The organism is Paenibacillus sanfengchensis, from assembly GCF_036864765.1.
In the GTDB taxonomy this organism is placed as follows: domain Bacteria; phylum Bacillota; class Bacilli; order Paenibacillales; family Paenibacillaceae; genus Fontibacillus; species Fontibacillus sanfengchensis.
In genome coordinates, this window is the sequence record NZ_JBAGJC010000022.1 from 1 (window position 1) to 57,671 (window position 57,671).

The window sequence follows — 57,671 nt, forward strand, 5'->3', positions numbered from 1 at the left end:
ATAAATTATCCGGTATTAGCTACCGTTTCCGGTAGTTATCCCAGTCTTACGGGCAGGTTGCCTACGTGTTACTCACCCGTCCGCCGCTAACCATCAGAAGTGCAAGCACTCCATCAAGTCCGCTCGACTTGCATGTATTAGGCACGCCGCCAGCGTTCGTCCTGAGCCAGGATCAAACTCTCCAATAAAGTTGAAACTTATTGAATAAGCTGATAGCTCATTTTGAATCTGACGAGAAAACTAATTCTCATTTTAATACTCACTCGTTGTTCAGTTTTCAAAGATCAACTTCATTTTTCGTCATCGCTGTGTTTCAGCGGCGACTTTTATAATATATCATGACCGCTTCTATAAAGTCAAGAACTTTTTTTGGATTCTAGTTGTTTCTGTAAATCTGTAAGCGCTTGTCCACTTCAGAAGCGATTTATAATGTACCATAGATCATCAATCTCCGTCAACTGTCATATCATGGTTAGTTTTAAGCCAAGCAACAGACCTACGCCGGGAAGCCCAAGTACCAGCACTGTAGTAACAGTTACCGGATTTAAAGGTATATAGGCTTCTGTTATGATTCCTGAAAAATTAACAAAATAAAGCCCCAGGGCTGCAAGGACAACATGTAAGCCTAATCTCGTCAACCAGGCAAGTCCCAACCGTTTTGAGATTGTAATATAAAGCAACGAAATTAGGGATAATACTAAAATTCCGGTCAGTATAATTTTCATCCTGTTCCCTCCTTAAAAAAAGGCCCCTCTTCTAAACGCATCCCAGTCCAGTTTGGCCTGTTTGGCCAACTTCAATTGGATTTGATATCTTCGTTCCGCAGCTTCGAGCAAATAAATCGCTACGTCCACTTCCTCTTCCCCCTGTGCCTCTTCAAAAGCCCAACACGCTCTGCGCCATTCATCCCTCGCCCTGCATACCTCTCGGTACAGATGTTCTTTATAATCCATCTCTTGATTCAATTTCGGCGCCCCACCCAACCGACCCAGTCCGGATTTCCACAACTCCAAACTCCTCGCTCCTTCCCTTCCATTCGATCTATTCCATATGTATCGAAAGAAGGACAAACTTAGAACCTGCAGAACAGAAAAAACAAAAGAACCCCGATTTTGCCGAAGCAAATCAGGGTTCCTTCCAGTAAGTGAATTAATGCAGTTCACGCCGACCCTCCAAAGCCTTAGAGAGCGTAACTTCATCCGCATATTCCAAGTCTCCGCCAACCGGGAGCCCGTGAGCGATACGGGTCACGCGCAGATCGAACGGCTTAACCAGCCGCGAAATATACATGGCCGTTGCCTCTCCCTCAATATTTGGGTTCGTGGCCAAGATTAGTTCTTTTACCCGTTCATCACTCAAACGGTTCAGCAATTCTTTCAGCCGGATATCGTCCGGACCAAGACCTTCCATGGGAGAAATCGCTCCCTGCAGCACATGATAATAACCATCGAATTCCTTGGTCCGCTCCATGGCGACCAGGTCTTTGGACTCCTGCACCACACAAATTACGGAATGATCGCGCGTCTTATCCTGACAGATCCGGCAGGGATCGGTATCCGTAATATTGCAGCAAATGGAACAGTAATGAAGATTCCGCTTCACGCTGACCAAAGCCTTGGCAAAATCGATGACATCATCCTCTTTCATGCGCAGCACATGAAACGCCAGCCTTGCGGCTGTCTTCGGACCGATACCGGGCAGGCGGGTAAACGCATCAATCAGCTTCGCGATCGGTTCGGGATAGTACAATGGGAGTAATCTCCTTCAGTCTGAATTCGGTAATTAACAGATTAGAACAAGCCTGGAATTTTCATTCCGCCCGTAAATTTGCCCATGTCCTGGTTAGCCAGCTCTTCCGCTTTGTTCAACGCATCGTTGACGGCCGTCAACACAAGGTCCTGCAGCATTTCAACATCGTCCGGGTCTACCGCTTCCGGTTTGATGTTCAGGGACAATATTTTTTTATGGCCGTTAACTTGGACAGTTACGACACCGCCGCCCGCACTGCCCTCAACCGTTTTGCCGGCAAGCTCTTCTTGGGCTTTCAGCATTTGTTCCTGCATTTTTTTCACTTGCTTCATCATTTGGTTCATATTGTTCACTGGGCTCACATCTCCTTCATAGGTATCAGCATCTATTATAATGGGTAGCTCCTAAAATCAAAAACCAGGCTATTCCTTAATAACGACAAGTTCCTCGCCAAAGAGCTGCAGCGCTTCATCCACCCAAGGCTGCTTGCTGCCTCCGCCGCCTTCTTCGGGAGGCGGCTCCAATTCAAAAGGTTCGCTTGGCGCCGCATTCGTCCCCTGAATCGCTTCATTCCAATCCTTCAGCATCATGGTCACCAGGCGGCAAGGATGCCCGAGCTGGCGCTCCATGACTTGTTCGATAAGCTGCTTGTTAGCGGGTTTCTCCGTGGTTTCGCGGTGAATATCATTCTTAAAGGCGACCAACACGGCGTGATCCACCATCGAGACGGGCTCACCATTAACAAACCAGGCGTGGATAGTGACCTTCTCGTCCTTCACGGCCTGCAGAATCTGGTTCCATTTGCCTTGGACGGCCATAAACTCCGGACTGTTGCGCTGAGCGACATACCTGTCGAGGCCGGAAGGCAGCTTGGCCGGGGAAGACAACCGCGGCGCGCTGCTTCTGGCCGGTGGCCGCGTGGCCGAACGTTCGCCACCGCCGCCTGCGCCGCCGGCCAATCCGCCCTGCAGCGCTTGCTCCAGCTTGCGTTCCAGTTCCGCAAGCTGCCTCTTCAGCTGCTGCACCTCCGATGCGGCGGCGCTCGGAGCGGCGGCTTGTTGGTCGGCCGCTTCCCTCACCGAGTCGTCGCCCTTAGGCAGGCTGCACAGCTTTAAAAGCGCTACTTCAAACAGCGTCTGCGGCTGCGCGGCATACTTCATTTCCGATTGATAGTGATTCAGCGTGTCGATAATCCGGAATAAATGCGAGCGCGAAAAAGCGGAGGCCATCTCCCGAAAATCCCGGGCATCCAGGACGCGCTCCGTCAGCTTGTCCGCTTCCGGAACCATTTTGATCATCAGCAGATCGCGGAAATAGTACAGCAGGTTCTCCATGCATTTATCGGCGCTCTTGCCCTCCTGCATAAAGCCTTCAATCATTTGCAGCATAACGCCGACATCATCCTCCAGGATGGTTTTGGCGAGTTCCGCAAACTGCCGGGAAGGAATCCCGCCCGTCATGTCCAAGACCTGCTGATAGGAAACCTTGCCGTCCGAAAAAGAAGAAATCTGGTCCAAGATGCTGAGCGCGTCGCGCATCCCGCCATCGGACAGCCTCGCGATATACTCAATCGCTTCGTCCTCCGCCGATATCCCTTCCTGCTCGCAGATCGTCCGCAAGCGCTGGCTCTGCTCTTCTAAAGACACCCGCCGAAAATCAAAGCGTTGGCACCGGGATATCACCGTCGCCGGGAGGCGGTGCGGTTCCGTCGTCGCCAGGATGAACATCACATGCGGCGGCGGTTCCTCCAGTGTTTTTAGCAGTGCGTTAAACGCCTCGGTGGTCAGCATATGAACTTCGTCGATAATATACACTTTTTGCCGCACTTCCGTAGGGGCATACTTCACTTTCTCGCGGAGATCGCGGATTTCCTCGACCCCCCGGTTGGAAGCGGCGTCAATTTCAAGCACGTCCATGACAGCGCCCGCGGTAATCCGCCGGCAGGCATCGCACTCATTGCATGGCTCCGGTGCGGGCCCCTTCTCGCAGTTGACCGCCTTGGCCAGAACCTTGGCCGCGGTCGTCTTCCCCGTCCCCCGGGGACCGCTAAAAAGGTACGCATGCGACAGCCGCTGTTCGCGAATCGCATTTTGCAGCGTACGAATGATATGCTGCTGCCCTACCATGTCCTGAAACGACTGCGGCCGCCAAGCACGGTACAGTGCAATATGCTCCATTTTGCGGCACCTTCTTTCTTTCCATCCGCGGCCATACGCCGCTTTCTTATTATACTACACTCGCCAGGCCATAAAAACTCATATCTCGGGAAATAAAAAAGCACCCTTGCCAAATGACAAAGATGCGTTCCTATGCATTAGAATACCGTGCACCTGTTATTGATCATTGCGATCCAAGCGGCACCTCTACGGCGCAACTCGGGACAGGCTCCCCTCCGGCACAAGAGTGGGACTGCTTATGGCTGCTTCCTTCCGGACCTGACCAGGTTCACAATTACTCATTGCGGAGGACCCGTCCGTCAACGTCTGCCGTAAAGACCGGACCTCACATCGGCAAGACCGCTAACAGGACTTCAACCTCGCTACAGCGGATTGCGAGTTACAGGGCACCGCTACCTCCCCATCTAGCACGGTGAAGTTAAGTATAGCCTATGCCCGTCCAAAATGCAACCCGCGGCAGAACTTGGCTCCTCTACCTCTCGCAACCGGCATGCAAAATCTATTTTTTTCTGCTATATTGATAGAAATATTGGTAAATTAGCAGAACCCTTGAGAGGAGAAATAGAGATATGAATCGAAAGAGTCTCACCAAAATCCTGCTGTCCGCCGTGATCGCGGCGAGCGGGCTTTGGGGAATACAGCCCAGCCGGACCGAAGCCGCTCCGGCGGTCCAAATTCTTTTGGACGGGTATCCGTTGAACGCATCCGCAGAGCCGACCGTCATCAACGGAACCACCCTGGTTCCTTTCCGTTCCATTTCAGAAGCTTTGGGCATCCCGGTCACCTGGAACGCCAAGGCGCGGACAATTACCGCCGTAAAAAATGATACAAACGGAGAAGTCCGTGTTCAGCTCACCCTGAACCGCAAGCAAGCCACCGTCAACGGCACCACGGTTCAACTTGCCGAGGCTCCCCGATCGGCGGGCGGAAACACGCTGATTCCCCTGAGCTTTTTCAGCCAGCAGTTTGGCGCTAAAGTAGAGTGGAATCAAGCCTCCCGGACGGTCTCCGTCACATCGCCGAAAGAGAAGATGTATACGCTGGGCTTTTACGCCATCCGCGCTTTCTCCGATGCGCCTAAAATCGCGAGCCTGGACGCCGTTTCCTTCGGCTGGAGCCGGATCGATGAGAACGGGAAATTCACCCGCACGGGGAGAGACTTCAACTGGCCGCAAGCCGCCGGGGATGTAACGTCCGAGAGTCTGGTAACGGATGCCTCCGCCGCGGGCACGACACCTTACTTGATGGTCTACTCCAGCGATGCCAAAGGGGAATTAACCAAGGTGATCGAAAATGCGGAATTTCGCAAACAGGCGATCTCCGATATGATCGCGGCCGCTACCGAGCATCCATTCCAAGGAATCATGCTTGATTTTGAAGGACTTGGTCTCACCACCGAGAAAAAATCGACCCAGGCCGCCTTCACGGCTTTCGTGAAAGAAGTGAGAACGCAAACGAAAGCGGCGGGCTTAAAACTCGGGCTTGCCCTGCATCCGCTGAACTCTTCTTACCAAGGCTATGACTATAAGGCCCTGGGCGAGCTATCCGACGAAATCGTCATTATGGCTTATAATTACGGAGCCAAGAAGCAACCGGACCCCGCCGCCAAAGTGGATGAAGCGATTAGGCTGGCTTTGCAGGAAACCGATAAGAGCAAACTGGTTCTGGGCCTTAATCTGGATAACGAAAACGAAAAATCGATACCTACGCTAATCGGTCTGGCAAAGCGCTACGACTTGAAAGGGATCGCCCTCTGGCGCCTTGGAATCATAAGCGCGGCAGAATGGAGCGGCTTGGATCAGACCATCGAGCTCAAACCCTGAAACAGCCTGGACGAAAAAAATCCCCCGTGGGTCGCGGGGGATTTAAATTTCGCATTTATTAGAGTAGCTGTCAAACAGCTCGTCTCATTAGATGCCGTATTTCTTTTTGAATCGATCCACACGACCACCAGCATCCAGGAACTTCTGTTTCCCAGTGAAGAAAGGATGGCAGTTGGAGCAAATTTCAACGCGCAGTTCTTGTTTAACGGAACCCGTTTCGAACGTATTTCCGCAAGCGCAAGTTACTGTAGTCACGTGATATTTGGGTTGAATGGCTTCTTTCATGACTTTCACCTCTTTCCGCCCTGAGCCTCATGCGTGCACAGAGTTATAATGACACATAAAAGCATTATAGCACGTGTACCCTCACGGCGCAATTACCAGCTGAAGGAATAATTTCGCCTTGTACTCTCGGTTATTTACAGCTTTGTTTGCGAAGATGGGAGCCAAGGCGTATAATCAAAAGCAAATCACAAAAATCCGTAGTGAAGCACACTCGCGAAGCAATCTTTGCCCGCCTGTGTGCTTTTTTGCGTTGATTAAAATGATGAGAGGAGCAATAAAATGAAAACTTCCACCGCGCATGACGAAGCCTTTAAAAAGCTGTTATATACGTTTTTTGCGGAATTTATCGCCTTGTTCTTTCCGGAGCTGGATAAGCAGCTCGATCATCGGCATACCCGTTTCCTTATGCAAGAACAGTTGGTTGATATTGTCGGGGAAGAAAGACGAACTCTGGATCTGCTGCTGGAAACCAAATACAAGTCACTAAATGCGTACATTATAATTCATCTGGAACCTCAGTCCTATCGGGAAAGCGACTTTCATCAACGAATGTTTATTTACTTCAGCCGCCTGTATGAAAGGCACCGCAAAGAGCATAAACTGATCATACCGATAGCGATCTTCACCGAACCCTCCCTCACCGATCAAAAGGATACGTTCTCTATGTCCATTCCAGGACACGTCATTCTAAAGTTTCAATTTCTCAAGGTGGAACTTTACAGCAATCATTGGAGGAACTTTATCCATTCGAATAACCCCGTAGCTGCTGCCCTTTTGGCCAAGATGGGATATAATAAAGGAGAAGAACGGGAGATCCGCTTTTCTTTTTTACGTATGATGCTTGGCCTTAGAAAAAAACTTGATGATGCGAGAATCGCACTTATAATGTCTATCGCGGACATGTATTTCCAACCTGATCGACAACAGGATGAATCCATATTACTGGAATTAACTCAACATTTTCCGGAAGAAGGTGAACACATTATGGAGCTGATGCCTGCTTGGAAGCGCTGGGGCTACGAGGAAGGTTTAGTAGAGGGTATGGAGAAGGGCGTGCAGAAAGGGATAGAAGAGGCTCGACTCAAAGTTGCCCAAAAGCTGTTTGAAAAAGGCTTCTCCCTTGAAGAAATCGGCGAAACTCTTGAACTTCCCACCGAAAAGGTAAGAAAGTTGATTAAATAAATTACAAGAATAAATAAAGCCCTCAACCATGGCGAAGGCCATACATTGAGGGCTTTTCCTTTTTCTACGACAGTAATCCGCCACGCACCTTCACTCTCGCCAATTCGGCCGGAGGCACATGCGTATAAGACCCGATCACCACATTGGGCAATTCCTCTTGAAAGATTTCAATGGCTTGCTTCATGCCGAGAATCTCTCCTTGGGCTTTCGGAATGAGTTCCAGATAGCTTTCGGGATCGATATTCAAATTGCGCAGCTGTATCAACCGCAAGTTCGTACGGCGGGCGAATTCGATCATCGCTTCGACCTCCTCTTCCCGATCCGTTACCCCCGGGAAGATCAGATAGTTAATCGAAGTATATACGCCTTGATCGGCCGCATATTTCAGCGATTTCTCCACGTTTGCCAGCGTATACCCGCGCGGCTTGTAGTATGCGTTATAGTGGTCATCCAAGGCGCTGATGGTGCTGACCCGCATCAAATCAAGCCCGGCATCGACAATACCGCGGATATGATCGCTCAGACCGGCGTTGGTATTGATATTGATATATCCCATATCCGTCTGCCGGCGCACCTCTCGAATCGCCTCAATAATCAGCTTGGCCTGGGTCGAAGGCTCACCCTCGCAACCTTGGCCGAAGCTAATGATCGATTCGGGCGTCTTCAGATGCTCCAGCATCACTTCGACGAGCTCCTCCACCCGCGGGCGGAAATTCATCCGCGTCTGGGGCGAAACAAAGCCGCTGTCATCCGGCTGTTCCGAAATGCAGCCGAAGCACCCGGCGTTGCAGGAGTATGACACCGGAACAGCCCCCTCCCAGCGGTTCAGGAAGGTATTCGAAGCAGTCAGGCATTCGTAGCCGAGCGCACAATTGGACAAATGCTCGTAAAGCCGATTGTCCGGGTACCGCGACTTCAACGTCTTGACCTGGCTCTTGAGCTCCAGCGGATCGCAGTTCAGCGGATTCCACTTCTCAGGGTCGTCGGACATACGGGCGGTCACGTAGAACTGACCGTCCTTCCAGACCACCGCGGAATAACCGAACAACGGCAGCTTATAGTCCTTGTCGGTTTTGACATAGCCTGGCAGGCAGAGCCTGGTGTAGCCCTGCGGCAGCAAAGCGCCAACCGCTTGGACATCCCCCGGCAGCGGCTGCATCTCGCCTGTATCCGGATTCATGCCGACCGGACGCGTCGAGGGCAGACCCACGAGCGTTGCCCCTTCCGGCAGGGGGATCAGTTCGTCTTCCAGTATTTCGACAATCATATCGGCGCTGCGGGCCAGCCCGTACAGTTCCGGATGATCATACACTTGTCCTTGCTGGTCAGCATATACTAAGTACATCTTGTTCCCCTCTTCTGTTGTTGGCCTTAGGATGAACTCGAGCCTGCTCCTGAGCTATGGCCGGCTCCGGACGAGGCCGTCGTCCGCGTCGTTCTCCGCGTTCCGGAGCCGCTGCCCGATGGCGCATTGCCGGCCGCATCGAACGAAGCCAGAAACTCGGCATTCGTCTTGCTGTCACGCAGCTTCTTCAAGAAGCTTTCCACGAAGTCGTAGGAATCGTTCATATTTTTGCGGATCGCCCAAATCGTATCGAGCTCTTCCTTCGTCAACAGCACCTCTTCCCGGCGCGTACCGGAACGGCGGATATCGATGGCCGGGAAAATACGGCGCTCCGCCAGCTTCCGATCCAGGTGCAGCTCCATGTTCCCCGTTCCCTTAAACTCTTCGTAAATAATATCATCCATCCGGGAGCCCGTATCCACCAGCGCCGTGGCCAGAATCGTCAAGCTACCGCCCTCTTCCACATTTCGGGCCGAGCCAAAAAACCGCTTCGGACGGTGGAATGCCGCCGGATCAATCCCCCCGCTAAGCGTACGCCCGGACGGAGGCACCACCAGGTTGTATGCCCGGGCAAGCCGCGTGATGCTGTCCAGCAAAATGACGACATCTTTCTTGTGCTCAACCAGCCGCAACGCGCGCTGCAGGACGAGCTCCGCCACTTTGATGTGATTTTCCGGCAGCTCATCAAACGTCGAAGCGATGACTTCGCCTTTGACGGAGCGCTGCATATCGGTCACTTCTTCAGGGCGTTCATCGATCAGCAGCACGAATAACTCGATGTCGGGATGGTTGGTGGAGATACTGTGGGCGATTTCTTTAAGCAGCAGGGTCTTCCCGGCTTTCGGAGGCGCCACGATCAAACCGCGCTGTCCTAAGCCTACGGGGGCAAGCACATCCATAATGCGGGTGGATAAGTGGGTTGGAGATGTTTCAAGCACTAGCTTTTCCTGCGGGTAGAGCGGAGTCAAAGCCGGAAAATGGAGCCGTTCGGCAGCGATGGCCGGGTTCTCTCCATTAACCGCGTTGACCTGCAGCAGCCCGAAATACCGTTCGTTTTCCTTCGGCGTCCGGCATTTCCCGGAGACCAGGTCTCCGGTGCGGAGATCGAATTTACGAATTTGCGAAGCGGAGATATAAATGTCCTCCGTGCTCGGCAAATAGTTGATCGGTCGTAGGAAACCGTAGCCTTCCGGCAGGATTTCCAGAACCCCTTCCATGAACATCAGGCCGCTTTGTTCGGCCTGAGCTCGCAGAATGGCAAAAATCAGTTCTTTCTTTTTTAACTGACCGTAATAAGGAATTTGATGCTGCTTCGCGAGCTTGTACAGCTCGGTCAGCTTCATCCCTTCCAAATCGGCAATTTGCAGATCCATGTAAAAACCACCTATTCAATTTTATCGTTCAAATAATACAATAACCTTTCACTCGGGCAAATGAATCTATGAAATCCCGGATGATTGCTAGACTTATTTACTAGTATACCCGTTCCCGGACAACTTATGCCGGAATGCGTTCAGTTATTCTTCCTGGCGCCATACATCGGCCCCCAGAGCGCGAAGATTGGTGACCAGGTTGTCATAGCCCCGGTCGATCAATTCCACGCCGGACACCTCGGTAATGCCGCCATCCACCGTCAAGCCGGCGATGACCAGCGCGGCCCCGGCGCGCAAATCGGCGGCCTTCACCTTCGCCGCATTCAAAGGCGCCCCCTCGATAATGGCGGAGCGTCCCTCGACGCGAATTTTGGCCCCCATTCGGACCAATTCGGGAACATGCTTAAACCGGTTGCTATAAACAAAATCACTCAGTACACTGACCCCTCCGGCCTGCGTGAGCAAGCTGGTCATCGGCGATTGCATGTCGGTCGGAAAACCGGGATAAACCAAAGCTTTTACATCAACATGGTTATACTTCGCCGCCCCGATAACCCGAATCGATTCATCCAGTTCCTCGACACCGACACCCATTTCCAGCAATTTCGCCGTCAGGGCCTCCAGGTGTTTCGGGATTACGCCATCGATCACGACATCGCCGCGAGTAGCCGCTGCTGCGATCATATAGGTTCCCGCCTGAATCCGGTCGGGAATAATTGAGTGACGGCAGCCCTTCAGCTCGGATACGCCTTCGATCCGGATCGTCTCGGTACCGGCACCCTTGATGCTTGCGCCCATGGCATTTAAAAGTGTTGCTACATCTATAATCTCAGGCTCTTTGGCCGCATTTTCGATAATTGTGGAGCCTTTGGCACGGGTGGCCGCCAGCATAATGTTGATGGTTGCACCCACACTGCTGACATCCAGATAGATCTTGGCGCCGCGCAGTTCCTTGGCATGCAGGTGAATAGAGCCATGCTCATTCGTTACCGTCGCACCCAAAGCTTCAAAACCTTTAATATGCTGGTCAATTGGCCGAGGCTCGAAATTGCATCCGCCCGGCAGTCCGATCGTCGCTTCTTTAAAACGTCCCAACAGCGCCCCCATCATATAATAAGAAGCCCGGAGCTTCTTAACGGGCCCGTTCGGCATCGGGATGGATATCACCTCGGAAGGGTCGATTCGCATCTGACTGCCTTCCCAAAATACGCGGGCACCCAGCTCTTCCAAAATCTCCGAGTACACAGCAACGTCGCTCAAGTGCGGCAAATTATCCAGCACAACTTCGGATTCGGCCAGAATCGCGGCAGGTATAAGCGCTATCGCACTATTTTTCGCACCGCTGATGGATACGGTACCGCGCAGCGGACGTCCGCCGCTAATCATTAGTTTTTCCATAAGCTCAAGGGTCCCCCTACGTATAATGCAGCCGGAAGACCGGCTTCTAACTCTTCCATTATCCACAAGTCGGATCATATATTCAAATTTTTTGCTATGAAAAAGGGAAAGACACCGTCTAAGCGGTGTGCTTTCCATGAATTTCCTATTTAACTGGTTAACCCAGTAATTTAAATTATGCTTTGTTGTTGGAACCAAATTCGCGGATTTTGCCGACTACCGTCGCTTTGATCGCATCGCGGCCAGGCACGATGTATTTACGAGGATCATATGCTTCCGGTTTTGCAGCCAATACTTCACGAACCGCTTTGGTGAAAGCGATTTGGTTTTCGGTATTTACGTTGATTTTCGAAGTACCGAGGGAAATGGATTTTTGAATGTCGTGCGTTGGAATGCCTGTACCCCCATGAAGAACCAGCGGAAGCTTCACGGCATCACGAATTTGTTCCATCTCTTTGAAACCAAGGTTCGGTTCGCCTTTGTAAGGGCCATGAACGGAACCCAGGGCTGGAGCCAGCGTGTCGATTCCGGTTTCGTTTACGATCCGGATGCATTCTTGCAGGTCGGCATATTGAATGCCACCGATGACGTCGTCTTCTTGTCCGCCAACGGTACCTACTTCAGCTTCAACGGAAACGCCTTTGGCATGAGCGTACTCTACGACTTTCTTCGTCATGGCGATGTTCTCGTCGATCGGATGGTGGGAACCATCGATCATAACGGAAGTAAAGCCTGCGTCGATCGCTTCTTTACATTTGTCGAAGCTGGAACCGTGGTCGAGATGAATTGCGACAGGAACGGTAATCTTCATGTCATGCAAAAGACCTTCAACCATTTTAACTACAGTATAGAAGCCGCCCATATGGCGTGCAGCACCTTCGGATACCCCGAGAATGACCGGAGATTTCTCCTCTTCCGCTGCAGCCAGAATCGCTTGCGTCCACTCAAGGTTGTTGATGTTGTATTGACCTACTGCGTATTTCCCCTCAAGCGCTTTGTTCAACATGTCTGTCATAGATACTAATGGCATGGGTTTCAATCCTCCTAAGGATGTTGGATTATCTTTTATTAGCCGACATTCACACATGTTTTATTATACCACAACCTGTGAAAATTACTATTCATGCTTTCCTGGGGGTTGTGAACGGATTTGTACTAAATTGTACCCAAAGTTGAATTACTAAAAACAAAAGAGCCTTAATTCCCAAGTTACGGTTGAATTAAGGTCCTTCTTTCGCTTAATTAGGGTTATCCTGCAGTTTTCCAGTTGTATGATCTCCCAATAGAACTTACTCTCTTCCACCCTCAGACACAACCGTATAGGTTGAACTATTGATTTGCCTTTTAGACAGCGGGTGAGGGGTTCTTTTCACAATCTTGGCCTACAGCTCATAGTTTGGTTCAAATTAAAGGGAATTCTTCCCGTTAATTCGGTGCCTATACGGCTGCAGAGGCGATTTAGCTGGAAAACCTCCCGCTAATCCGCCTGAAATTGTGTATATCGGCCATTGGGCCACGAAATAAGTGGAGCTTTTCCAGCTAAATCCGGCTCAAGGGCCAGGAGCGGTGCATTAACGGGAGGTTTTCCCGTTAGTGTTTTAGACGCCGACGGTGACGCTTTATATCTACAACTGTGGATGTTGGCAACGTTTTTGCCGAAACCATTTCACATTTACCAACAACCTATAATATTTCATCTTGAAGCTCCCCATCCTGATAAGTTTCACTTACTTCCCATCAGGTTCACTTTATCGCGAAGATGCACAGTATAATTTGTTTTAGGAGTTGAAACTTTAATATATTCGACTGATAGCTCAGAATCATACGCAGGTTTGCAGTCTGTCCCATTGATTCAAGCCGGCCATAAAAAAAGAGACCTTCTTTAGAGGTCCGGGTGATCTTCACACCGTCCTTCTAATGAAGGCCTTATTCGCTTTGACTTCAATGCCGCCTAAAGAGGGGCGGCGCCCTTCAACTGCATGTTTACCGCCGAACGCATCTCATCGATATCAAACGGTTTGGTAAAATGCATCAACGCTCCCAGCTCCGTAGCTTCCTTGATCATGTCCAACTCTCCGTAAGCCGTCATCATAATGACTTTGATCTCGGGATTGACTTCCTTGATGTGTTTGAGAATTTCCAGCCCGTCCATACCCGGGATCTTCATGTCGAGAAGCACCAGGTCAGGCGCATCGCTGCGCACAATTTCCAGGGCCAGCTTACCGTTGGCAGCCTGGTAAGTCTTATACCCTTCGCTGCTGAACACTTCCATTAGCAAAATGCGGATTCCGTTCTGATCGTCGACAATCAACACCTTTTTCTCTTCCACGTCGTAACCCTCCTACAAGTCCACCCTTTTAATCTTGTAATGTAATAATTCGCCTTTGTCTTGGAATTCCCTTCTAATCTGGAAAAAAGAGACTTAAAAAACATAAAGACTAAGTATTACTCAAAAGGTGGAACCGGGGGGAGCGCCGGGAAAGCACCCGCCGGCTTAGGACTGGTGGGCGATGGAAGCCTTGACGAACTCGCGGAATAGCGGCTGCGGACGCGTTGGCCGGGAGGTGAATTCCGGATGGAATTGCACCGCCAGGAACCACGGATGGCCCGGCAATTCGACAATTTCGACAAGGCGGCCGTCCGGAGAAGTCCCCGAAATGCGCAGCCCGGCCGATTCGATCGCTTCGCGGAACGAGTTGTTAAACTCATACCGGTGCCGATGTCTTTCGTATACGAGCTCATCATCATAGCACTGCATGGCCAGGGAATTCGGCTGCAATTTGCACGGATAGAGTCCGAGACGCATCGTTCCCCCCAGATCTTCGATATCCTTCTGCTCCGGAAGCAGGTCGATGACCGGATATTCGGTGGACGGATTGATCTCCGAGCTGTTGGCTCCCTGCAAACCGACCATGGAGCGGGCGTACTCGATTACGGCGACCTGCATGCCTAAGCAAATGCCGAAGAACGGGATGTTGTTCTCACGCGCATAGCGGATCGTCGTAATTTTCCCCTCGATCCCGCGGTCCCCGAAGCCGCCCGGCACCAAAATGCCGCCGACGCCCTTCAGTTGCTCGTGTACGTTCTCCTCCGTCACTTCCTCCGCGTTCACCCAGCGGATTCTCACATCGGCGTTCGCATCGAACCCGGCGTGGGAGAGCGACTCCACGACGCTCAGGTAAGCGTCATGAAGAGCGACATATTTCCCGACGATCGCGATTTCCACGGTCTTCTCCAGCTTGTTGATCCGCTCCACAAGTCCTTCCCACTCGGTCATATCCGGCGCAGGCGTCGTCAATTTGAGATGGTTCACCACGATTTCGTCGAGACCTTCGTCGCGCAGGTTCAGCGGTACCTCGTACAGCGTGTCGGCGTCGCGGCATTCCACGACGGCGTTCGGATCAATGTCGCAGAACAAGGCGATTTTCGCCTTCATGTCGTCCGAAAGCTCATGCTCCGTCCGGCATACAATGACGTTAGGCTGAATGCCGATGCTGCGGAGCTCTTTGACGCTGTGTTGCGTCGGCTTGGTTTTGACTTCGCCGGCAGCTTTAATATATGGAATCAAGGTAACGTGAATGTACATCACATTCTCTCGTCCGATATCACTCTTGATTTGGCGGATCGCTTCCAAAAACGGAAGGCTCTCGATATCGCCGACCGTCCCGCCGATCTCCGTAATAACCACATCGGAGCCCGCTTCGCGGCCGGCGCGGAATACCCGTTCCTTAATTTCATTGGTGATATGCGGAATAACTTGAACCGTTCCGCCCAAATACTCCCCGCGGCGTTCTTTGCCGATGACGGAGGAATAGACTTTGCCCGTTGTTACGTTGCTGTTCTTGGACAGGTTGATGTCGATAAAACGCTCGTAATGGCCGAGGTCCAGGTCGGTTTCCGCCCCATCGTCCGTAACGAAGACTTCCCCATGCTGATACGGGCTCATTGTTCCCGGGTCGACGTTGATGTAAGGGTCAAACTTCTGAATCGTTACTTTCAGACCCCTGTTCTTAAGCAGCCTGCCGAGCGACGCGGCCGTAATCCCTTTACCCAGGGAGGATACGACCCCGCCTGTCACGAAAATATATTTTGCCACAGTTCAAAAACCTCCTAAATTAGTTACGGGTTGCCTTCAGGCGACTTGTAGATCAATATGCGTAGCGTAACCCATTCCGCTGTAAAACATAGCAAAAATAGGCATAAAAAAACAAAAAAGTGACACCCGAACAGGTCGGGGCACTTTTTATTTACATACTTTTATAGGTTTGAATCATAAGCCCATGCAATAGTTTACCCGTTACCTTACCCTGTGTCAAGAGAAGGTAAAAAGGCAAAACGGTGAAGGAGCGGGCCCGGTTTCACACCTTACCGATCCAGTTCATCGTTGTCATCAAAGTCGCCCTCTTCGTCGGCTTCTTCCTCCAGATCATCGTCCTCATCCAGATCTTCATCGTCCAGAATAGCGTCGTCCTCGACTTCCTCGACTTCCTCATCGTCGTCATCGGAGAACAAATCGTCGTCCGAGTCCTCATCGACCGCGTCGAAATCGTCATCTTCGTCGTCCGAAGCGAAGGTATCCTCTTCTTCCTCGGCAAATACATCATCATCCAAATCATCGTCGTCATCGTTAATGATGCGCGGACGCTTGGAGTTCCCTACCGGATCCTCCGAACGCTCGATCGGGTACCAGCGTTTCAGCCCCCACAGATTAGTGCCGACACAGGCGAAACGGCCGTCGATGTTAATCTCGGTGTATAGCTGAGCGATCGCTTCGTTGATTTCTTCCTCCGACATGCCGCGGAGTTTGGCCACCTCGTTCATCAGGTCGCGGTAATAATACGGCGTATTCGCCGCCTTCAAAATCATAAAGGCCAAGTCGACCATCGGGATTTCGTGCACTTTCTCCGGGTCGATTTTCAAATTGAGCGGGGTACTCACGAAACGGACACTTCCTCTCACGCAATTTCACAAAAAGGTTGATTTCCTAACTAACATATCCATATCACAAAATAGTAAACCTTATTTGTCATTAAAAAGCAAGTTTTTAGTTGTGCCCAAACCGTGTCCGTTCATGGCGAAGAGGCGAAGAGCCGAAGCTCTTCACCCCATGACTGTATCCACTTCGGAGGATGCCTGCGCCCCCGCGGAAGATGGTGAAAGCCTTAGGCGGCCTTCACCTTATCCTATGTCCATTTTCCCGCTTTGACACGGTATGGGATGGCCCAACTTTACAAATCCGGGGGAAGCCCTTCCCTCCGCCATGCCGAAACTGCCCATTTTGCCGGGAGAAGGGCCACTTCCCCATTCCGAGTGTGGGGTGCTGTCATACAATACTGCAACACGCTTCGTCAGGAGGGCTACCTTGAATGGATTACTCCAGCTTCCTGCGGTATTTGAATGACCACATTGACACCTCCGGAAAAAGCGGTCGACATATCATCCGCTTTACGCATCCGGCGATTTTTGCCGAAATGACGCGCCAACTGCGGAGGCGGAAGAGCCACTATCCGGCTCTGCGGCGGGTGCGAAGCTCCTCCTTGCTTCAAGCCCTGTTTTGCCCTATGGCTCCGGCTGGAGGAATCCGGGACCGGTTCGGCCTTCTCGTCGAGGAGGATATCCGGGTCTCGGTTCACGCCGCCACGCCTAGCAAGGATCCCGCCGCAGGGGTTCCTTGGGGAGTCCGGCGGATCGGCGCCCCCGAAGCCTGGTCGGTCTCCACCGGCAATCAAATCCGTATCGGAGTCATCGACACGGGGGCCGATTTCAGCCATCCCGATCTTCGGCATTCCCTGGCCAGGGGCGTCAATCTATTGAACCAGATGAGTCTCCCCTATGACGATAACGGCCATGGCACGCATATCGCGGGAACCATCGCCGCTTCCGGCGGCTCCCGGGGGATGATGGGCGTAGCGCCCCGCTCCTTGATCTATCCGGTCAAAGCGTTCGACCACAACGGGTCCGCCTACGTATCCGACATTATCCTCGGCATCGATTGGTGCGTCCAAAACCGCATGCATATCATTAATATGAGCTTTGGGATGAAAAACAAAAGCATGTCGCTTCAGAACACAATCCGCCGGGCTTACCACGCGGGGATCGTCGTCGTGGCCTCCTCGGGCAACGATAAAAAAAGCCGCAGTGCCGACTACCCCGCCCGGTACCCCCACACGATCTCCGTCGGAGCGACCGGCCGGGACGGGCGCGTCGCTCCGTTCAGCAACCACGGGCCGTGCATCGACATTTACGCGCCCGGCGAAAAGATCAAGTCGTGCTGGCTCGGCGGCGGGTACCGCGAAATGAACGGGACCTCGATGGCCACCTCGCACGTCAGCGGGTCGATCGCGCTGCTGCTGGCGCTCCGCCCGGGGCTCACGCCGGGCGAGATCAAGCGGCGGCTGCGCCGCACCGCGCGCAAGCTGTCCTCCCCGGGGGCCAAATCCGGCCCCGGGGAAGTGCACGCTGCCCGGCTGCTGCGCGGCAGACCCGCCGCAGCCGGCAAAAAGCCGTCAGGGAAGTCTTGACCCTGACGGCTTTCGGGCAGCCCCGGCGGCTTAGGCCGGGGGCTGCCTGCTACATACGCTCCGGCGCGGACACGCCGATGAGCTTCAAAACGTTCGCAATGACGGTGCGAACGGCTCCGAGCAGCACGAGGCGCGCGGCGGTTTGCTCCGCGTCCTCGGTGATGACCCGCTCCGCTCTGTAGTAGCTGTGCAGCATGGCAGACAGCTCGTACACATAGCGCACAAGGCGGTGCGGAGCGTAGTTCTCGGCCGCTACGGCGATTTCCTCCGGCAGCTCGCCCATTTTCCGCAGCAAGTCGAACTCGTGTTCCGCCGTCAGCTTGCCCAGGTTCGCCTGCTCCGACGAAGGAATCGCAACGCCCTGCTCCTCGGCCTGGCGGAAAATGCTGCAGATCCGCGCATGCGCGTACTGCACGTAGTAAACCGGGTTCTCGTTCGATGTCGAAATCGCGAGATCCATATCGAAATCCAGATGCGAGTCCATGCTCCGCATCGTGAAGAAATAGCGGATGGCGTCGACGCCCACTTCATCCATCAAATCGACCATCGTTACGGCCTTGCCGGTCCGTTTCGACATTTTTACCTTTTCGCCGTCCTGGAACAGGCTGACCATCTGGGCGATCAGCACCGTCAGCTTGTCCGGGTCGTTGCCGATGGCCTGCATGGCGGCCTTGACGCGCGGAATATAGCCGTGGTGATCGGCACCCCAAATGTTGATCATCCGATCGAAGCCGCGGTCGTATTTGTTGCGGTGGTAGGCGATATCCGGCGTCAGGTACGTATACGTTCCGTCGTTTTTGACAAGCACGCGGTCCTTGTCGTCGCCATAATCGGTCGTCCGCAGCCAAACGGCATCGTCCTGCTCATAGGTTTGGCCTTTGTCGCTAAGCTCCTTCAGGGACGCTTCGACCTGTCCGTTCTCGTACAGCGAGGTTTCGCTGAACCATACATCAAAGCCGACACGGAACCGGCCGAGATCGCGTTTGATCTTGGCGAGTTCTTTTTCCAGACCATAGGTCCGTAAAAAGGCAGCCCGCTCCTCCGGAGGCATGGACAGCAGGGCGTCCCCCTTCTCCGCGACGAGTTCTTTGGCAAAGCCCTTGATGTCTTCCCCGTGGTAGCCGTCTTCCGGCATTTCGGCGTCTTGTCCCAACTCCTGCAAATAACGGGCCTCGATCGACCTGCTCAGATTCACGACCTGATTTCCGGCATCATTAATATAGTACTCCCGGGTAACCTTGTAGCCCGCAAAATCAAGCACATTGCAGAGCACGTCGCCCACGGCCGCCCCGCGGGCATGTCCCAAGTGCAGGCTTCCCGTCGGGTTGGCGCTCACGAATTCCACCTGAACCTTCTGTCCGCTCCCCTTGGTGACCCGGCCATAATTTTCGCCTTGACGGTGCACTTCGCCGATCACGGGATATAGGTAGCTTTTGCCGAGCGTGAAGTTAATGAAGCCCGGGCCCGCAATCTCCGCCTTCTCGATGCCCGCCTTGGCGTAGTCCAAATGGCCGACGATCTCTTCGGCAATCTGGCGCGGGTTCTTCTTGGCGATTCGGGACAACTGCATGGCCGCGTTGGTAGCCAGGTCGCCGTGCGCCTTATCTTTCGGCACCTCCAGTACGATGGCCGGAATTTCTTCGCGTTGTGCGAGTCCCGCGCCGACGATGGCGTCAAGGATGGCTTCTTTTAAAGCCTGATTGATCTGTTCCAATGGATTTACTGTCATCTTGAAATGTCCTCCTGTATATGTAAACTAATGGCGAAATGTCCCGATAATTCTTCAAACACGTACAAATCATATTCCCAGGCGATATGCCCAAATGCTCCATTCAAACGGGTTTCCAGCGATTTCGTATGCGTGGACAAGTTAAATGTCGTAAAAGGCGAGCGGTAAAAGCCCGGAAGCTTGCGCCCGACCTGGAAATTCTGCTCCGATTCGACCTCGCCGTGGCGCATGATTTTCAAAGTTCCGCCAGAGATTTTGACCATGGTCCGCGTCGCCCCGCCTGTCGGCCCCCGTTCCGGCTCCTCGTAGCGAATGTAGGCCGTATCTCCCCGGGCAAACACCTCGCCCGCCAGCTCCTGAACGGTCTCATCCCCGCCCTGGCGGCTCGTCATCACGATTTTGGCCCTGATTTGATCCGGCATGTCTGGATTCTCCATTCTCTAATACATTAATACATTGTACCCTATTGTACTACTATATCCAGTTCATTTCCGCAATTCAATACGGAACAAGCCTATACTCAGATGATACGAACGGTACACGATGGGCTTCACAGTCTAGATTACTGCTTCATTGATTTATGAAAACGTGCAAATCCGCAGGTATTTTTAAATATGGAGCTGCTTCTTTTCAAATTCCTGCACAATCGCATCTATTTGCCCAAAGCTCTTCGGGAAGACAGAAATGCCTGCAGATTTGCAGACTTTTCTCTTAAAGTGAGGTGATTGTTTGACGGCTGCCTCATGAAGATTTCTTCCGAGTTCGATTGAGACCCTTATGAGACCAATATACCACTATATGGTATGATTATTCAGAAAAAGCCGGAAATTGTCGGCCGATTAAACCCAAAGGACGTGAACCCCATCGAATTGCGAGAATGCCTGCGCCCCCTGCAACGGGATGCCGCGTTTAAATCCAAATTGAAACAAGAGATCGAACAGATTGAAGCCATCCTTGATGAGGGAAAAGATGCCGGGAAAGAAATGGCCGCATTTAATGAGGCGACGGGCAGGAATTATGATGTTTACGTTTTTGCAAACTACTGGAGATCCATGTCTCTGGAGGACTTGGTTGAGGAGGCCTGCAGCCCGGAACCCCGGCGCGTGCCCGACATTACCCGGGAAGAGTTGGTGGAGATCGTGCGCCGGCTGCAAGACAGCGAGATATCTCATGGAGAATCGATGTTCTGTCTGCAGCTGCTTGAGGCCAACGTACCGATGCCGGGGGTGTCCGACCTGGTTTATTGGGAGGACTTGGAGCCGGAGGAAATCATAGAACGGGCTATGAGTTACGAGCCGATTCGGCTTGGGGAAGACTTGGGCTTCCAAGCATGGATGGAAGAAATTCGCGAGTCTGTCCAAAACCATATCTACCGGGGATTTCCCCTTGGCGCAGAAGCTGCGTCGTTTATTCAAGGAAACATCGGTCCGAAGTCTCCTCTTGCCATAGAGGGCGATCACTGCGATTTCGGGAGCTTTCAGATGGAATTATGCGATGGCTATATTTATGCCATCACCGTGCCTGCGCCTTTCGACATCTCTATGGAACAAATTCGGGGCGTGATGGGAGAAGGGGAGCTTCATAACCAGGAGGCTTATACCTTCCTTGTCTATTTTACGAATGAAGCGGTGGCTACTTTCAAATTTCAGGCGGGCGCTCCCCTTCTAATCGAAGCGCGTCTCGTTACGACCATGTTTATGGACTGATTACAGTTGATGTCCGTAAAAGTACTTGGCGCCTTTTTCCCACGATTTCTTTGCCAGGCTTTGTACATAGGCTACAAAGTGTTGATAGTTGCCCGAGTGAATCACCGTATGTGATTCCCCGGGCACCTTCTCACCCGACCAAATCGACAGAAGGGCGGGGATTTGTTCCATGCCGAGCGGGTGTCCCTGATTTGCCGCCATGAAGACCCGTTCCATGAGGACCTTTGTCAAATCCCCGGGAAACGCCGGTTTTGTGCGATAGTAATATTTTTGCATATCCAGCGCTTCGGTGTAGTCGATATAGGCCTGCCCTAATTCATCGACAGTGGCCCGGTTACCTATGACTTTTCGGCAATCCGTAAACGTATCGATCGTGTCTCGGAGCTCCCTCGAAGTATCGGCACGTTCATCCCAATGCTCAAGTAAGGCCAAAAGATAGGGAATGACCTCGAGGGAAAGCGTGGACACGGCTGCCGACGCAAAGACCTGAACCGCCTCGGCATCGGCATCTCCCAAGAAGTACAGGTTGTCCGGATCCCGTAAATCCTCATGCGTGCAGATGGAGCAAAAGACCTTGATGCCCAAATGCAACACCACTTCATCGTCCGTATGGTTCAACAGTTCAATGAAAAGCGGCTTCTGCGAAAAATCACCCCACTTGAATAGTTCCAAAAGGAGCCGTAAAAGCTCTTTTTCCGTTTTTGCGCGTACCATACCCTCTTTAATTTGTAGAATATCGCAGTCCGAAACGGGTCCATACCACGTGCCGCTGCTTCTATAGTTGGTCCACATCGGTGTTTTCACTTCCTTATCGGCCGGTAGATCGATCCTCCTTGATCCAGTAACACATCAGCTCTTCATCATAGTAAGAATCATTCCGGCTTGGGTTGGATTGAAATGCTCCGGCCATATCGTTTTTTCATTAAAATAAGCCCCGTTAAAAGTAACCCGGCTTAACTGTGCGTTGGAGAAATCCGCATCCGACAGGTCGGCACCGGTAAAATCCACATCTTGCAGTCTGGAATTCTTGAAAGAGGCTCTGGTTAACCGACAATTGATAAATTTTGTGCTGCTTAGGGTGGAGAATACGAAACAGGCCTTCACAGAGATCCATAAGGCGTGATCCTCAGCCATTTGATTCAGGGCTTGCTGCGTCAGCATTCGCTCGTTCCCCCTTCATCCTGCGCGATAAACCGGTAACCAATCCCGGGCTCGGTCAAAATATATTTGGGCCGGGTCGAATCCTCCTCCAGCTTCTTGCGCAAATGCCCGATGTAGACCCGCAAATAGTGACTGTCCGATTCGTTGTAATGACTGCCCCAAACCTGCTGCAGTAGCTGCCTTTGCGTGACCACCTTCCCCGCGTTGGAGGCCAGAATCTTCAGCAGATCGTATTCCGTCGGGGTTAATTTCACCCGTTCCCCGCCCAGTTCCACGTTTCGTTGTGCCAGGTCGATCACCAGCTCGCCGAACTTCAAAATCGGTTCATGGGCGGTTTTGGCCACATGGCGGAGTGCGACGCGGATTCTTGCGACCAGTTCGCCCATGCCGAAAGGCTTCGTCACATAATCATCGGCCCCGCTATCCAGTGCCACAATCTTATCCTCTTCCCGATCTTTGGCGGTGAGGACGATGATCGGAACCGGAGACCATTCGCGTATCCGTTTCAGTACCTCCAGACCGCTCAGATCCGGCAGCCCCAAGTCCAGGATGATCAAATCGGGGGGATTGACGGAGGCCTGTGCAACCCCTTCCTCTCCCGCGGCGGCCTCATGAATTTCATAGTGATGGGCCTGTAAAGTTACTTTGAGCAGCTTGCGAATTTGGGGCTCGTCGTCAATGACCAAAATTCGCGCTCCTTTTTCCGTCATACTCATTATTCACTGCTCCCCGTCCGAAGTAAAAAAGTGGGGTCGTCATGCGGGGCTTCTAATGGTAGAGAAATCGTCACCACCGTCCCCTGACCCTCTCTAGGCTCCGCCGAGATCGTTCCCCCGTGAAGTTCTACGATCCCCTTGCAGATGGCCAGACCCAGTCCCGTTCCCGTCACATGCTTGGTCCGGTCCGACCGGTAAAATTTATCAAAAATACGTTCCTTCTCCTCCTCCCGGATGCCGATGCCGGCATCGGTGACGGAGACGAACAGCGACTCCGATTCCGCATGGACGTCAATATCCACTTCGCTAAAATCCGGCGAATATTTAATGGCGTTGCTTACGACGTTGGCCAGAACCTGCTCGAGGAGAATTTCATCTCCTCGGATGAGCGGCATCTCGTCCGGCAACCGTACACGCAGCTTTCGGTTCTGCTGGAAATCCTTGACCTGCTTCAGAACAACCCCGATTAAATCCTCGATATCGCACCATTTGTGCCGAAGGCTGAGCATTCCGCTTTCCAGCTTGACCATGCCCAACAAATTGGCCACCAGCCGATTCATCCGGGAAGCCCCGTCTTGGATCGTAGTCAGCAGATCTTTTCGATCCTCCGGAGTAAAAAGGCCTTCTCCTTCGATCAAGGCGGTGGCGGAGCCAGTAATCGTGGCCAATGGAGTCCGCAGTTCGTGGGAAACGGAATCGAGAATCGCGGTCCGAAGCTTCTCCGATTCCGCGGTAAGATGCGCCAACTTGGCTTCCTCGCTTAATTTGACCCGTGCGATGGCACTTGCGGCAAGCCCCCCTAAAGCTTCCAGAAAACGCTCCATGTCGGAAGTAAGCGAAACATTCTCGAGATGGACTGCCAGAACGCCATGAATACCTTCCTCGGTCCGCAGGGGAATATACCGGCTCAAGGATTGACTGAAGGCGGCCGCTCCTGTTCCCGCCGTTTTCCCGTGTTGGTAAACCCATTTGGCGATCGCCCGTTCGTCCTCTCCTTGCGGTTCCCCGGAGGAAACCGCGGAGGGGGCCGTCAACTCCAAATCGTTCCGGTGATTGGGCAAGTAAAAGGCCGACTTGGCGCCCAACGTCTGGGACACCTGCTTGGAGATGTTATCGAGCAGGTCATGCAGGTCCGTAAAATGGCTCAGTTCCCGGCTTAAAGCATACAAGGATGCCGTATGAATCTCCCTCTGTCTTGAATACTCAAGCTGTTCTTTCAACCGGGTAGCCAAGCTGGCCGTCAGGCCGGCAACGGCCAGAAAAATGATCAAGGAGAGCACATACCGCAGGTCCTTCACCGTAAAACTCAGGAACGGGGGGACAAAGAAAAAGTCAAAGGCCAGCACGCCCACCCCCGCCGCGTAAAAAGAAGGTCCCTTCCCTCCATAAACCGAAGCAAACAACACCGGCAGTAGATACATAAGAGCGATATTGACCAGGTCGAAGGCAAGCTCAAACTTCTTTAAGACCAGCGTCAAGCCTATGATGGAGACAGTAATCCAAAAATAGGCGGTTTTATGCTTCATAAAGGTCACATCCTATTGTCTATACAGCTTCATCTTATAGAAGCCCCGTCTTTTAGGCAACCGCCCGGAAGGGGTTTTCATCGGGGGCAAGGCGAAAAAAATATAAAAGCACCCCTTCCGAAATATTCGGGAACAGGGTGCTTCTGTTGCGATGAATACGGCAGATTATTTCACAAAGCCAAGCAGCATCTCGCGAATCAGCTTTGCCGCCACGATTTGCGTTTGCTCGGTCGGATCATAGATCGGGGCCACTTCGACCAAATCGCACCCGACGACGTTCACGTCGGAACCGGCAATCAGATGGACCGCTTCCAGCAATTCCTTGGAGGTGATGCCGCCGGCTTCGGCCGTACCGGTTCCCGGTGCGCAGGACGGATCGAGTACGTCGATGTCAATCGTCACGTAGACCGGGCGCTGCCCCATCTTCGGAAGCGCGCTCTTCAGCGGGGCCGCAACCTCAAACGGATAGAAATTGATATTTTCGCGTCCGTACAGGAACTCTTCTTTGGAGCCGGAACGGATGCCGAATTGATAAATATTCTTGCCGCCCATCAGCTCAGCGGCTTTACGGACCGGCGTCGAGTGGGACAGCGGCTCGCCTTCATACTGTTCACGCAAATCGGCGTGGGCATCGATATGAATCAGGGCAAGGTCCGGATACTTCTCGTACACGGCCTGAATGACCGGCCAGGACACCAGATGCTCGCCGCCAAGACCGATCGGGAACTTATCGTCCGCCAGCAATCCGCGGACATACTCGCCGATCACATCCAGGCTGCGGGCCGCGTTGCCGAACGGCAGCAGCAAATCCCCGGCATCGAAATATTTCGCGTCCAGGATGCTTTTGTCCAGGTAGGGGCTGTACTCCTCCAGCCCGACCGAAGCCTGGCGGATTCGGGCGGGGCCGAACCGGGAGCCCGGACGGTAGCTGACCGTGAAGTCCATCGGCATCCCATAGATGACCGCCTTGGAAGAGGCATAGTCCTCCGAACTGCAAATAAACACATTGCCGGAATAAGCTTGGTCCAATTTCATTCTATCGTTCGCCCCCTACTTTACGAGATCTTCCACGAACTTCGGCAGCACGAAGGCCGCTTTATGCAGGCGTGGCGTATAGTACTTCGTATCCAGCTCCGGAATCTTCGTCTCGTCGACTTCGAGCGGATCATAGGTTTTGCTGCCCATGGTGAAAGTCCACAGACCGCTTGGATAAGTAGGGATATTGGCGCCGTATACGCGAACGATCGGGAAAATTTCCTTCACGTCTTTGTTCACCTTTTGGATCAAGTCCGCCTTGAACCAAGGGTTGTCCGTTTGCGCCACGAAAATGCCGTCATCCTTCAGCGCCTCGTAAATGCCTTGATAGAAGCCGCGCTCGAACAGCGGTGCCGCCGGACCCACCGGTTCCGTAGAATCGACCATAATAACGTCGTATTTGTTCTTGCTCTCAATGATATGCATATAGCCGTCGTTCACCTGAACCTCAACCCGAGGGTTGTCCAGTTCACCGGCGATTTCCGGCAGATATTTTTTCGAATATTCGATAACTTTCCCGTCAATTTCAACCAGGACCGCCTTTTCGACGCCAGGGTGCTTAATTACCTCACGGATTACACCACCGTCACCGCCGCCGACCACGAGCACATGCTTAGGATTCGGATGGGTAAACAGGGCCGGATGGGCCACCATCTCATGATAAACAAACTCGTCCTTGATGGTCGTCATCACCATACCGTCCAGCACGAGCATCCGCCCGAACTCCTCGGTATCGATCATCGCCAGGTCCTGAAAATCCGTCTTCTCCGTTACCAATGTTTCCCGAATTTTTGCCGTGATGCCAAAGACGGGCGTTTGTTTCTCCGTAAACCACAATTCCATCGTACAACCCTTCTTTCCGCCAGAATAGTGTTTAGCCGTCATATCAACCCATACCGAACGCGGGGTTCCAGTTTCACTTCTTGCAAAGTTTCCACTTCCTATATTGTACCAAACAAATTGTATTATATTAAAACAGGCCGAAAATGCAACCATTTTAAAATGAATGGGGTGCCCCAAACTTTCCCATACTGATCGTAAAAAGATCGAGATGGAAGCACACCAGAAGTTTGGAAGGAGGCGCCCGCCCTTGCAAAGACTTACCCGTAGCGGCGGCAAAAGCAAACCGGGACGCCGCAGCCGCTGGCTGTGGCTGAAATGGTTGGGAGCGCTAAGCCTGGTCGGCCTCTGCGCGGCCGGAGCCCTGCTCTTGTATTTGTTTCAGGCCGATTTGCCGCTGGCGAATTCGGACAAAAACTCCGTGCTGCTGGATGCCCAGGGCAAAGAGATCGCCGTATTTTCGGACGGTCAGCGGAATCGGAAAAGCGTCGCCCTGGCGGAGATTTCCCCCTGGCTGATTCAAGCTACACTGGCGACCGAGGACCGGCAGTTCTACGAGCATTTCGGCTTCGACCTCAAGGGCATGGCCCGCGCGACCCTTGTCAACCTGAAAGGGATGGGGAAGCTGCAGGGGGCCAGCACATTGACGCAGCAGCTCGCCCGGAATCTGTATCTGACCCACGAGCGCACCTGGTCCCGGAAACTTCGGGAAGCGATGTATACGACGCAGTTGGAGATGAAATACAGCAAAGACGAGATATTAAGGATGTATTTGAACGAAATCTATTACGGGCACGGAGCTTACGGGATCGAGGCGGCATCGCAGCTGTATTTCGGCAAACCGGCCAAAGAACTCACCCTGGCGGAGAGCGCCCTGCTGGCGGGCGTTCCTAAGGGACCGACGTATTACTCACCCTTTAACCATATGAAAAATGCAAAAGACCGGCAAAAAACCGTCCTTTCGGTCATGGTCGAAACGGGAGCCATCACGCAGTCCGAGGCGGACAAAGCCTACGCGGAGCTCCTGACCTTCCGCTCCCGAGAGGAGCGGACGACAGCCAGTCAGGCTCCCTATTTCCGCGATTACGTCCGGAGCATCGTGGTGGGCGAGCTGGGGATCGACGAGAGCTTGCTGGAGCATGGCGGACTTCGGATTCACACCACGCTAGATATGACCGCACAGCAGGCGGCGGAAGCCGCGGTCGCTTCCGAGCTCGCCGGCGCGCCGGAGCTGGAAGCGGCGCTCGTCTCCATCGACCCGCGTACCGGGGAGATCAAGGCGCTCGTAGGCGGCCGCAACTATACGCAAAGCCAGTACAATCACGTATTCGCCACAACCCGGCAGCCGGGATCGAGCTTCAAGCCGATCATGTATTTATCGGCGCTGGCCTCCGGCAAGCTGACCAGCGCGAGTAAGTTCAGCAGCGAGCCGACCTTGTTCCACTACGATGACAACCGCAAAACCTACAGCCCGAGAAATTTCGGCGACAAATATCTGGGCGACATCGACATGCGCCAGGCAATTGCGGCCTCGGACAATATTTACGCCGTCAACACGATCCTGAAGGTCGGAGCCGAGCAGGTTATCGAGCTGGGGCGGAAAATGGGCATCACGAGCCCGCTTCAGGCCGTGCCCTCGCTGGCGCTCGGCACCTCGCCGGTTAGCCCGTTCGAAATGGCGACCGCCTTCGCGGTAATAAGCAACCATGGACGCAGCGTTAAGCCGTTCGCCGTACAGAAAATCACCGATTCCGAGGGGCACATCTTGTATGAGGCGCCCGCCCCTAAACCGGGAAAAATCGTGGAGCCGGCGGCCGCCTATGTGCTGACCCGGTTGATGGAAAGTGTGTTTGAAACCGGCGGCACCGGCAACCGGGTATCGGCCGAGATCAAGCGGCCGGTCGCCGGCAAGACCGGCACGACCAGCACGGACGCCTGGCTGGTCGGCTTCACGCCGGAGCTGTCGACGGCCGTCTGGGTCGGTTACGACAAGGGCAAGACGCTCGGCACGGCCGAGTCGCGCAAAGCGGCACCGATCTTCGCCAAGTTCACGGAGAAGGCGCTGGAGAAGGTGCCGCCGAAAATTTTTCCGATGCCGGACGATGTGGTCAGCGTCTATATCGATACCGCTACGGGCAAGCTGGCCACCCCCGATTGCCCGTCCAAAAAGCTGGAGGTGTTCGTGCGGGGCACGGAACCCGCCGAGTTCTGCGGCGAGCACGGCGGCGGAGAGGAACCCGCGAAGCCGCTCCCGGTGCAGAAGAAGGAGGAAAGCCGCTCCTGGTGGAGCGATCTGAAGCGCTGGTGGATGGATTAGCGCAGAAGACGGCAAGGGCTGGCGTCGCCGCCGACGTAGAAAGTAACGGGATTTCCTCCCGTTATTTTTCCCTTGGCCGAGCCGGATAAATGATTAGATGGAAAAACTCCCGCTAAATCCCACCCGATCGGTAGATTTGCCGAAAGGTGGGAGCGATTAGCGGGAGTTTTTCCAGGTAATTGAGCCGCGAGGGCAATTACCCGGAATTTAGCTCCGCTTTTTCCCGCTAATTGACGACGCTGATTACATAACGATGAGGGAGAGCGTGCAGCAACTTGCGCGTAAAGAGGCGGATTGAGTAACATGAGTTCATGAGCTCATGTTACCAGACCCAATGGGAGTTGATGCTGCGATGATAAGCCAACCCGGAAAGCCCGAACCTGCAGGTTTCCGCGCGGGAGAACTGCTCCCGCTTTCTTTTTACGCCGACTCCGCCCTGGAGGCGGCGCCCCGGCTGCTCGGACAAGTCCTCGTCCGGGAGACCGAAGAAGGGGCGATCCGCTGCCGGATCGTCGAGACGGAGAGCTACGGCGGCGTCGAGGACAAGGGCAGCCACGCCTATGGCGGCCGCCGGACCGCCCGTACCGAGATCATGTTCGGCGAGGGCGGGGCCGCTTACATCTACCTGATCTACGGCATGTACCACTGCCTAAACGTGGTCACCGGCCCGACGGACGATCCGCAGGCCGTCCTGATCCGGGCGGTGGAGCCGCTCACGCCGGGCGACGAGGCGCTCATGCGCGCCCGCCGCGGCGCCCGCGCGCGCCGGCCCGTGGACTTGTCGGGGGGCCCCGGCAAACTGTGCCGGGCCCTGGAGATCGACAAGTCGCTGAACGGCGCGCTGCTGCACCGCAGCGACAGCCCGCTCCGCCTGGAAGCGGGCGGGCCCGGCGGCGAAGCCGCGCCACCGCCCGCGATCATCGCGGCGCCGCGCATCAACATCGCCTACGCGGCGGAATACGCCGACCTGCCGTGGCGGTTTTACTACCGAGACAATCCTTATGTCTCGGTCATCGACAACGAGAGGGGCATTCCCTACTAACCCGGGAATGCCCCTCTCGTTTAATGTCCGGTCAACTGCCGAATTTTCGCGGCGATCACCGTTAGGGGAACGACGTGGTCGACGCATCCCAGGTTGATCGCCGCCCGCGGCATCCCGAAGACCACGCAGGTTTCCTGCGCCTCCGCCATCGTCGATTCGGCGCCCTGCCGCTTGGCCTGCGCCATCGCTTTCGCCCCGTCGCTGCCCATGCCGGTCATAAGCACAAAGTGCTTTTTCAGCCCCGGCAAGGCTGACACCGACTCGAACATCGCATCCACGGAAGGACGATGACCGTTTTGCGGCGGCTCCTGATTCAGGATGATCCGGACTTCCTGCTGCTTCCGGACCAGGGTCATATGATAGCCGCCGGGCGCAATGTAGGCCGTCCCTCCCTGAACGACCTGGCCGTTCTCCGCCTCCACCACGCGGATGCGGCACAGGTTGTTCAGCCGCTGCGCCAAAGACAGCGTAAACTTCGCCGGCATATGCTGCACGACGAGCACGGGGTGCGGGAAATCCGCCGGCAGGCCGGTCAACACCGTCTCCAGCGCTTTCGGTCCCCCGGTGGAGGTGCCGATGGCGACGATTTGCCGGAATTCCTTCGCCCCTTCCGAAGCGGCCCGTTTCGGCTCCCAAGACGTCTGCCGGGCAGCGCCCCGGCGCGCCGCGATCAACACCGATAACGGCGTGCGCGCGGCCGCCTTGATTTTGCCGACGATCTCTTCCTTCACCCCGGCCAGTCCGGCGGTTGCAGTGCCCGAAGGTTTCGGGAGAAAATCCACCGCCCCGCTCTGCAAAGCCGTAATCGTCTCCTCGGCCCCTTCCCGGGTAAGGGAGCTGAGCATGATCACTCGCGTCGGCAGCTCTTCCATGATTTTCCCCAACGCTTCAATGCCGTTCATTTCGGGCATTTCGATATCCATCGTCACCACATCGGGCCGGAGCTCCTTGACCATTCTCACGCCTTCCGCCCCGTTCCGCGCTGTACCGATTACTTCAATATCCGCATCCTCTTCGACCAGCCGAACGATCATTCTCCGCATAAACAGCGAATCGTCTACGACGAGTACCTTGATTTTTCCCATGACTGGTATCTTCCTTTGTTATGTGATCTGTTAACGGGCCAAACGCTTTCTGTAGAAAAAGGTTTCCGTCGCCTCCAAATCATACTGCTGCGGTTGGAAGATCTGTTCGGTCCCCCCGATAAACAAATAGCCCCCCGGCTTTAAAGCCTGGCTGAATTTGGAGAATACGGTTTCCTTGGCTTCGTCGGTAAAATAAATGAGCACATTCCGGCATACGATCAAGTCGAATCCCGTATCGTAAGCATCCGCCAATAAATTCTGCCTTTTGTATTGCACACAGCGTTTCAAGGAATCCGAGACCAGATAACGTTCCCCTTGCTTGGTAAAAAAGCTGTTCAAATGCGCCTGCGGCACGTCTTTTACCGCGGAAGCCTGATAGTTACCGATCTTGGCCCGTTCGATCGCATCCTGATCCAAATCGCTGGCGAGCACTTGAATCTCCTTCAGGTCCACAAACTGGGACAGGACCATTGCGATGGAATACGGCTCCTCTCCCGTGGAGCAGGCGGCGCTCCAGCATTTTAGTCGGGGACTGCGGCTGAGCAGTTCCGGAATTACTTTGTTGGCCAGCACATCCCATCTCTGCGGATTCCGGTAAAACTCGGAAACGTTTATGGTCATCTGATCCAGAAACTCGGCGTAAAGAGCGGGATCCGCGGAAAAAGCCTGGAAAAAGTCGCTGAAGCTCTTGTATCCCCGGCGTTCCCGGAGACTGGTCAGCCGCCGCTTCATCTGGGCCTCCTTGTATAGAGCCAGATCGATCCCGGATTTGCCTTTTACCAGTTGAATAAAACGCTCAAAATCCTGTTCCGGCTGCACTGAACTTTTCATCCCACTTGATCCTCCTTGTGATAGGGCGCCTTTCCGCCGATTTTTCCGATAATGCCGGCGATTTCCATGATCAGCGAGACACTGCCGTCCCCCAAAATCGTCCCCCCGGCGATTCCCGCCACTTTGCCGATGTAAGAACCGAGCGATTTAATCACGATTTCCTGGTTTCCGATCAACTCGTCCACCACCATCGCCAGCCGCTTCTCCGCAGAGCCGACGATCACCAGAGAAATATGCTTTTTGTGGCCCTCCGGCTTCGGCAAACGAAAATATTCATGTATCCAGGCCACCGGAATCACCTGGTTTCGCAGCAAAATAACCGATTGTCCCCGCACCGTTTTGAGGTCCTCCGGCGTCACGCGAACAATTTCCGCGATGTTGCTCATCGGGATGATATAGGTTTGTCCGGTCAACTTCACCAACAAGCCTTCGATAATCGCCAGGGTCAAAGGCAGCTTGATTTTAAAGCAGGTCCCTTGCCCGACGGCGGTCTCAATCTCGATCAAGCCGTTCAGCTTCTCGATATGGCTCCTTACGATATCCATGCCGACGCCCCGGCCGGATACGTCACTGACGACCGCGGCGGTCGAGAACCCGGGCCGGAAAATCAACTCGACGGACTCGCGCTCCGATAAATAAGCGGCCTCCTCCTCGGTAAGCACCCCTTTGCCGATCGCCGAGCTGCGTACCTTTTGGGCGTCGATGCCCGCCCCGTCATCGATCACATAAATGACGACCTGGTTATCCTCATGGGCCGCCCGGATCGTAAGCGTCCCCTTGGTCGGCTTGCCTTTGGACTCGCGAATCTCCGGCTTCTCGATGCCATGGTCCAACGCATTCCGGATCAGGTGAATCAGGGGATCGGCAATCTCCTCAATGAGCGTCCGGTCCAGCTCGGTGTCTTTCCCCTCAATGACCAGCTCGATCTCTTTTTCCAAATCGCGCGACAAGTCCCGGATCATGCGGGGGAACCGATTGAACAGCTGTTCGATCGGCAGCATGCGCGTCTTCATGACGCTTTCCTGCAAATCGCCGATAATTCTCGAAAGATGATCGGAGATATGCCCCAGTTCCTCCACCGAGGAATCGTTGAAACGCCTCCGTTGGACGCGCTCTACCTCGTGAATGCGGGTCTGGTCGATGACCAGCTCGCCGACGAGGTTCATCAAATGCTCCAGTCGCTCGACGCTGACCCGAATCGTTTGGGCCTTGCCTTTGGCGGAGGTTCCCGCCCCGCGCTCCTCGTTCCGCAGGACCTGTGCGGCTGGCGCTGCCGGCTCGGTCGAAGGATTCGCCGCGGACAGCTGCGGCTGCACCAATTCAAGCTCCTCGGGCAAAACCGCCTCAACCCTCACCTCGGCAACGTCCATCATATTGGCTACGAGCGCCTGTAGTTCTTCCCGGCTTCGTTCCCCCCCGGCATGCAGGAAGGCGATCTCCGCCGACTCCCCGCTCTGCTCCGGCAGCTCCTCCATTTCCGGACAGGCAAACAGCACCTCGCCCCATTCGGTCAAGCCGGACTGAATAACAAAAGCCCGGGCCCCTTTGATCGCACAGGACTCTGCAATCCGCACGAAAACCCAATGCGCTTGCAGCCCTTGATCCAGGCACTCGCCTGCCTTCAAGCGAACATTTAACGGCAATGAAGGTTTTGAGTTAGCCGGCTGCCGAGCATTTGAGGCCTCATTTCCTGCCGGTTCGCTGACCTCCGTCTCCATCTCCGCTACCGCCTTTGCCGGAGTTTCTTCGTCCGCCTCTTCTCCGCTGGCATAGCTCTGCAGCTGCCGGACGCACACGGAGATGTCGATTCCCGTTCCGCCGCCGCCATCGACGATATCCAGCTTCAGCAGCTTGAGATGGTCCAGGGCATAAAACAATCGGTCAATCAGTTTGCCGGTGACCCTCCGTTTGCCGCTGCGGACCAGATCCAGCAGCTGCTCCATTTCATGCGTCAAGTGCTTCATCACATCATAGCCCATGGCGGCGGAGGAGCCCTTCAAGGTATGAGCGGCCCGGAATAGACTCTGCACCACCTGCGAGCAATCCTCTTCCTGCTCCAGCTTTAGAATTTCCTCATCCATCAGTTGGAGCTGCTCCTCCAGCTCCTCCAGGAAAACCTCTCTATATTCAGACAGCACCCCGGTTGGCCCCCTTATTCATGCAAAAGAACTTCATCCAGCCGCAAAATCCCGACCAGTCCGCTCTCCGCAAGCCCGATTCCTGTGAAAAAGCTCCCCTGTATGCCCCCCACCCGTTCCGGCGGAGGCTGAATATCCGAAAACGTGGTCACCTTGTTGACACGGTCGACGATGATGCCAACCGCCTCCTCTTGATGATGAATGACGACGATTCTGCTGCTTTTCGTGAAGGGTGCTTCCTCGCTCCCGAAGAAGCACCGAAGGCTGATGACGGGGACAATGCGTCCCCGCAGATTGATGACGCCTTTAACGTAGTCCTTGACGTTGGGAATTACGGTAATATCCTGAATTTTAATGATTTCGTGGATGTCCTCGATTCGGATCGCGTATTGCTCCTGCTCGATTCCGAATTCGACATACTGTTCCTGACCGCTTGCCTGCATGTTTTTCTACCTCCGCATGATCAGATTTTGAACGCCGCAACCATGCGGTTCAATTCCTCGGCCAGTTCGGCCAGCGCTCCTGCCGTCGAGGCCGTTTCCTCGCTGCTTGCCGCCGTTTCCTCCGTCGCGGCCGAAATGTTCTCGATTGCGGACACCACATCGGTCGCCTGGGCGGCCTGCTCCTCGCTTGCGGCGGCAATTTCCATCACCCGGCTGGCCGATTCGCTGATCATCGCAGCGATATGATCGAACGCTTCCCCGGATTTGCCGGTGGAGACTACCCCGGCTTCCACCGCTCTCACGGTTTCCGCCGTATTGTTCTGCATGCCCTTGATGATGCCTGCGATCTGCTTCGTCGCCTCCCCGCTGCGTTCCGCCAATTTCCGGACCTCGTCGGCGACGACGGCAAACCCGCGTCCCTGCTCTCCGGCCCGGGCCGCTTCGATCGCGGCATTCAGCGCAAGCAGGTTGGTCTGCTCGGCGATATCGTCGATGACCTCGATGATTTCGCCGATCCGGGTCGAGTCCTCTTCGAGGCGGAGAACCTGGCGGCTCACCGTACTCATCTCTTCGATCGAGCGCTGTACTACCGATCCGCCTTCTCCGGCCACACCCGCCGTTTTGTTGGTCAACTCCGACGCCGACGCCGCGCTGACCGCCACGGCATTGATGGCGCTGGAGAGCTCTCTGAATAGCTCGTTGATCGTTTGCACCGAGTACGCCTGATCCCCGCTGCCCGACGCCAGCTCCTCCGCGCTGGCCGAGATTTGCTGGGAAGCGGCGGCGACTTGGGCGGCATTTTGATTTACCTGACCCAGCATGGCTCCCATGCTCCGGGTGATTTCATCAAATACCCTGCCCAATACGCCGATTTCATCGCCACGGCGCAGCAGCCGTTCCGGCAGCTCCTTCGTGAAATCGCCGCGGGCCATGTATTCCCCGACCTCCACGGTCCGGTTGAGCGGTTTAACGATGCTGCCGGTCAGCCAGACGATAACCGCGCCAAGGACGAGCGTGGTAATCACCCCGACCAAGATAATCGTTATTAGCAGCCGATCCGAATCAGCTGTAATTTCCTTCATTGGGATAACCGTTGCCACCGACCACGGCGTTTCCGTCTGTCCGATCGAGATCGGCGTATACAGAAGATAGGATCCTTCCCAGTTCGTCGAATAGCTGTCGCCGCCTTGAATCGAGGTCATAATGCCTTGTACATCCGCTGTAGGGAAAACTTCCCCCAATTTCTTCCCGACGGCTTCCCGGTCGGGATTCGTCACGATGGTTCCCGCATGGGAATAGATATGGGCAAAACCGGTGTCGTACAGCTTAAACTGGCTCATCATTTTTTGAAGATATTCAAGCTCCAAATCTACTCCGACAACCCCGACGACCTTGCCGTCTTCTTTAACCGGCACAGTGATGGACGTCATCATGACATCCTTCCCTTCAATGTTAAAACTGTAGGGATCCAGGATGACTTCCTTGCCGCTGTTTCGGGATAGCAGATAGTAGTCCCCCACCCCCTGAACCTCATAATCCTCGCTTACCGTCAGCTTGGGGCCGCTTCCGGTTCTTTGATAGTAGGGCAGCAATCTTCCGGTCTCGTCCGATCCCGGCTTATTGCGAAATGCTTCATCCTTGCCGTCGAACGCGTTCGGTTCCCAAACCGTCCATGCCCCGATATAGGAGGGGTTGTTTTCAAGCATATTTTTAAGCAACGCGTTTACCGTTTCCCGGCTGGCCGTATTCGTCTGCTTCATACTCTTGAATGCATCGGCCAAGTTGCGGGCGGAAATGATCGTCTTGTCAAACTCTCGCTGGACTTCGACTCCGATTTTTTCTCCCGACGCTTCGGATAGGGACATCGCCGCATCGATCGAGTCGTTTCGGGTACTGACACTAACAAAGGTCACCAGGAAAGCGAGCAGGAGGACAATGGACCCGAGAATAGTGAGCAACATGCGAGCCCTAAGTTTCATGGAAAAAGCTGCTTGCTTCAATTTCACGCTAGACACCGCCTCTTATGAATTCATCTTAAACACGGAAATGGTGTGGTTCAGTTCCTCCGCCAGCCCCGCTAGGGACTGCGCCGCGGAGGCGGTCTCCTCACAGCTTGCTGCTGCTTCCTCGGTAGCGGCCGAAATACTTTCGACCGCCGCCATGACCTCGGCCGATTGGGCGGCCTGCTGCTGGCTCGCCGCGGCAATTTCCGTAACTTTGCCCGCCGACTCGTTGATCTTGTTGATGATCAATTCAAACGCCTCACCGGTCTGTTTGGAGTAAGCCACCCCATCCCGGGTAGCCTTGACGCTGTGCCGCGTATTTTCCTGCATGCCCTTGATGATGGCCGTGATCTGTTTGGTGGCCTCGCCGCTTCGCTCCGCAAGTTTCCGGACTTCATCCGCCACGACCGCAAAGCCGCGTCCCTGGTCTCCCGCCCGGGCCGCTTCAATCGCCGCGTTCAGGGCAAGCAAGTTCGTTTGCTCCGCAATGTCATCGATCACCTCGATAATTTCACCGATCCGGTTCGAATCTTCCTCCAGCTTGGCAACTTGTTCGTTGACGACGTTCATCCCTTCCACCGAGGAACGGACCACTTTGCCGCCCTGCGCGGCGATGTCCATCGTGTCGGCGGAAATATCCGACGCCTGCTCCGCAATCAGGGCCACGGAGTGGGTCGCCGTCGTCAGCTCTTTAAACAGCTCGTTGATGGTTTGGGCGGCATGCGCCTGACTGGTGCTTCCCCCGGCAATTTCCTCAGTGCTGGCGGAAATTTGCTGGGCGGCTGCCGATACGCCCCCGGCCGAGGAGACCACGCCCCCGACGATCGCACGCAGCCCGCCAATCATGTTGTTCATAGCGGCGGCAAGCTGTCCGACCTCGTCTTTTGCGGAAATATCGATCGTGTCCCGAAGATCCCCTTCCGATACTCGTTCGACAAGGTCCACAACCCGGCGCAGCGGTCTGGAAATGCTCCGCGAGAGCATAAAACCGAAAGAGATGCTCAGGAGAATGGATATAACAAGGACCAAGATGGTGATGTTTCTTGAGGCCGCATATAGAGAGTCCCCTTCCAAGTTACGTTCCTCGGCCAGTTGGACATTTATTTTCACCAGATCCTGCAGGAGAGTCATCACTTCATCTCCGGTAGTTTCCAAGTCTCCCTTCAGCAAGGCTACGAATTCATCGGACTTCTGCGCGTTGATGAGTTCCCTTGACTGGTCCACAAGCTTTTTGTAGGACTCCCAAACCGGAGCAAACGAATCCAGCATCTCCACTTCTTTGGGGGTCATCACGGTACCTTGGTACTGGGCGATGTTTTGATCAATCTCGCTGATGAAGCTGTCGATCTTTTTGCTGTATTCGTCCCGATCCGCTTGCGTTTCCGATATCAGCCACATGTCGCGGATGTTTACGCGCAAACGCTGGTACATCCCGTATGAGTCGGACATATCTCTCACGGGAACCAGATTATTGTCGTACATTCCCGAAAGGCTGACGCTCATCTTGCTCAAGCTGTTTAAACCGAAATACCCTACAAGCACCAGCATGACAGACATAAACAAGAATCCCAGATTTAGCTTCGCTGCAATCTTCAAGTTACGGTACCATCCCATCTCTATCCCTCGCTATCCTCGTCTTTGATCTGCTCTAATTCGGCTTCCAGGTGCTCCAAAATCTTCTCAAGATCTTCCCCCGACAATTGTTCGTGATGATGAGTACGAAAAAAATTCACAGTGATACCCGCCTTTGCCTCTTGTTAAGCTCCCAGGGTCTTGCGAATGGATTCCAGCACCCGTTCCTCCTGAAACGGTTTTACTATGAAATCTTTGGCCCCCGCCTGGAGGGACTCCACAACCATCGTCTGCTGCCCCATCGCCGAGCACATGATGATTTTTGCGTTGGGATCCAGTTTTTTGATTTGCCTCACGGCCTCTACGCCTTCCATGATCGGCATCGTGATATCCATCGTCACCAGGTCCGGAGCCAAGCTGCGGTACTTCTCAACAGCTTCCTCGCCGTTCTCGGCTTCGCCGACAATCTCATAGCCGTTTTTGCTCAAAATTCCTTTTAACATCAAACGCATAAATGCGGCGTCATCGACAACCAATATTTTTTTCACGAAAATTTCCCCCTTAGCCTTGAAGCAATAATATGGTATTTACCGGTCCGACAGCCTCAAGCTCTACCGCGATTTTAATTCCCCGGCTAAATCCGTACATTTGCAGTTGCCCCACCATTACGGTCGGCGGCGTGATATCGATGCGTTTTCCGAGGTTGGCCAGCATGGTGGACGTGTTACCGGCAATCATGTTTGCCATTTCCCCAACGAAGCTGTGCAGCATTTCTCCCTCCAGCGGCATGCCGAACATACTCTGGCTTAAGTAGGTAAAAATCCGGCTCTCCCCCTCGATAATCAACCGGCCTTCCAAATCCCCCACAATCCCGACCAATACGCCGACATCGCTTTGGATCATGGATTGATCGAATAAAAGAGGCGCCCCCACTTGCAGTGGACAAGAAAATACATGTTTCATCGACTCTATCGTGCTGTTTAGCAAATCCGTCGCCCCGTCATACTTTTGCACTATGTTATACCTTCTTTCTGTGATAAATGACCTAAGGACTAATTGATTATCATGATACATGCGCCAAAAGCCACGGTAACCGAAAATTTATTGCGTGACCGCGCAAAAATATTGCGGAATAATGCGGAATAATGTATTTATATGATGATTTATGTCGAAAAAAGAAGCCCTGCAGACTTACAAGCAGGACTTACGAACTAATATAAAGTTATGCTATTTGGGAGGAACGGAAAAATCCGAATCGGACAACAACCCCAGGTTCTTAGCTTTCATAGCCGCTTCAATCCGGGATTTAACGCCCAACTTCTGAAACAGGCTGGTTAGTGTATATTCCAACGACCGCTGGCTCACCAGCATATTCTCGGCGATTTCCTTGTTGCTCTTCCCTCTTGCGATCTGTTTTAAAATATCGTATTCCTTATTCGAGATAACCCCGGCCGCCGAGCCGCCGCCAGCCGCTTCCGCTTCTTGAACGGAAATTCTCCTTAACTGCTTCACCAGCGTCAACGGCAGAACGACTTCCCCGCGCAAGGCACAGCGAACGGCGGTAACCAGTTGCTCCTTATTTGCCGTCTTGAGGACGAAGCCCGAAATGCCGGCCTCTACCATTAAATTAAAGTGATTGGTAAATTCAAATCCGGTATAGATCAGAATAGCCGTGTCCGGGGCAATGGCCAGCAATTGTTTGGCCAGATCGATCCCGTTGAGATTCGGCATGTGAAGATCGATCAGCATGAGATCATACCGCTGCTGCCTGACCAGCTCCACCGCTTTCTCCACCGCATCCGCGAGGGTCACCGACATGTCCCCTTCCTGCTCCAGCAAGACTTTCGTCCCCTCCATCACGGCGGGATGGTCGTCCACCAGTAAAATTCCGATCATTTCCGCAACCTCCTTGATTGTCCTGTTGTCTACCGGACCGGAATGGAAATACGAATAAATAATCCGCCCTCCGCCGGAGAATCGAATTCGATGTATCCTTCCATACTGCGAATCCGCTCTTTCATCCCATAGATGCCCATGCTGTTAAAGGTGTTGGCCGTCTTGTCCACATCCATCCCCACGCCGTTGTCCTCATAATGCAAATAAATCCGATCCTTGTTGGAAAATAATTTGATGACGACCCGGGTTGCCCTCGAATGCTTGGTCGCATTGGACAGCATCTCCTGCACGATCCGGTACAGCCCGATAATGACATCATCGTGGATCACATAACCGAGATCCGAATAATCAAACTGAATGGCGTAATCGGTACGCATCTGGGTAAATTCAAACAATGTTTCCAACGACCGCTCCAGTCCTTCCTCCTGAAGCAGCGGAGGACGAAGCTCGTTGCAGGTAATCCGGATCTGGTACACGACATCCAGGAGCCCCTGCTCAATTTCCTCCAGCTGTTCCCGGTGCCGGGCCGGGAGGTCGGTATTCCCCGATAATTGATTCAACCGGCGATACCAAATGATCTGTTCCTGAAGGGCCGCATCGTGAAGATCCTGGGAGAGCCGCTTCCGTTCATTTTCGGACAAATGGAACATGAACCGCAGCAACCATTGCGGCATCATTTGCCCGGAGGCCAGTTGATCCACATTTCTTCTTAAGTCTTCTATTACACGGAAGTTGTCATATAACACATTCACATACCGGGAGAGCGTTTCCAGCCAAACTCTTTTTGCCTGAATGAGGAGCAGCGCCGAGCTTTCCCCTATGCACAAGATCCGGCTCTCCCCGTTCACTTCCCCGATTTTCACATAGTGTCCGTCCAAGGTGTCGAACAGTTGGCAGAGAGGCAGCCGGTCCGCCCCCCTCTCCCGTATGCTTTGCAGTACGCCGTCGGGAATTTCCTTCCCCCCATGGGTGATAATCACTCCGCCCCCCGGGTCGATTTTCATCAAACTGACCCGGCACGAATCCAATACCTGCCGCGCTTCCCTCACCAGCCGGCCGTTTAATTCCTCCACTTTGACCACGCCGAAAAGATCGGAAGAAAACTGATCCAGACTCATTTGCAGCCGGAAGTAGCGGTCCTCGCTTTCCCGAATCTTCCGCTCGGCATTTTGCCGCTCTTCTTCGGCTTTTTTTCGCGTTGTCACATCCCAGACCAAGGTCATCGCTGTCCCTTGCCCCAAATGGGGGAGGCCGGTGGTGACCGACTCCACCTCAAGGATACCGCCGTCATGGCGGATCATCCGATGCTGGATTAGCGGCGTGTTCTCCTGGCTTTCCAACTGCCCGGATACCCAGCACATGACCTCATCGACGTCCTCCGGTTCAAGCAGTTCCAGCAGGTTCAGTCCCAGCATCTCCTCCGGAGCCTTGGCGCCGTATAAAGCGATTCCGGCCGGGTTGATATAGGTGATCCGGTAATTATGGTGCAATATAATGGAGAGCGGAGACAACTCCACCAGGTGCCGATTTAGCTCTTCACTGGCCAAAAGCGCTCTTTCCGCCTTCTTCCGGGATGTAATGTCTTCAAAAACAATTTCGATGGAGGAATGAGCGGCGTCATATATACCGACGACCAATGCCTCCAGCTCCTCCCCGTCCGTCCGAACCAGAGTCATTTCCTCCGGAGGCAGGGAGCCGCTTGCGACCAGATCCTGGATAAGCGACTTGGCCCACGCCCGATCTTCTTGGCAGACCCAGTCCCAAGGCGTCGTTCCGACAACGTCCGACAGTTTTGTTGCTCCCAAAATCCGCAACCCTGCGGGATTCACATAGACGATCATTCCGGCATGACATAAGGCGATGGCTACGGGAGACAGCTCCACCAGCCTTCGGTACCGCTCCATGCTTTCCTTTAGGGCCGTCTCCATCTTTTTGCGCTCGGAAATATCATAAAACACATGCACGGTTGCTCCCGTATGCGCGTCATAAACTCCGGTGACTTCGGTTTGGATGATTCGTCCGCCCGGCCCCAGTATCTGGTATTCCACCGCTTCTCCAAACTTCTCTTCCGCGATGGCGCTGATACGCCTTCGGGCCTTCTCCCACTCGCCCGAAGGCAGGAGGCAATAAATCTCCTCCCCGACGATGTCGTCCAGCTTCTTCATCCCGATCATCCGCAGCCCCGCGGGGTTGACGTAAACCAGCCGCCCGTCCTTCTGTACGACCATCGGATGGGGCGAGAGCTCGGTAAACCGGTAGAATCGCTGCTCGACTTCCTGCAGTTCCTCCTCAATCCTTCTATTGTCCGTAATATCGGTGAGAATGCCATCGAGCCGGACGATTTGCCCGAACTCATTCATCGTCGGAATCATTCTTAGCTCAATCCACCGGACCTCGCCATCGCTGTGAACAATGCGGTGCGAATCCACGACAGTTTCACCCTGTTTGACCTGAGCGGCCAGCGTAGAGAGCCAGTGCATATCTTCCGGATAAACGATCCGTTCCCAAGCCGTTTTGCTCGTAAAAATCTCCGGTACATACCCGGTAATCCCTAAAAAAGCTCTGGAAACGAACGAGACGCTGTCCGTCTCGTTGTCGTAAGACCATGTCCCCACATCTATATTGTTCAGCATATCTTCCATCAACCGGGCCCTCTGCTCCGCTTGCTCCAGCTTGAATTCAAGCTCCCTGATCCGGTTGCGGTATGAATACCCTAACCCAAACAACGTCAATAGTAAGATGATGCCAACCGACACGACGATTTCCAAGCTTATACTGTACAACCCGGTCTCCCCTTTGCCATCCTGATGTCCACTGCCTATCAACGGGGTTACTAACTTTTCGTGACTACTTTTAATTTTTATATCGGCAATTGCCTCGGCTTTGCTAAGACTGGCGCGGAATTATAACTATAGAAAATTATGGGCATATGAGAGAGGGAGTACTGAACATGCAAATCCGGATTTGTCGGGAACAACTTTACCGGCCTTTTTGCGTTTTTATAGGTATGTAAGAAAAGGAGGTTCCTTTATGAAGAAAAAGAGAACGGCACTCTCCAAAACCGCCTTGGCGGCTTTGGCTCTTGGTATCGCCACGGCCGCCGGAGCCTTGCCCGGCTTGACTTCGCCTCAAACGGCGGCCGCCGCCGCCGTCACAGCGAATCAAAAAGTGGTCTATCCCGTCAAGTATCCCGTATTCAAGCAATCCGGGCAGCTGTATGTCCCGCTGAGGGATACCGCCGCGCTGTTCGACTTGCATTTGACTTTTAACGCACAGACCAAAGCCTTGGAGCTTACCGGGGTCGCCCAGTACGCCAAACTCCAACCGGGAAGCGCCCAAGCCGTGGGGAAGAACGCCGTTCCCGTCTCCCTGGGCGCTCCCGTTCAAATCAGATATGGCGTAACTTATGTGCCGGCCTCCCTGTTTTCCAAGCTGTTCGGCATTCCGGTGAGCGCCGCGGGAACGCAGAAAATCAGCTATGTCTACTCTTCGAAATACCGGCTGACGCAGGCGGACGGTACCCTTTTCTGGTTAAACCGCAAGCAGGGCGTGCTTTATGGCGGCGAAACCGGGCAGCTTCCCACCCGGCTCGGCACCGTCAACATCGAATTTCCCGATACACTAAACCTGAGTGCGCGCAAAGTCGGTGACACCGCCTATGTCGTCGACATCGATAACGCTTATGGGGAGCCGCATATTTTCAGCAGCCTTCACCGCGCACTCATCCACGACGGCTCGGTCGTTGCCCAGTCGAGCTTGTCCTACGGGGGCGGCGTCTCCCAGGTCCGCTTGAACAATGCCGCTCTTTCCGCCGACGGAAAAATCGTGCTGAACGAAGGCCAAACCGCGCAGCTCGTCACACCGGACGGCAAAGTCGCCGAAACGATCGATCTGGCGAAACTCGGCGGGCCGGACGACGAATACGGGCTGGAAGCCGTCGAGCCCGACTTTTTGCTGATCCGCCCGTTCTCCACGGGCGCTCTGCTCGTCGTCGACCGCGCTACCGGCAAGTCCATGCCGCTTTATCGAAAGCTGCTGGATAAAGCCAGCATCGGGAAGATCGACAGCAGTGACTGGAGCTCCGGCGACGGGCTGGTTTACACCGGCCGGGACGGCAATCGGCTCAGCTTCCAGTGGGCCCTGCCCGGCTCCGGCAAACGAGCCGAGACCGTAACCTATGAGCTTGGCAAATGATACATTAAAAAAGAGGTTGGCCCCCGTCATCCGCGATGACTTGAGGCCAACCTCTTTCTCTATTATGCTTCCAATGCCGCCTTCAGCTCGTCGGAAGAGCGTTCGTACCACTCTTGATTCGTATCGATCAATAGCTGTTTGAGCGTGCTCTTTTGCTCCGCCGAAAGTCCGTCCAGGATAATCCGGCGCTTCAATGCGTAATCCATCTTGTTGACATGTTCGGCAAGAATCTTCCATCCGCGGCGCGCTTCCGAATCGATCCACATTTCGCAGGCCGTGAGCCCGCCGTAAAATTGCCCCTCGGGCGAACGGTCCACAGCGACCCACACGATCCATACCTGACGGCCGGCCGGCACGTCCTCCCGGTTGGTGGAGAATTTGATCCCCTTCTCCACCTTGCTCTTGGCATGCATCGCCCCGATATCGATGTAAGCCTCACTGCCGTCGATGATCACCGGTGACATGCTGTTCAAGTCGATCGAGCCTGCGCCGAAACCTTTGTGCTTGCTCTTTTCCCCATTGCTGATAATGTTCAGCGCGAAGATCTTTTTGCCTGTTTTCTGCGATTCCGAATTGTTCTCCATAATTCCCTCCCCAAATAGTCCTGTTCCTAAGGCCGATGTTTATGCCAAGCGGCGGGAAGCCGCCATTTGCGCGGGTTTCATTCATTTAATTAATTTTAGCTAATAATCTCCCAAATGCAAACATATACATGCTGTAGATGCTTGTCAACGGGAGGTATCCATTGTATGACCCGACGTACTTTATTCATCGGCATTTCTCTTCTTGCCCTGTGCCTCATCGCCGGTACCATCCGGTACACGCTGAGCCTGGAGCCTTCGCACCTTTCTTCCTTTGCGCCCAAAAAGGCCAAGCCCCAGGACTCGGCCAAAAACGGGCCCGCTCCCGCGCTCCCTCTGACCGAAAGCATACAAAAACCGACGGCGGAGGTGCTTAGCAACCGGCTTACGGAATATCACATCCAGGTGCATCTCGACCAAAAGAACCATGCGCTGATCGGCACCGAAACGCTAACCTGGACACATCCCGGCAATAAAGCCGTGAATGAGCTTTTCCTCCACCTGTATCCCAACGCCTTTGCCTCCGGGGAATCCACGTTTATGAAGGAATCCGGCGGGAAGCTGCGCGGGGACGTCATGCCCAAGGACGGATGGGGCGGCATGGAATTGACGGAGATCCGGACTACGGACGGCATTTCCCTGCTTCACCGCCTTCAGTACGTTCAGCCCGACGATGGAAATACGCATGACAAGACATTGGCCAAAATCCGTCTGCCCGTCACCGTGCGCGGAGGTGAAGACCTGACGCTGAAAATCAAATTTAAAGTGAAGCTGCCCAAGGTGTTTGCCCGCATGGGCACCGCCGGCGATTTTGTCATGGCGGGCCAATGGTTCCCCAAGGTCAGCGTATATGAGCCTGCCGGAACGCGTGGCCGCAAAAATGAGGGCTGGAACCTGCACCAATATCATGGAAAATCGGAATTCTACTCCGATTTCGGCATATATAGCGTCAGCATCAATGTGCCCGAAACGTACACGGTGGCCGCGACCGGATTCCAGACCAAGCCTGCGGTTCGAAAAGACGGCCGGAAGACGGTTCAATTCTATGCCGACGATGTCCACGATTTTGCCTGGTCGGCTTCCCCCCACTTCGTTTACGCCGAAGAGCCGTTTTCCTCGGCGGAAGTCCCGGGAGTCCGCATCAAGCTATACCTCGATCCGGCGCACAAGGATCTGAAGGAGCGGTATTTTTACGCGGCTAAAGTAGCCCTCTCCAACTTCAGCAAATGGTATGGGCGCTACCCGTACTCCACCCTGTCCGTCGTCGTTCCGCCCATCCAGGGCAACGGTGCCGGCGGCATGGAATATCCGACCTTGGTCACGGCCTTTGGCGCGGGGAGCGACTCTCCGGGTTACGACGAATTGGAGCGCACTGTGATTCATGAAGTAGCCCATCAGTTTTTTTATGGGATGGTGGCCAATAACGAGTTTGAAGAAGCCTGGCTTGACGAAGCCTTCGCCTCCTACGCGGAGGACAAATTGATGGAGCAGGAGTTCGGGATTGCGCCCAATCTGCCGCTGCAGGCCGCGCTTATCTCCTCCCCGGCCTCTTTGACACAAGCCTCCTGGAAGTTTGGTTCCGGCGATGCTTACGCCAAAAACGTATATTCCCGGGGCAAATTGATTCTGCTGGATATCGAGCGACAGGTCGGAGCCAAAGCCATGAAGCGGATTCTTTACAGTTACAGTCAAAAATACCGTTTCAAGCATCCGACGACCGCCGATTTCCAACGTGTCGTCGAGCAGTCCACCAGCCGCAGCTGGAAGGCTTATTTCAACCAGTATGTGTACGATGGTAAAATGGCCGACTTCTCGGTGGACCGTATCATAGTCAATCAAATCGCCAACAAGAACGGGGCGCCCCTGTATGAATCAAAGGTTACTTTAAGCCGTCGGGGCGGAAACGCCCCCAAAATTCCGCTTCTCTTCAGCTTCAAGGACGGACATACGGTCCGCAAAGTCTGGAACGGCGAAGGTGGAACCGTTCAGATGAAGCTGCAGTATAAAGAACCTTTGGACTGGGTGCAGGTCGATCCCGATTATTCGCTGGTTCTCGAGAACAAACACATCAACAATTACATGAGGGCCGAAATTGCCGAGCCAACCGGCACCCGGGCTACGCTTGGCGTCGTAAAACTGCTGGAAGCGCTGCTGGGGACGCTCGTCTGGTAGGGCTCACAAAACCAGGCCTATGCTTTCGAAGTAAGTTTTGTACGCAGCTATCTCTAAGATGTAACGCTCACAAAACCAGGCCTATGCTTTCGAAGTAAGTTTTGTACGCAGCTATCTCTAAGATGTAACGCTCACAAAACTTTTAGGAGGGAAAATAATGACCTACGTACGGAATGGATGGGGGCTTGTTCGAAGCCAATTTCCCTCTGTGATCATCCTGTTTCTGTACCAGCTGCTTTGGGGGTTGTTCTTCTACCGGCTAATTCACTCGGCCGTGATCGCCTTGCTGTCGCGGTATCCCGATCCCCCACCGAATGAGTTGAGCCAGGTTCTTTACTTGATCGAGGGACAAATCGAGCTCGGACGGAGCCCGGCGATCCACCAGTATTTGTGGATGCTGTTCGGCCTGATTGCCCTGCGTCTGCTGATGACCCCGTTGTTTCAAGCCGGTATTCTTTACGGCATGAAACCTCCGGAGGAGCAAGGGGCCGGGCTTCCGCTCTTCCGCGGCATGAAGGAATTCTGGAAGCCGGTCACTCTCTTTTTCCTGCTGGAGCTGATTCTGCTCGCCCTGCCGGGGTTATGGATCATCCCGAAGTTAGCGGCCCTCTGGCCTTGGCTCATCCCGGGGGGCGGCCGTCTGGGCCCCCTGCTGGCGATCATCGGGCTGCTTTTGGGGTGGGCGGCCTACGGCTGGCTCATTCGCCAGCTCCTATTGTTCTCCCAATTTGGCTATCTGTTCAAGACGGGAGTTTGGAACTCCCTTCTAATCAGCCTCAGACACCTGCTGCCCGGCATCGCCATCTCCCTCATCCTCGGCACGGCCGGAGCCGTCTTATTTCTCATCTGCGGGGCCTTCTCTTGGATCTGGACCGGGTTGGCCGCCATGGTTTTACAGCAAACCTATCCTTTTATCCGCAGCCTATTTCAAATTTGGAGTATATCCTCTCAATATGAACTCTGGCAGACCAAGTTACATAAAGGTTAAATTTTTTTCATCTTTGTCTATCCCTTGCACCACAAGGCCTCCGCGGAAAAGCGGGGGCTTTTCCCTGTGTTTTCGCCTCTGAATCTTGCTAAATAGCCGTTGCCAAAATATACTTGCCTTTGTTACAATAGCAACAGCACAATTCAGTAACGATTTTGTAATTATTTTTGTCACCTTGGCAGGAGAATCATGTCGGGTGTCGAATATGTAAGTAAATCGGATGTAAACTACAGCCGAATTCCCTTGGCGGGGAACGGGGGAACCACTTTGGGTGAATTGATCTCGCAAGAGAGGGATCATAGGGGACCTTCAACCGAATCCTTAAGCTAACCTCGTAGGCATTGGAAGGAGCATTTTCTTGAAGAAACAGTTGACCGCAGCAGCAGTAAGTCTGGCCATTCTTTTCTCCGTTGGCACTGGGAGCGCTTTCGCCGATTCCACGTTGGACGGCGTCATCGATACGGCCTTGGGAACGGAGTACTCTTCCGGCGGCACTACAACGTCCGGCTTCGATTGTTCCGGATTTACCATGTACGTCTTTTCGAAGATCGGTATTAAACTGCCCCATCAATCCGGTGCCCAATACAAGATGGGAACGGCCGTAGAGAAGGAAGAGCTGATTGCCGGCGATCTCGTGTTCTTCAACACTTCCGGTAAAGGCGTTTCTCATGTCGGCGTTTATGTTGGTGATGGCAAGTTTGCCCACGCATCTTCTTCCAAGGGCGTAGTCATCAGCAAACTGAGTGAGAAGTATTATGTACAGCGTTATGTCGGAGCGAAACGGATTCTGAGTACCGATAAGTACGAAGAAGTCACCACCGACTCCCAAGAGCATGACGATGTAGAATAATTCCGGCAAAGGCCCGCAGCGATTCTTTCGAGTCGTAGACTGCGGGTTTTTTCATGGCTGTTTGGGAAATCCCGTTTAGGAGAAATTACCCGTCTCTCCCCGGCATAAACAGGACAATAGAATTAAAATATCCGGCAACCCTAGAATAGCTTGCCAAAGCAAGTTAGGCTTGGTACAATAACCAAAGTAAATAGTAACAACTTTGTAAACATTGTTCGCCACGTCACAACTTTGGGTGCATTCAACTAGACTAGCCGAATTCCCGGCACCCGGGAAACGGGGGAACCATTTTGGGTGAATTGATTACCGATACATAGGAATCATAGGGAACCTTCAACCGAATCCTCAAGCTAACCTCGCAGGCATTGGAAGGAGAACTTTACATCATGAGAAAGACATTTGCAGCAGCAGCGACAAGTTTGGCGATTCTGTTCACCTTGGGGACAGGGAGCGTATCGGCCGAAGACACGACCTTGAACAGCGTGGTTAACTCTGTTTACGGAACGCCTTATAAATACGGGGGTGTCTCCACAAGCGGATTTGATTGCTCCGGATTTACGAGATATGTGTTCAAGCAGATGGGGGTCAAGCTCGCCCGGGTCTCTTCAGCCCAGTACAAACAAGGCACGCCTGTCGCCAAAAGCCAGTTAAAGCCGGGGGATCTCGTATTCTTCAATACCTTGGGCAAGAATAAAGTATCCCATGTCGGCATTTACATCGGTGAGGGGAAATTTGCGCACGCCTCTTCATCCAAAGGAATTCGTACGGATAAATTAAACAGCAGTTACTATAAATCAAAATATGTCGGGGCCAAAAGAATTCTCAGCAAAACCGGTTATTCCACATATGCCGCAGAATCATGACCCCTACGCCAAATTGAGGCGCTCACCTCAACTTAGTTAATACCGCAGTGGTTCTTGCCGGAACCACTGCGTTTTTTTCGCTATATACCATATAACGAAAGTCCGTTCAAAAAGGTTTCCAAATATGGCCTTTCCGCCAAAATTTATTTTTTCACGATCGCCGTTTCCTCTCCCGGACTCCACTGTCCAAATCTTCCCATACTCCACATTACCCCTCTGACCGAGGACGAAACACCTACGTCTTCCTATCTTTACAAGCAACCCATTTCCCGTTAGAGTGAGGGTAAACGGAATTTTCTAATCGATGAAAAGACAGCCCCGCGATATAATATCCATTCCCATTGTTTAAAGGAGGCGCAAACATGGAAAAACCAGTCACTACATTCCGGATCGTTCCCATGGAGGAGAGCCACGGCGCGGCTATCTGTACCTGGAAATACGATTCCCCATACGATATCTATAGCTGGCTCCCCTGGGAACAAATGAAAGCGCTCGACGTGGAGTTTGGGAACCCGGCCTTAAGAGCGCAACAATATGTCTCATTAATGACCCCTGATGATGAGCTCGCCGGATTTGCCCAGTACTTTCCGATGGAAGGGGTGACACGGCTCGGCATCGGGATGCGGCCCGATTTATGCGGCCAGGGACTGGGTAAAACCTTTGTGCTGACGATCGTGGAGGAAGCCCGGCGGCGGAAACCGCAGAATGTCATCGACCTGGAGGTATTGACCTGGAACACCCGGGCGATTCGCGCTTATCAAAAAGCCGGCTTCGTCATTACCGATTTGTACGAAAAAATGACCCCGGGCGGTATTTCCAAACCTTACTACTGTATGGTTTACAAAGGTGCCCCAGTCTCACCTTAATCTATATTGCGAGGTTGTCTGTGATAAACGGCACGTCATTTGGGGAAATATTTAAAAAACCGGAGTAATTCGTTACTTTTTTTGTCACAAACGCTATGATCAATGAGCCTGTTCCGCTATAATGGAAGGGGTAACTTACATAGGAGGGACGATCGGAATGCAGAAGTGGATCATGAGCGGATTACTCGTCGTGGCTTGCGCCTTTGCAGCCGTGTTAATGTTTACATTGCCCGGCCGGGAACAGGTAGCTCAGGAAGAGAAGCCTCAGATGCCTGAAGTCACGTTAAATGCGGAACAAGCCGAGGCCGTTATAAAGGCGAACTGCATCAGCTGTCATGGTGATGAATTGAAAGGCGGAGCCGGTCCGAACCTGCAAAAAGTAGGTTCCGCGCTGTCGGCTGACCAGTTGTTTGGGATCATTACCAAAGGGAAAGGCGGAGGCATGATGCCTTCCTTCAAGGATAAGTTGAAGGAAGAGGAAATCGCCAACGTCGCGCTTTATCTTTCCGAAAAGAAATAACGCTTACAACAATACGCCCGCCGGGGCCTGGGTCCAGGTTTTCGGCGGGCGCTTTTCTGCAGCCTCGATTATCTTGCTTTCCTGCATTCGTTTCTCAACCGGCAGAACGGGCCTTCTCGAATGCTTCATTATATTGCTGCGCTTCCTTGATATCCACGGCCGTGATGCCGCCTTCCTCCCAGGAGGTCAGGCGAAGCGTCACCGTTTTGTGATCGATGGTTATAAAGGGGTGATGGTTAAACGCTTCCGAAATGGCGGCAACCTCGTCCACAAACGCAATCCCTTTCATAAAGTTGGAGAAGGTATATTTGCGGACGATCCAGCGTCCCTCCTCCAGCTCCCAACCTTCCAGCCTTTCCAAATGCGCCTCTACTTCTTGCGGCGTAAACGGCATTGTTCTTCCTCCCCGTTTCCTCAAACTTCCCTGTATGTAATCCTGCAGTGAAGGATTTTATTCTTCGTCTCCAGCCCGGCATGAGCATCCATTTATTGTATTCCATGGATCGGCTGTTCATGCGCGGAAGGCTTTTCCTGATTTACCCTGCCCGTCCGAGCAGGTCTAGCGTGTCGATCTTCTAAGTCTTTATTTTACCATGCTCCCGAACAATATTCCAAAAAAACGCCCCGCTGTCAAATCAAAGCCACGGAGGTCAACTCGTCTTCGCCGATGAGCACATTGATTCTGTGGCCCTCAGCATCGTGAATAACCACAGCGCTGCCCACGCTAATCACGGGTTCGGTCCCCAGCGCAAAGAACAAATCTTCCGCCAATGCCTCTTGGACCTCATAACGTTCTTCGCCGGAAAGGTCCGCCCACTCCGCAGCCTCCATTTCAAAAAATTCATAGCTATCCGGAATGCGTCCAACCGCTTCCGTCAGATCTGCCAAAATATGTTCATAATCTCTTCCGTGCTTTACTCCCACCGCCTAATGGCTCCCTTCTTAGTAGTCTAATACAGACTGTATTCTCATTATACCGGAAAAAACACCTTAAAAAAAAAGGGAATTCTGTCGATAAAAAAGATAAACCGTTTTTCGGACAAGGTTGTAATGCCTCCAGCAAGGATGCGGGAGACAGAAAAATGGAAACAATTATCTCAAGGACGAGGTGTGCAATGGAAATTTCAACGATTATTGGACTTATTCTCGGTTTCGTGGCGCTTATTTTAGGAATGTTCCTGAAAGGTGCACCTATTGAAAGCTTGGTCTCGAACCCTGCGGCCTTTGTCATTATCTTTGTAGGGACGGCAGCGACGCTGTTTGTGGCATTTCCGCTTTCGGACATCAAGAAATTCCCCGTGTTGCTCAAACTCACCATGTCAAAGCCCAAAATGATCAGCAAGGCTGAGCTGATTACCCTGTTCATGGAATGGGCGACCATTACCCGCCGTGAAGGTCTGCTTGCTTTGGAAGCCAAGGTGGAGGAAATTGAAGATGATTTTTTACGCGGCGGGATGCGGATGATCATCGACGGTAACGATCAGGATTTCGTTCAAGACGTCCTTACGGAAGATATCGCAGCCACCGAAGAGCGTCATAAGGCGGGGGCGCAAATCTTCTCCCAGGCCGGGATGTACGCGCCTACCCTAGGGGTACTCGGGGCGGTTGTCGGACTCATCGCCGCATTGTCCGATATGAGTGATATCGACAAATTGTCCCACGCGATTTCCGGTGCTTTTATCGCAACAGTTTTCGGTATTTTCACAGGTTATGTCATGTGGCACCCGATCGCCAATAAACTGAAGCGTCTCTCGAAGAAAGAGATGGAAGTTCGGCTGATGATGGTGGAAGGCTTACTTTCCATTCAATCCGGTGTATCTACAATTGCGATTCAACAAAAGCTGGCCGTTTTCTTAACCCCTGCAGAGCGTGCGCAAATTTTAGAAAAGGGGGCGGGTGAAGGTGAGCAAAAAGAATAAGAAGCACCAGGAACATGAGGAGCATTCGGACGAGAGCTGGCTGCTGCCTTATTCGGACTTGATGACCCTTCTGCTCGCGTTATTTATCGTTTTGTTCGGCATGAGTACCGTGGACGCCAAGAAATTTGAGGAAATGAGCGAAGCCTTTCAAAGCGTGCTTACCGGCGGTGCGGGAGTCCTGGATCAAACCGCGCTGGAGAGCAACACCAAGACCTCCCCGAATCCGGAGGACATTTCCAAAACTTCCGACAACCTGATGAAGCAGAAGAAGGAACTGATGCGGAAAGAGCAGGAGAGCCTGGAGGCGTTGAAGAAACAGCTCGATAACTACATCAAGAATAACGGGCTTACCACGCAGTTGGACACCAAGCTGAACCAATCCCAACTGATGATAACGATCAGCGATAACGCCCTCTTCCCTTCGGGGGAAGCCCAGGTGAAGCCGGACGCCCGTGTCTTGGCCAAGGCGATTTCGAATATGCTGCAAAAATTCCCCGATTATGAAGTCATCGTCTCGGGGCACACCGATAACGTTCCGATTTCGAATCATGAGTTCGCGTCCAACTGGGACCTCAGCTCTGTTCGGGCTTTGAATTTTATGAAAATTCTGCTGCTTAACGAAAACCTGGATCCGAAGAAATTCAGCGCGATCGGTTACGGTGAATACCATCCTGTCGCCAGTAACGATACCAATGTCGGCCGGGCGCAGAACCGGCGGGTGGAGGTTTCGATTATCCGGAAGTACCAGGACGGGGATCAGCAAATCGGCATGCCGGCGACGCACGAACAATAAACCATACGTATACCAAAGAAAGCTGCCCGCTTGGGCAGCTTTTTCTTGTGTAAGACCCCCAGTTAGCATGCATCTAAGTCGGGGCGTTTAGGTGAGTTCGTAATTCAGGGCCTGTCCGAGCTCCTGCTTTTCTTGGAGAGTCAGTTCCCTCCAGGTTCCCACCTTCTGATCGCCCAGATGAATATTCATAATGCGGATTCGCTGCAGCTTCCTCACCTCATAGCCGAGCGCGCTGCACATTCTGCGGATCTGCCGGTTCTTTCCTTCCGTCAAAATAATCCGGAACACCCGATCCGTTACCCGTGTGATCTTGCACGGCAGCGTCATCTCGCCCAGGATTTTGACCCCTTCTCCCATCGCTTTCAAAAAGGAAGGGATGATCGGCTTATCCACCGTCACGATATATTCCTTCTCATGCTTTCCTTCGGCCCGCAAGATCTTGTTGACGATATCTCCGTCGCTAGTCAAGAGAATCAGTCCTTCGGAATCCTTGTCCAGACGGCCGATCGGAAAAATCCGCTCCGAGTGTCCGACGAAATCGACGATATTTCCCCGGACATGGCTTTCTGTGGTACTCGTAATTCCCGGCGGCTTGTTCAGAGCGATATATACGTGGCGGCTCCGCTTCTGCTGGATCGGCTTACCGTCAATCCGGACATCGTCGCCTTCTTCCGCCTGGCTGCCGAGCATGGCCGTCTGACCGTTAATGGTCACCTTGCCCGCTTCGATCAGCTTGTCCGCCTCCCGCCGAGAGCAGTACCCTGTCTCACTGATAAATTTATTGATTCTCACGCCTAGTCACCTTTCATGCTAAACTCTGCTTCCCGCCCTTGTCCGTTTCGGACTTGGCATCGGCACTTGGAAGAATAATGGTTACGCAGGTTCCCTTGCCAAGCTCGCTTTCAATCCGCATTGCGCCTTTATGCCCCTCAATAATTCGTTGAGTGACCATCAGCCCGAGACCGGTCCCCTTTTCTTTATTGGTATAAAAGGGCTCTCCCAGCTTCTCCAGCCGTTCTTTGGAGATGCCTTCCCCTTCATCGGTTACCCGGATGACAGCGGCACCGCTCTCTTCCGCAAGCTGCAGCCGGATTGTTCCGCCGCCCGGCATGGCCTCCATCGCATTTTTCAAAATATTGATAAACACCTGCTTAAGTTGGTTCTCTTCACAGTGTACCAGAACCGGAGACGCCGAGAAATGGGGGTGGAACTCAATATTATGTAAATGCGCCTCGCTATCCAGCAGAGAAATCACATCTCCCAAAGTAAAGCGGACATCCCTCACTTCAAACTGAACGGCTTGCGGTTTGGCGAGAATCAGAAACTCACTCACAATCAAATTAATCCGGTCAAGCTCGGACAGCATAATATCGGTATGCAATTGATTGATCGACTTGGTCCGCTGCTGCATCTGAAGAAATCCCCGCAACGTTGTGAGGGGATTGCGAATCTCATGAGCGACGCCGGCCGCCAACTGGCCGACCGTGGTTAATTTCTCCGATCGGCGCAGCAGCTCCTCCATTTTATTATGCTCGGTCATATCGCGTGTGATGCTGATATAAGCTATAATCCGCCCGTGCTCATCATAAATCGGAGATTCGCTGATGCTGACGTGGACTTCGCTCCCATCCTTCCGCAGCCGAACGGTCTCCGTCAAAACAAAGGGTTTTCCTCGCCGGGTCTCCCTGGAACTCTCCCCTTCACTTAGTAGAATGGGGGAAATGAACTCCGGCTTGGTGCCGATGATCTCCTCGCTAGTCCAGCCGAACAATTCTTCAAAGGCCGAGTTAACCCGCAGCACTCTGCCTTCCAAATCGATGACATGAATCGCATCGGCGGTTTGATTAATAATCGATTCCAAATGTTCCTTCATCAAGCGGTTTTCTTCGCTCTTTTGCTTTAGAACGGTCATATAATGCCCCAAACTATTCGCCATCGCATCGATTTGACCGGCGAGCTGTCCGAGCTCATCTCTCCGGTTCATTTGGATTCGCGCATCAAAATCGCCGGAAGAAAGTCGGCTGACTCTTCCCAAAATATCCTGAATAGGCCGGATCAGCTGGCCCGCCAAAATACTGCTGGCAATAATCACCACCACCAACAGCACAATAGATACCGATATTTGGCTAACCATATGCTTGTAAATGACCGAGGAGATCGGCTGATAGCTGGAAATGATGCGGATCACATAGGACTCCTGATAGTGCGGCTGAATCGGAATATAGCTCTCCAACACCCGCTGACCGTTGATTTCCGTTTCCTGAAGCAGGTTAGTCCCTTTAAGCAGCGCATTTCGCGCCATATCGCCAACATTCGGGTCTTTTCGATACTGATAAGTGCCGAACAAAAGCGTAGGCTGTTGATCGCTTCTCCCCGGCTGCAAGCCGGAAATCTCAAGCAAGTGCCGGTTCGCTCGCAAAGATTCATCGGCGATTCGTTCCGGGCTCGTCATTCTTAGCGTTTCATCGACAAAGTCGCGGCTGGCCTTCGGGTCGATCATATTCTTCACATATTCATAAACCGAGCGGCTCTGCTCTACGGCCAAAGCAATCTGTTTGGCGGTCAGCAGCATATCCGCTTCGCGGTCTCTGCGTAAGTTATCCTGGGTCGTAAGGTAACTGAGTACAATGTTAATAGAAAGCAAAGTCACGGTAAAAGCCGTCATAATGAGGGCGAGTTTGGTTTTAATCGACAAAAGAATCTTCACCCCTCAGGCGGAAAATGGTGATAATTGGCACATGCTGTTGCTATCCCCATCATACCTGTAACGACAAGATTTGCAAAGACGTTGAATTTCCCAGTTGATTTCCCTACAATAAGAAAAAATACCTACTCACCCTTGTGAATATCCTTATAATTTCGAGTGGTTATCCACATATTATAAACATACAAACAATGCTATAGTGGAATATGTGAATAAGATTGGGGATAAAACGGAGGTTATACACAAGTTTGTCCACAACATGTTAAGAACGAATACCTGTTCGCTGGACAAAATATGTCGAATTACGTTGAAGGAGCTGAACTTATACCATGCCACTTCCGTGGATTCCGGAGCCTCCCCCATCGTCGCAACCGCATGAATACTGGATGGAGCAGGCGATTCAGGAGGCGCACAAAGCCGAAGCGCTCGGCGAAGTTCCTATCGGCGCCGTCATTGTTTACGGCGATGAGATTATTGGCCGGGGCTACAATTTAAGAGAGAGCACGCATGACGGCACCGCTCACGCCGAAATGATCGCGATCCGCCAAGCCAGCGAGCGCCTGAAGGCGTGGCGGCTTCTGCACTGCCGGCTTTACGTAACGCTGGAGCCCTGCCCCATGTGCGCCGGTGCGATCGTCCAGAGCCGCGTGCCTCTGGTCGTGTACGGAGCTCCCGACCCGAAGGCGGGCTGCGCCGGGACGCTGATGAACCTGCTCCAGGAGCCCAGGTTCAATCACCGGACCGAGTTGGTTTCCGGCGTGCTGGAGGAGGAGTGCGGCTCGCTGCTGCGCGATTTCTTTCGGAAGCTTCGAAAGAAACCGGTTAGCGATGAATCCGCCCCATGAGATCAAGTGCTGGCTTTCTATCTAAAAAAACCGTGCGAATCATAAGATTCGCACGGTTTTTGCGTAGGCCGCATCCGATAGATTAATAACCCATGCCGCCCATTTCTTGTTCCAGTTGATCCAACGTAATCGTATCCTTCGGAATTCCGATCGAGAATGCAGCTTTCTCATTGATTTTGCTGAACGTGCTCTTCGCTTGCAGCGCCAGCTTCACCTTCATATCGGATTCCGGATCGTTGATTTCCAAATCCATAGTCATGTCGGAATGCGATGGAAAGTCCTTCTTGTCGATCGCCGTATTGACTACGAATTTATTGACTTTTAGATACTTCTGCATTTCATCCAGCGCTTTGCCAAGTTCAGCTTGGTCGCCTTCCTTAAGCGCCTTTTTGGCTTCTTCGATATCCTCGGGCTTCAAATCGAACATGGCACGGTATTCCTCTTTGCCCACGATATCCAGCACTTTCGGAAGCGCGTTGTTGA

The 57,671-nt window shown here is 53.3% G+C and carries 53 protein-coding genes, 1 rRNA gene, 1 other RNA gene and 2 riboswitches (1 of these 57 running past the window's edge); of the genes, 16 read left to right on the forward strand and 39 right to left on the reverse strand.

Annotated elements, in window-relative coordinates; all coding sequences use genetic code 11:
* The 7 genes from V4U84_RS25270 to ffs form a co-directional block, all read right to left on the reverse strand.
* Positions 1 to 188 (reverse strand): 16S ribosomal RNA (locus tag V4U84_RS25270); the annotation flags it as partial.
* Between the two features lie 273 nt (positions 189 to 461).
* Positions 462 to 725 (reverse strand): pro-sigmaK processing inhibitor BofA family protein, encoded by a 264-nt coding sequence (locus V4U84_RS25275; RefSeq protein ID WP_334075942.1) that lies wholly within the window; start codon positions 723 to 725, stop codon positions 462 to 464.
* 12 nt (positions 726 to 737) lie between these two features.
* Entirely contained in the window at positions 738 to 1,013 is a 276-nt protein-coding gene (locus V4U84_RS25280; protein ID WP_334075943.1) for a DUF2508 domain-containing protein, read from the reverse strand.
* A gap of 136 nt (positions 1,014 to 1,149) precedes the next feature.
* The gene (gene recR, locus V4U84_RS25285) at positions 1,150 to 1,749 is read right to left on the reverse strand and encodes a recombination mediator RecR (protein ID WP_334075944.1); all 600 of its coding nucleotides are present in this window, start codon (positions 1,747 to 1,749) and stop codon (positions 1,150 to 1,152) included.
* A gap of 41 nt (positions 1,750 to 1,790) precedes the next feature.
* On the reverse strand, positions 1,791 to 2,102 hold the full coding sequence (locus V4U84_RS25290; protein WP_334075945.1) for a YbaB/EbfC family nucleoid-associated protein: 312 nt from the start codon (positions 2,100 to 2,102) through the stop codon (positions 1,791 to 1,793).
* A gap of 69 nt (positions 2,103 to 2,171) precedes the next feature.
* Positions 2,172 to 3,926, reverse strand: coding sequence for a DNA polymerase III subunit gamma/tau (gene dnaX / locus V4U84_RS25295; protein WP_334075946.1), 1,755 nt, complete (start codon positions 3,924 to 3,926; stop codon positions 2,172 to 2,174).
* A 145-nt stretch (positions 3,927 to 4,071) separates the two neighbouring features.
* An RNA gene (gene ffs / locus V4U84_RS25300) (signal recognition particle sRNA large type) lies at positions 4,072 to 4,339 on the reverse strand.
* Positions 4,340 to 4,495: 156 nt separating this feature from the next.
* Between ffs and V4U84_RS25305 the strand changes: the two genes are divergently transcribed.
* Positions 4,496 to 5,749, forward strand: coding sequence for a stalk domain-containing protein (locus tag V4U84_RS25305; protein ID WP_334075947.1), 1,254 nt, complete (start codon positions 4,496 to 4,498; stop codon positions 5,747 to 5,749).
* An 87-nt stretch (positions 5,750 to 5,836) separates the two neighbouring features.
* On the opposite strand, the gene rpmE is transcribed toward V4U84_RS25305, so the two are convergent.
* On the reverse strand, positions 5,837 to 6,034 hold the full coding sequence (gene rpmE, locus V4U84_RS25310; protein ID WP_148454429.1) for a 50S ribosomal protein L31: 198 nt from the start codon (positions 6,032 to 6,034) through the stop codon (positions 5,837 to 5,839).
* A 279-nt stretch (positions 6,035 to 6,313) separates the two neighbouring features.
* Between rpmE and V4U84_RS25315 the strand changes: the two genes are divergently transcribed.
* On the forward strand, positions 6,314 to 7,216 hold the full coding sequence (locus V4U84_RS25315; RefSeq protein ID WP_334075948.1) for an Rpn family recombination-promoting nuclease/putative transposase: 903 nt from the start codon (positions 6,314 to 6,316) through the stop codon (positions 7,214 to 7,216).
* Positions 7,217 to 7,280: 64 nt separating this feature from the next.
* Here the strand turns inward: V4U84_RS25315 and V4U84_RS25320 are convergent, their stop codons facing one another.
* The 7 genes from V4U84_RS25320 to rpoE all read right to left on the reverse strand — a co-directional run bounded on the left by V4U84_RS25320 (position 7,281) and on the right by rpoE (position 16,270).
* Positions 7,281 to 8,561: a radical SAM family protein gene (locus V4U84_RS25320; protein ID WP_334075949.1), complete on the reverse strand. Its 1,281-nt coding sequence runs from the start codon at positions 8,559 to 8,561 to the stop codon at positions 7,281 to 7,283.
* 26 nt (positions 8,562 to 8,587) lie between these two features.
* Positions 8,588 to 9,934 carry a transcription termination factor Rho gene (rho, locus tag V4U84_RS25325; protein WP_334075950.1) on the reverse strand — a complete coding sequence of 449 codons (1,347 nt, stop codon included), beginning with the start codon at positions 9,932 to 9,934 and terminating at the stop codon, positions 8,588 to 8,590.
* A gap of 144 nt (positions 9,935 to 10,078) precedes the next feature.
* Positions 10,079 to 11,332 carry a UDP-N-acetylglucosamine 1-carboxyvinyltransferase gene (locus V4U84_RS25330; protein WP_334075951.1) on the reverse strand — a complete coding sequence of 418 codons (1,254 nt, stop codon included), beginning with the start codon at positions 11,330 to 11,332 and terminating at the stop codon, positions 10,079 to 10,081.
* A 175-nt stretch (positions 11,333 to 11,507) separates the two neighbouring features.
* The gene (locus V4U84_RS25335) at positions 11,508 to 12,362 is read right to left on the reverse strand and encodes a class II fructose-bisphosphate aldolase (protein ID WP_334075952.1); all 855 of its coding nucleotides are present in this window, start codon (positions 12,360 to 12,362) and stop codon (positions 11,508 to 11,510) included.
* A 921-nt stretch (positions 12,363 to 13,283) separates the two neighbouring features.
* Positions 13,284 to 13,661 (reverse strand): response regulator, encoded by a 378-nt coding sequence (locus V4U84_RS25340; RefSeq protein ID WP_334075953.1) that lies wholly within the window; start codon positions 13,659 to 13,661, stop codon positions 13,284 to 13,286.
* 165 nt (positions 13,662 to 13,826) lie between these two features.
* The gene (locus V4U84_RS25345) at positions 13,827 to 15,428 is read right to left on the reverse strand and encodes a CTP synthase (protein WP_334075954.1); all 1,602 of its coding nucleotides are present in this window, start codon (positions 15,426 to 15,428) and stop codon (positions 13,827 to 13,829) included.
* 269 nt (positions 15,429 to 15,697) lie between these two features.
* Positions 15,698 to 16,270 carry a DNA-directed RNA polymerase subunit delta gene (gene rpoE, locus V4U84_RS25350; RefSeq protein ID WP_334075955.1) on the reverse strand — a complete coding sequence of 191 codons (573 nt, stop codon included), beginning with the start codon at positions 16,268 to 16,270 and terminating at the stop codon, positions 15,698 to 15,700.
* 428 nt (positions 16,271 to 16,698) lie between these two features.
* Between rpoE and V4U84_RS25355 the strand changes: the two genes are divergently transcribed.
* Positions 16,699 to 17,853: a S8 family peptidase gene (locus V4U84_RS25355; protein WP_334075956.1), complete on the forward strand. Its 1,155-nt coding sequence runs from the start codon at positions 16,699 to 16,701 to the stop codon at positions 17,851 to 17,853.
* Positions 17,854 to 17,902: 49 nt separating this feature from the next.
* Here the strand turns inward: V4U84_RS25355 and argS are convergent, their stop codons facing one another.
* Both argS and V4U84_RS25365 read right to left on the reverse strand, forming a co-directional pair.
* Entirely contained in the window at positions 17,903 to 19,582 is a 1,680-nt protein-coding gene (gene argS / locus V4U84_RS25360; protein WP_334075957.1) for an arginine--tRNA ligase, read from the reverse strand.
* Entirely contained in the window at positions 19,579 to 20,004 is a 426-nt protein-coding gene (locus V4U84_RS25365; protein ID WP_334075958.1) for a YwiB family protein, read from the reverse strand. Before V4U84_RS25365 ends, argS begins: the two co-directional genes overlap by 4 nt.
* A 381-nt stretch (positions 20,005 to 20,385) precedes the next feature.
* On the opposite strand from V4U84_RS25365, the gene V4U84_RS25370 reads away from it, so the two are divergent.
* The gene (locus V4U84_RS25370; protein ID WP_334075959.1) at positions 20,386 to 21,288 is read left to right on the forward strand and encodes a hypothetical protein; all 903 of its coding nucleotides are present in this window, start codon (positions 20,386 to 20,388) and stop codon (positions 21,286 to 21,288) included.
* On the opposite strand, the gene imm47 is transcribed toward V4U84_RS25370, so the two are convergent.
* From imm47 to speE, 6 genes are all read right to left on the reverse strand, one after another.
* The gene (gene imm47 / locus V4U84_RS25375; protein ID WP_334075960.1) at positions 21,289 to 22,080 is read right to left on the reverse strand and encodes an Imm47 family immunity protein; all 792 of its coding nucleotides are present in this window, start codon (positions 22,078 to 22,080) and stop codon (positions 21,289 to 21,291) included.
* A gap of 57 nt (positions 22,081 to 22,137) precedes the next feature.
* A complete protein-coding gene (locus V4U84_RS25380; RefSeq protein WP_334075961.1) occupies positions 22,138 to 22,449 on the reverse strand; it encodes a pentapeptide repeat-containing protein in 312 nt (103 codons plus the stop codon).
* Positions 22,443 to 23,165, reverse strand: coding sequence for a response regulator (locus V4U84_RS25385; protein WP_334075962.1), 723 nt, complete (start codon positions 23,163 to 23,165; stop codon positions 22,443 to 22,445). The genes V4U84_RS25380 and V4U84_RS25385 overlap by 7 nt, the downstream gene beginning before the upstream one ends.
* Positions 23,165 to 24,691, reverse strand: coding sequence for an ATP-binding protein (locus V4U84_RS25390; RefSeq protein WP_334075963.1), 1,527 nt, complete (start codon positions 24,689 to 24,691; stop codon positions 23,165 to 23,167). Before V4U84_RS25390 ends, V4U84_RS25385 begins: the two co-directional genes overlap by 1 nt.
* A 165-nt stretch (positions 24,692 to 24,856) precedes the next feature.
* The gene (gene speB, locus V4U84_RS25395; RefSeq protein WP_334075964.1) at positions 24,857 to 25,726 is read right to left on the reverse strand and encodes an agmatinase; all 870 of its coding nucleotides are present in this window, start codon (positions 25,724 to 25,726) and stop codon (positions 24,857 to 24,859) included.
* Positions 25,727 to 25,741: 15 nt separating this feature from the next.
* A complete protein-coding gene (gene speE / locus V4U84_RS25400; protein WP_334075965.1) occupies positions 25,742 to 26,569 on the reverse strand; it encodes a polyamine aminopropyltransferase in 828 nt (275 codons plus the stop codon).
* A gap of 208 nt (positions 26,570 to 26,777) precedes the next feature.
* Here speE and V4U84_RS25405 point away from each other — a divergent pair, with 208 nt between their 5' ends.
* Together V4U84_RS25405 and V4U84_RS25410 are read left to right on the forward strand one after the other, a co-directional pair.
* Positions 26,778 to 28,883 carry a transglycosylase domain-containing protein gene (locus V4U84_RS25405; protein WP_334075999.1) on the forward strand — a complete coding sequence of 702 codons (2,106 nt, stop codon included), beginning with the start codon at positions 26,778 to 26,780 and terminating at the stop codon, positions 28,881 to 28,883.
* 352 nt (positions 28,884 to 29,235) lie between these two features.
* Complete coding sequence (locus V4U84_RS25410; protein WP_334078188.1) at positions 29,236 to 29,925, forward strand: DNA-3-methyladenine glycosylase; 690 nt, start codon at positions 29,236 to 29,238, stop codon at positions 29,923 to 29,925.
* A gap of 20 nt (positions 29,926 to 29,945) precedes the next feature.
* Here the strand turns inward: V4U84_RS25410 and V4U84_RS25415 are convergent, their stop codons facing one another.
* From V4U84_RS25415 to V4U84_RS25460, 10 genes are all read right to left on the reverse strand, one after another.
* Complete coding sequence (locus V4U84_RS25415) at positions 29,946 to 31,010, reverse strand: protein-glutamate methylesterase/protein-glutamine glutaminase (RefSeq protein WP_334078189.1); 1,065 nt, start codon at positions 31,008 to 31,010, stop codon at positions 29,946 to 29,948.
* A gap of 30 nt (positions 31,011 to 31,040) precedes the next feature.
* Positions 31,041 to 31,841 (reverse strand): CheR family methyltransferase, encoded by an 801-nt coding sequence (locus V4U84_RS25420; RefSeq protein ID WP_334078190.1) that lies wholly within the window; start codon positions 31,839 to 31,841, stop codon positions 31,041 to 31,043.
* Positions 31,838 to 33,979: a chemotaxis protein CheA gene (locus V4U84_RS25425; protein ID WP_334078191.1), complete on the reverse strand. Its 2,142-nt coding sequence runs from the start codon at positions 33,977 to 33,979 to the stop codon at positions 31,838 to 31,840. The genes V4U84_RS25420 and V4U84_RS25425 overlap by 4 nt, the downstream gene beginning before the upstream one ends.
* Positions 33,980 to 33,993: 14 nt before the next feature.
* Positions 33,994 to 34,422, reverse strand: coding sequence for a chemotaxis protein CheW (locus tag V4U84_RS25430; protein ID WP_334075970.1), 429 nt, complete (start codon positions 34,420 to 34,422; stop codon positions 33,994 to 33,996).
* 20 nt (positions 34,423 to 34,442) lie between these two features.
* Complete coding sequence (locus tag V4U84_RS25435; protein ID WP_334078192.1) at positions 34,443 to 36,428, reverse strand: methyl-accepting chemotaxis protein; 1,986 nt, start codon at positions 36,426 to 36,428, stop codon at positions 34,443 to 34,445.
* A gap of 15 nt (positions 36,429 to 36,443) precedes the next feature.
* Positions 36,444 to 38,039, reverse strand: coding sequence for a methyl-accepting chemotaxis protein (locus tag V4U84_RS25440; protein ID WP_334078193.1), 1,596 nt, complete (start codon positions 38,037 to 38,039; stop codon positions 36,444 to 36,446).
* A 143-nt stretch (positions 38,040 to 38,182) separates the two neighbouring features.
* On the reverse strand, positions 38,183 to 38,545 hold the full coding sequence (locus V4U84_RS25445) for a response regulator (RefSeq protein ID WP_334075973.1): 363 nt from the start codon (positions 38,543 to 38,545) through the stop codon (positions 38,183 to 38,185).
* Positions 38,546 to 38,558: 13 nt separating this feature from the next.
* Entirely contained in the window at positions 38,559 to 39,011 is a 453-nt protein-coding gene (locus tag V4U84_RS25450; protein ID WP_334075974.1) for a chemotaxis protein CheX, read from the reverse strand.
* Between the two features lie 213 nt (positions 39,012 to 39,224).
* Positions 39,225 to 39,893 carry a response regulator transcription factor gene (locus V4U84_RS25455; RefSeq protein ID WP_334078194.1) on the reverse strand — a complete coding sequence of 223 codons (669 nt, stop codon included), beginning with the start codon at positions 39,891 to 39,893 and terminating at the stop codon, positions 39,225 to 39,227.
* Positions 39,894 to 39,922: 29 nt separating this feature from the next.
* Complete coding sequence (locus V4U84_RS25460; RefSeq protein ID WP_334078195.1) at positions 39,923 to 42,676, reverse strand: PAS domain S-box protein; 2,754 nt, start codon at positions 42,674 to 42,676, stop codon at positions 39,923 to 39,925.
* Between the two features lie 247 nt (positions 42,677 to 42,923).
* Here V4U84_RS25460 and V4U84_RS25465 point away from each other — a divergent pair, with 247 nt between their 5' ends.
* Positions 42,924 to 44,087, forward strand: a complete 1,164-nt coding sequence (locus V4U84_RS25465) for a copper amine oxidase N-terminal domain-containing protein (RefSeq protein ID WP_334078196.1) — start codon at positions 42,924 to 42,926, stop codon at positions 44,085 to 44,087.
* Positions 44,088 to 44,149: 62 nt separating this feature from the next.
* Here the strand turns inward: V4U84_RS25465 and V4U84_RS25470 are convergent, their stop codons facing one another.
* Entirely contained in the window at positions 44,150 to 44,671 is a 522-nt protein-coding gene (locus V4U84_RS25470; RefSeq protein WP_334078197.1) for a YwhD family protein, read from the reverse strand.
* Positions 44,672 to 44,836: 165 nt separating this feature from the next.
* Here V4U84_RS25470 and V4U84_RS25475 point away from each other — a divergent pair, with 165 nt between their 5' ends.
* The 6 genes from V4U84_RS25475 (at position 44,837) to V4U84_RS25500 (ending at position 50,927) form a co-directional block, all read left to right on the forward strand.
* On the forward strand, positions 44,837 to 46,840 hold the full coding sequence (locus V4U84_RS25475; protein ID WP_334078198.1) for a M1 family metallopeptidase: 2,004 nt from the start codon (positions 44,837 to 44,839) through the stop codon (positions 46,838 to 46,840).
* 157 nt (positions 46,841 to 46,997) lie between these two features.
* The gene (locus tag V4U84_RS25480) at positions 46,998 to 47,828 is read left to right on the forward strand and encodes a hypothetical protein (protein WP_334075980.1); all 831 of its coding nucleotides are present in this window, start codon (positions 46,998 to 47,000) and stop codon (positions 47,826 to 47,828) included.
* A 221-nt stretch (positions 47,829 to 48,049) separates the two neighbouring features.
* Positions 48,050 to 48,184, forward strand: a riboswitch (cyclic di-AMP (ydaO/yuaA leader).
* 2 nt (positions 48,185 to 48,186) lie between these two features.
* Complete coding sequence (locus V4U84_RS25485; RefSeq protein ID WP_334075981.1) at positions 48,187 to 48,678, forward strand: C40 family peptidase; 492 nt, start codon at positions 48,187 to 48,189, stop codon at positions 48,676 to 48,678.
* Positions 48,679 to 48,920: 242 nt separating this feature from the next.
* Positions 48,921 to 49,058, forward strand: a riboswitch (cyclic di-AMP (ydaO/yuaA leader).
* A 6-nt stretch (positions 49,059 to 49,064) separates the two neighbouring features.
* Positions 49,065 to 49,541 (forward strand): C40 family peptidase, encoded by a 477-nt coding sequence (locus tag V4U84_RS25490; RefSeq protein ID WP_334075982.1) that lies wholly within the window; start codon positions 49,065 to 49,067, stop codon positions 49,539 to 49,541.
* Positions 49,542 to 49,903: 362 nt separating this feature from the next.
* Entirely contained in the window at positions 49,904 to 50,407 is a 504-nt protein-coding gene (locus tag V4U84_RS25495; protein WP_334075983.1) for a GNAT family N-acetyltransferase, read from the forward strand.
* 157 nt (positions 50,408 to 50,564) lie between these two features.
* On the forward strand, positions 50,565 to 50,927 hold the full coding sequence (locus V4U84_RS25500; protein ID WP_334075984.1) for a c-type cytochrome: 363 nt from the start codon (positions 50,565 to 50,567) through the stop codon (positions 50,925 to 50,927).
* A 94-nt stretch (positions 50,928 to 51,021) separates the two neighbouring features.
* On the opposite strand, the gene V4U84_RS25505 is transcribed toward V4U84_RS25500, so the two are convergent.
* Positions 51,022 to 51,321, reverse strand: a complete 300-nt coding sequence (locus V4U84_RS25505; protein WP_334075985.1) for a 4a-hydroxytetrahydrobiopterin dehydratase — start codon at positions 51,319 to 51,321, stop codon at positions 51,022 to 51,024.
* Positions 51,322 to 51,557: 236 nt separating this feature from the next.
* Entirely contained in the window at positions 51,558 to 51,851 is a 294-nt protein-coding gene (locus tag V4U84_RS25510; RefSeq protein WP_334075986.1) for a hypothetical protein, read from the reverse strand.
* Between the two features lie 191 nt (positions 51,852 to 52,042).
* Between V4U84_RS25510 and motA the strand changes: the two genes are divergently transcribed.
* Complete coding sequence (motA, locus tag V4U84_RS25515; protein WP_334075987.1) at positions 52,043 to 52,846, forward strand: flagellar motor stator protein MotA; 804 nt, start codon at positions 52,043 to 52,045, stop codon at positions 52,844 to 52,846.
* Positions 52,830 to 53,639, forward strand: coding sequence for a flagellar motor protein MotB (gene motB, locus V4U84_RS25520; RefSeq protein ID WP_334075988.1), 810 nt, complete (start codon positions 52,830 to 52,832; stop codon positions 53,637 to 53,639). Before motA ends, motB begins: the two co-directional genes overlap by 17 nt.
* Positions 53,640 to 53,726: 87 nt before the next feature.
* On the opposite strand, the gene rluF is transcribed toward motB, so the two are convergent.
* The gene (gene rluF / locus V4U84_RS25525; RefSeq protein ID WP_334078199.1) at positions 53,727 to 54,431 is read right to left on the reverse strand and encodes a 23S rRNA pseudouridine(2604) synthase RluF; all 705 of its coding nucleotides are present in this window, start codon (positions 54,429 to 54,431) and stop codon (positions 53,727 to 53,729) included.
* Between the two features lie 13 nt (positions 54,432 to 54,444).
* A complete protein-coding gene (locus tag V4U84_RS25530) occupies positions 54,445 to 56,334 on the reverse strand; it encodes an ATP-binding protein (RefSeq protein WP_334078200.1) in 1,890 nt (629 codons plus the stop codon).
* A 338-nt stretch (positions 56,335 to 56,672) separates the two neighbouring features.
* Here V4U84_RS25530 and tadA point away from each other — a divergent pair, with 338 nt between their 5' ends.
* A complete protein-coding gene (gene tadA / locus V4U84_RS25535) occupies positions 56,673 to 57,188 on the forward strand; it encodes a tRNA adenosine(34) deaminase TadA (RefSeq protein WP_334075990.1) in 516 nt (171 codons plus the stop codon).
* An 82-nt stretch (positions 57,189 to 57,270) separates the two neighbouring features.
* Here the strand turns inward: tadA and V4U84_RS25540 are convergent, their stop codons facing one another.
* On the reverse strand, positions 57,271 to 57,671 hold the end of the coding sequence (locus V4U84_RS25540; protein ID WP_334075991.1) for a DUF6612 family protein. Its footprint extends 673 nt past the window's final position; only the last 401 of its 1,074 coding nucleotides appear in the window; its start codon lies beyond the right edge, outside the window; it ends in the stop codon at positions 57,271 to 57,273.

Coding starts and splice junctions, on each gene's coding strand:
- V4U84_RS25490 (WP_334075982.1), top strand. CDS start 49,065: ATGAGAAAGACATTTGCAGCAGCAGCGACAAGTTTGGCGATTCTGTTC.
- rho (WP_334075950.1), bottom strand. CDS start 9,934: ATGGATCTGCAAATTGCCGATTTGGAAGGGATGAAGCTGACCGAGCTG.
- V4U84_RS25305 (WP_334075947.1), top strand. CDS start 4,496: ATGAATCGAAAGAGTCTCACCAAAATCCTGCTGTCCGCCGTGATCGCG.
- V4U84_RS25470 (WP_334078197.1), bottom strand. CDS start 44,671: ATGGAGAACAATTCGGAATCGCAGAAAACAGGCAAAAAGATCTTCGCG.
- V4U84_RS25330 (WP_334075951.1), bottom strand. CDS start 11,332: ATGGAAAAACTAATGATTAGCGGCGGACGTCCGCTGCGCGGTACCGTA.
- imm47 (WP_334075960.1), bottom strand. CDS start 22,080: ATGTGGACCAACTATAGAAGCAGCGGCACGTGGTATGGACCCGTTTCG.
- V4U84_RS25440 (WP_334078193.1), bottom strand. CDS start 38,039: ATGGGATGGTACCGTAACTTGAAGATTGCAGCGAAGCTAAATCTGGGA.
- V4U84_RS25465 (WP_334078196.1), top strand. CDS start 42,924: ATGAAGAAAAAGAGAACGGCACTCTCCAAAACCGCCTTGGCGGCTTTG.
- V4U84_RS25405 (WP_334075999.1), top strand. CDS start 26,778: ATGGAAGCACACCAGAAGTTTGGAAGGAGGCGCCCGCCCTTGCAAAGA.
- V4U84_RS25495 (WP_334075983.1), top strand. CDS start 49,904: ATGGAAAAACCAGTCACTACATTCCGGATCGTTCCCATGGAGGAGAGC.
- V4U84_RS25475 (WP_334078198.1), top strand. CDS start 44,837: ATGACCCGACGTACTTTATTCATCGGCATTTCTCTTCTTGCCCTGTGC.
- V4U84_RS25390 (WP_334075963.1), bottom strand. CDS start 24,691: ATGAAGCATAAAACCGCCTATTTTTGGATTACTGTCTCCATCATAGGC.
- dnaX (WP_334075946.1), bottom strand. CDS start 3,926: ATGGAGCATATTGCACTGTACCGTGCTTGGCGGCCGCAGTCGTTTCAG.
- V4U84_RS25355 (WP_334075956.1), top strand. CDS start 16,699: ATGGATTACTCCAGCTTCCTGCGGTATTTGAATGACCACATTGACACC.
- speB (WP_334075964.1), bottom strand. CDS start 25,726: ATGAAATTGGACCAAGCTTATTCCGGCAATGTGTTTATTTGCAGTTCG.
- V4U84_RS25430 (WP_334075970.1), bottom strand. CDS start 34,422: ATGCAGGCAAGCGGTCAGGAACAGTATGTCGAATTCGGAATCGAGCAG.
- motA (WP_334075987.1), top strand. CDS start 52,043: ATGGAAATTTCAACGATTATTGGACTTATTCTCGGTTTCGTGGCGCTT.
- argS (WP_334075957.1), bottom strand. CDS start 19,582: ATGACAGTAAATCCATTGGAACAGATCAATCAGGCTTTAAAAGAAGCC.
- V4U84_RS25415 (WP_334078189.1), bottom strand. CDS start 31,010: ATGGGAAAAATCAAGGTACTCGTCGTAGACGATTCGCTGTTTATGCGG.
- V4U84_RS25385 (WP_334075962.1), bottom strand. CDS start 23,165: ATGAGTATGACGGAAAAAGGAGCGCGAATTTTGGTCATTGACGACGAG.
- V4U84_RS25420 (WP_334078190.1), bottom strand. CDS start 31,841: ATGAAAAGTTCAGTGCAGCCGGAACAGGATTTTGAGCGTTTTATTCAA.
- V4U84_RS25335 (WP_334075952.1), bottom strand. CDS start 12,362: ATGCCATTAGTATCTATGACAGACATGTTGAACAAAGCGCTTGAGGGG.
- V4U84_RS25370 (WP_334075959.1), top strand. CDS start 20,386: ATGATTATTCAGAAAAAGCCGGAAATTGTCGGCCGATTAAACCCAAAG.
- V4U84_RS25500 (WP_334075984.1), top strand. CDS start 50,565: ATGCAGAAGTGGATCATGAGCGGATTACTCGTCGTGGCTTGCGCCTTT.
- V4U84_RS25505 (WP_334075985.1), bottom strand. CDS start 51,321: ATGCCGTTTACGCCGCAAGAAGTAGAGGCGCATTTGGAAAGGCTGGAA.
- V4U84_RS25315 (WP_334075948.1), top strand. CDS start 6,314: ATGAAAACTTCCACCGCGCATGACGAAGCCTTTAAAAAGCTGTTATAT.
- V4U84_RS25380 (WP_334075961.1), bottom strand. CDS start 22,449: ATGCTGACGCAGCAAGCCCTGAATCAAATGGCTGAGGATCACGCCTTA.
- V4U84_RS25480 (WP_334075980.1), top strand. CDS start 46,998: ATGACCTACGTACGGAATGGATGGGGGCTTGTTCGAAGCCAATTTCCC.
- tadA (WP_334075990.1), top strand. CDS start 56,673: ATGCCACTTCCGTGGATTCCGGAGCCTCCCCCATCGTCGCAACCGCAT.
- rpmE (WP_148454429.1), bottom strand. CDS start 6,034: ATGAAAGAAGCCATTCAACCCAAATATCACGTGACTACAGTAACTTGC.
- V4U84_RS25320 (WP_334075949.1), bottom strand. CDS start 8,561: ATGTACTTAGTATATGCTGACCAGCAAGGACAAGTGTATGATCATCCG.
- V4U84_RS25410 (WP_334078188.1), top strand. CDS start 29,236: ATGATAAGCCAACCCGGAAAGCCCGAACCTGCAGGTTTCCGCGCGGGA.
- V4U84_RS25365 (WP_334075958.1), bottom strand. CDS start 20,004: ATGCCGGATCAAATCAGGGCCAAAATCGTGATGACGAGCCGCCAGGGC.
- V4U84_RS25275 (WP_334075942.1), bottom strand. CDS start 725: ATGAAAATTATACTGACCGGAATTTTAGTATTATCCCTAATTTCGTTG.
- V4U84_RS25455 (WP_334078194.1), bottom strand. CDS start 39,893: ATGATCGGAATTTTACTGGTGGACGACCATCCCGCCGTGATGGAGGGG.
- speE (WP_334075965.1), bottom strand. CDS start 26,569: ATGGAATTGTGGTTTACGGAGAAACAAACGCCCGTCTTTGGCATCACG.